Here is a 54,700-nt window from a genome sequence, read left to right as displayed (position 1 = left end):
TCAGACGGCAGGGCAGCGGATGCCGCGTAGAAGTCCTCGTCGATGAACTCGGCGGGGAAGTCGATGCTCGTCATCGCCGCAGCATCGGTGGACTCGCCGTTCTCGAGGTGGGCGAAGAACTCGTCGAGCACGGCGACACTCGCCTCGGTCGGCCCGTTCCCGCTGGTGTCGGCGGACGCGGTGCAACTCGCGAGCGCTGCGGCGCCGAGGGCTGCGAGGGCGAATGCGGCGAAGGCGCGAAAGCGCGGTGAAGGCATCAGGTCTCCGGTCGTCAGGTCGCGCAGCTCCCCCGCGCGATCAACGGTCCCAGGGTATCGGGATGCCGGCGTATGCCGTCAGGTCGCTCGCGGGGTGCGTGCGCACCGCACCGCGATGCGTGGCGGGGCGACTTCGGCATCCGAAACCGACGTCGCGCATGCACGACTGACCCCGCACGAGAGCACACACCGCCGCCACACCATTGAGCACCCACCCCGACCGTGCCAGGATTGCCCCGACTCGGCTCACCGGGGGCGGGGACGAAGGGATTCTCATGCAGCTGGCGATGATCGGACTCGGCCGGATGGGTGCCAACATCGTGCGCCGCCTCATGCGGGCGGGGCACGAGTGCGTGGTCTACGACGTGAACGCGGATGCCGTGCAGGCGCTGGTCGCCGAGGGAGCCACAGGTGCCGACAGCATGGCCGACCTGGCGTCGAAGCTCGAGGCGCCGCGGGCCGTGTGGATGATGGTGCCCGCCTCGCTCACGGGCATGGTCGCCGATCAGGTCGCGGAGGTGCTCGACGAGGGCGACATCCTGATCGACGGCGGCAACTCGAACTACCGCGACGACGTGCGCCGGGCGAAGGCGTTCCGTGAGCGCGGTATCCACTACGTCGACGTCGGCACGAGCGGCGGCGTCTTCGGGCTCGACCGCGGATACTGCCTGATGGTCGGCGGACCGGATGAGGCCGTTCAGCGCATCGAGCCGGTGCTGCGCACGATCGCCCCGGGTGTCGGCGAGATCGAGCGCACGCCGGGCCGCACCGGAGACCTCACCCCCGAGGAGCAGGGCTACCTGCACTGCGGACCGTCGGGTGCGGGGCACTTCGTGAAGATGGTGCACAACGGCATCGAGTACGGCATCATGGCGTCGATCGCCGAGGGGCTGAACCTGCTGCACAACGCGGATGCCGGGGTGCGCGAGGCCGAGCACTCGGCGGAGATCGCTCCGCTGGAAGAGCCGGAGTTCTACCAGTTCCCGATCGACACGTCGAAGGTCGCCGAGCTGTGGCGCCGGGGGTCGGTGATCTCGTCGTGGCTGCTCGACCTGACCGCTGCCGCGCTCGCCGACAACCCGCAGCTCGACGGTCTGGCCGGCCGGGTCTCCGACTCGGGCGAGGGACGCTGGACGGTCAAGGCCGCCGTCGATGTCGGCGTGCCCGTGCCGGTGCTCGCGGCGTCGCTGTTCGAGCGCTTCGCCTCACGCGATGAAGACAAGTTCGCCAACCAGGTGCTGTCGGCGATGCGTCTGCAGTTCGGCGGACATCAGGAGTTGCCGGCCGGAGATGTGCTCGAGGCCGGATCGCGGAAGGCGGATTCCGACAGTGCCTGATCGCGTTCTCGCGGATCGTCGAGCGGGGCCGACGCAGGTTCACGTTCACAACTCCGGAAGAAGCGGGTGCGTCCGCCGACTCGGCCCCGGAATCCCGGGGGACCGATGCGTCGGCCCGCTCGTTCTTCCGGAGTTGTGAACAGGCAGAACTGCCGCCGTCCGCCCGAACCGAAGCCCTCGACCCCAGAAAGGCATCCGATGACCGCCGCCACACGTCGAGCCACCCCGCACGACGCCGCCCGTCTCGCCGAACTCCTGCACGCCTTCAACACGGAGTTCGACACCGAGACTCCGGGGGTCGAGGTGCTCGCCGAGCGGTTGCGCACGCTGCTGGGCGGAACCTCCACTTTCGCAGTGCTCGGCGGCGATCCTGCGGTCGGTCTCGCGCTCGTGACCCTGCGTCCGAACGTGTGGTCGGACGGACCGGTCGCGCTGCTCGACGAGATGTACGTCGAGCCCGCTCACCGCGGGGGTGGCGTCGGGGGCGCGATCCTCCGGCACATGGTCGAGATCTGCCGGGAACTCGGCGTCGCGGCGATCGAGATCAACGTCGATGAATCGGATGCCGCGGCGATGCGCTTCTACGAACGACACGGGTTCAGTGGCGTCGACCCCGATTCCGGAGAGCGGGCGTTCTACTTCTACAGGTCGCTCGAGGTCGGCGCCTAGCTGCCGGGGCTAGAGGTGCCGCGCACCCCGGTGGCTATCCTGACGCCATGGATCCTTTCCTCACCATCGTCCTCTTCTACGTCGCCGGGTTCCTGATCGGCATCCTGATCCTGTGGCTCGTGATCTACACGGCCGTGCGGTCGGCCTTGACGTCGCATCGTCAGGCGCTGGCGGAAGAGGGACGACCGGCGCAGCGCTACTCCGGGCGCTGACGAATGGTCTCTGTCATGACCCTCTCGGGGTCGGACGCGGCAGGGCTCGACCGCGAGATCCTCGAGGCCTGGGCTGAGGTCTTCGGCCCGGTGGAGGATGCCGATGACTGGCGAGTGTCCGTCTGGGATCGGCATCGGTCTCGCCCTGGCTTCCGTCTGGTCGTCGCCCGAGAGGACGACAGGTTGCAGGGGTTCGCGTGGGGATACACCGGCGAGCGCGGACAGTATTGGACTGACTTCATCGCACGCGAGATCGGCCCGGGCATCGACGAATGGATCGGTGGTCACTTCGAGTTCGTCGAGCTCGCGGTGATGCCCCATGCACGCCGCCGCGGAATCGGGCGACGATTGCACGATGCGCTTCTGGCCGATCTGCCGCACGAGCGGGCGCTGCTCTCGACGTCGGCTCACACGGAGGATCCGGGGGCGCGGCTCTACTCGTCACGAGGCTGGGTCACCCTCGCGACTTATGGGGCGAACCGGCAAGTCATGGGACGTCTGTCGGGTGGCGTTGAAGGAGTGGCTACGGGCTGACTTCAGGCGTTCCGTCACGCCGTCGGGCGCTCCCAGCCCACCCAGCCCACCCAGTCCGGCCGGTCCACGATGCAGAACCGGTTGCCCTCGGGGTCCTCCATGATCACGTAGTCGGCATGGTCCGGCAGGTTGTCCCAGTGCACCTCGCGAGCGCCGAGTTCGGTGAGGCGTCGCACCTCGGCATCCTGATCCTCGGCATAGATGTCGAGGTGGATTCGCGGCGGCAGCACCCGCTCGGAGTGGTGAGCGTCGAGGGCGATGCAGGGAGCGTCGGCATCGCGCGGCTTGAGCACGACCCAGTCATCGGATGCCGGGTCTCGCTCGACATAGTCGAGGGCCGCCTGCCAGAAGCGGGACTGCGCCGGGAGGTCGTTCACGCGGATCACGATCGACACGATCTTCAACATGCGGGTCAGGTTAGGGCGACTGACACGTGCTGAACAGGGGCTTGAACTGGATCACGGACGCAGTGGAGATCGCGGCGACGAGCAATCAGCCGTCGGTGCTCCCTGGCAAGCTGTCCACATACTTCTTCACCTCTTGAGCGATCGAATCGATGAGTTCGCTCATCTCGCTCGACGGCTGCTCTCGGTGTTCGACCTCGTTGAAGGAGTCCAGGAGGCGGAGGGTGAGGGCTTCCTTCGCACGTGGCCGGTCGATTCGTTCACTCAGCTCGAAGGCGAGGACGTCGAAGTCGCGCTCGCTGGATCGAGGCACTGTGGCACGCGCTCGTCCGAGCTGCGGGTCGTCGCCCGTCAGATGCAGATGCGCCCGCAATTCCGGATCGAACCCTGTGCCACCTACGTGAACGATCTCTCCCGTGGCGGAGTCGAGCCAGACGTACAGCCACGACCCACTGGGACGTACGTGACCGCCCCGAACGGAGATGACGCGAGGCTGGCTGGAGGGCATGCATTCACGATATTCGCCGTGGCCTCCTCGGCGACAGCACGGTTACCTCAGCGGCGGCCCGTCGGTACTCTGAGTCCCACCCCGTACCACCCACCGCCCGCATCGAAGGAGATCGGCGAGATGAGACCACTGCGCTACTCGATCAACGTCACGCTCGACGGGTGCGTGCATCACGAGGCGGGGGTCGCTCCCGATGAGGAGCTGATGCGCTTCTGGACCGCCGAGATGGAACGAGCGGATGCCGTTATCTACGGTCGAACGACCTACGAGATGATGGAGGGCGCGTGGCGTCGCCCCGCATCCGGAGTTTGGCCCGACTGGATGAGCGAGTGGGAGATCCCGTTCGCCGAGGCCATCGACCGCGTGCCGAAGCATGTCGTGTCGAGCACGCTCGAAGCCGTCGACTGGAACGCCGAGCTCATCCGAAGCGACCTGTCCGAGACGGTCCGCCAGCTGAAGCAGCAGCCGGGCGAGGGGCTGTCGGTCGGCGGCGTGACGCTGCCGCTGGCATTGACCGAGCTGGGGCTGATCGACGAGTACATCTTCGTCGTTCATCCACTCGTTGCCGGGCACGGGCCGCGGTTGCTCGACGGGCTGAACGGACCGCTCGAGCTCGTCGTCGTGGATCGTCGAGAGTTCGCCTCTGGAGCCGTGGCCGTCACATACCGTCCGCTGAGGTGACCGGAGCTGCGGGCGCCTGAGGGCTCCGCGATCTGCGGCCCATCCACAGTGCGGTGAAGCCCGCGTAGGCGCCGAATACCGCCGTGGAGCCGAGCACCAGGATCCACGGGCCCAGCCCGTTCGGGTAGAGCAAGCTCATATAGATCAGGAACAGGGCGCTGCCCAAGGCGCCACCGAGACCGGCTCCGACGCTGATCTTCTTGCGATCCGCTGGCGCGCCATCGGTGGTCGCCGAGACGCGCTTGCCGATGTACGCGCCGAAGGCTGAGGTCAGTCCGGATGCGGCGCCGGTGACGACAGTCGGCACCACGATGAGCAGGGCCAGCCAGTACCAATTGATCCAGTGTTGGTCGTTCGCGGGGCCGAGCGAGTCGGTGACGTAGGGCACGCCGTGGATGATCAGCATCGTCACGATGAAGAACACGAGTCCGAACACCGTGAGGGCGAGGGTCAACATGCCCATGCTCAACGGCCCTCGTGTCTCCCTCATCCCGCGACTCTATCCAAGCTGCGCAGCCACTCACGTCGTTGAGCGGAGCCCGCGGTTGTTCCCCCTCGGTCGTTGAGCAATGACCGCGAAGCGGCCCGAGACGAAACGCGCCACCCGCTGCCTCGGTAGCCTGAACTAATGCCCCGTCCCCGAAGTGAAGCCGCGCGCCAGTCCGTGCTCGAGGCCATGCGCGCTGCCGTCGTGGCCAGCACCTACGAAGCGGTGACCATCGAGGGGCTTGCCGAGACAGCGGGAGTCGCCAAGCAGACGATCTACCGGTGGTGGCCGTCGAAGGCGGCGATCCTCGGCGAGGCGCTGCTTGAGGGGGATCTGCCAGGGGCGGATCCCGCAGTCGCGATGAGCGGTGACATCCGGGCCGACCTGCACGCATGGTTCTCCGCGATGTCCGCCGGGCTGGCGAAGCCCGAGGGCGTCGCGCTCGCCCGAGCGCTGATCGCGGTGACCGCCACCGACCACGAACTCGGCCTGGCGCTCAACGAGCGTCTCGCGGCGCCGATCCGCTCGTGGGTCGCCGAACGGATCGCGCGCGGACAGTCGGCCGGCGAGATCCGGGCCGACGTGGATGCTGACGCCATCGCCGACCAGCTCATCGCCATGGCCTCGTACGCCGCGCTGATCGGTCAGCCCTTGAGCGCAGAGCGCGTCGAAGAGGCGGTGACGCGGCTGCTGCGGGGGATCGCTCAGTAGGGCACGTCTGGTCGGGTGAGACCGACGGTGGATACCCTTGCGACGGACACTCACCGCTGAGGACTGGAGCAGGCAATGGTCATCGTTGACATCACGGTCGTTCCGGTGTCGACGGAACGCAAGGCCGCATATCTGGACTTCTCGAAGCGGATGGCGGAGGTCTACCGCGATCACGGTGCGATCAGCGTCGTGGACTACTGGCAGTCGAGTGATGCGGCCGACCAGGGTGACTTCCACGCAGACGGGGCGTCGTACGAATCGGGCGAGCTCAAGAGCATCGCTGAGCTCGCAGGAACGAACGCCGAGGAATCCGTCGTGGTCACGGTGACGACCTGGCCGTCGCGCGAGGCGCGTGACCGCGGAACCGCTGCCGTCACGAGTGATCCCCGCGTTCTCGAGACGCTCGATGAAGACCCCGTCTTCGATGGAGGCCGCGTGATCGGCGACAGCTTCGAGATCGCGATGAGCGTTCAGCAGGAAGAGTGAGGGGCTCCGGTCACGGGGTGCAATAGGCGAGCATCGCGTCGGTCGCCGTGCGCATCTCTGTCGTCGCCGCGTCCAGGCCCGTGATGTCACCCGCGATGGCCTTCTCGCCCTCGGCGGCGAACGCGTCGATGCTCGTCGTCCACGAGTCGCGGAGCGTGACGAAATCCTCGGGTCCGTCGACTCCGCGGATGTTCTCCGCGACGTTTCTGACCTCGTCGAGAGCCGCCTGCGCTGCTTCGGGAGTCGGCGAGGTCACGCTGCCGATCACACCGGTCACCTGCGCGGCCTGAGCGGCCACCTGGCCGCAGGCCGCGGTGGTCGACGCCTGCGAGCATCCGGACAGCAGGAGGATGCCGACGGCGAGCGTCGCGAGCGCGGGGAGCTTCTTCATAGGGCCAGGGTAGGCGGGGCAGATGTGAGGTCTACGTCGAGGCCCGGGCGGGGCCGACAAAGGTCACGGGCTTGCCGGCTGCGCGCGCACAGTCGATCTCCCGCGTCGTGGACTCGCCGAAGCGCTCGCCGCGGTTTACCACCACGACACGATCGGCCACATCGATCTTGCGCAGGTGCAGCTCGTCGAGCGCGGCCTTCTGATCGGCGGTGATCGCGAAGTCGATCTCGCCGGGCATCAGGACGATGACGCCAGCGAGCGTCAGGCTTCGGCTCACCGCTCGCATCTCTTCGGCGAACCGCATTGAGCCGCAGATGCAGACGGTTTCAGGACGGTCGGGCACGAGTTCAGTCTTTCACTGGCTAGCGAGTTTGGACTTGCAGTACTCAAGTGTGAGAGAGGAGGTGTTGCGGCGGGCCCGATGTCCGGGGTCGAAAGTACGATGACAGTGTGCATGTTGAGAATGAGCAGAACCCGCCCGCGTTCACTGTCGCGGAGATCTGCGCTGGAGCGGGTGGGCAGTCTCTAGGACTGCACAAGGCAGGTTTTCGGCACGTCGTTGCTGTCGAGTTGGACGAGACAGCAGCCGAAACGCTTAGGCAGAACCTTGGTGCGCCCGTTGTCGTCGGAGATGTGGCGGATCCGAAGGTGTGGGAGCCGGCCAATTACGCCGATGTGACCCTGCTCGCTGGTGGCGTTCCATGCCCTCCGTTCTCCGCAGCCGGGAAGCAGCTCGGAACCTCAGACGAGCGAGACCTCTTCGCATGGGCGATCGAGCAGATTCCGGTGATCCGTCCTCGGGCGGTGATGCTCGAAAACGTTCGTGGCTTGTCAGCTCCGCGTTTTGCTGCGTATCGGCAGCGTGTTCTTGATCGTCTCGAAGACTTCGGTTTTGTCGGGGAGTGGAAACTGCTCAATGCTTCCGACTTCGGGGTACCTCAGTTGCGGCCAAGGTTCGTCCTGATTGCCATGGCTGCAGAAGACATGAAGTACTTCCGTTGGCCCGAGCCGGACGGCCGCGCGCGCACTACGGTCGGCGACGCACTGTTTCCGCTCATGGCCTCAGCGGGGTGGCCTCACGCCGAAGAGTGGCGTCGACTCGCTAACGACATCGGCCCGACGCTCGTCGGAGGCAGCAAGAAGCATGGAGGTGCTGACCTCGGTCCGACCCGCGCGAAAGCGGGCTGGGCGAAGCTCAGCGTCGATGGCCGCGGCGTTGCCGACGCTGCACCTGGCCCTGACGCTCTACCGCCTAGCCAGGTTATGCCGAGGCTCACGATCGAGATGACGGCGCGCGTTCAGGGCTGGCGCGAAGAAGACAACTATTCGTTCTCGGGTCGGAAGACCTCGCAGTACCGCCAGATCGGCAACGCATTCCCCCCACCGGTCGCTCAAGCGATCGGTGAGAGTATCCGCGCGGCTCTGCTTCGAGAGGGCGCACCTCGCACCGACATTGCCGACCAGACGGACCTTCACGATCCTGTCTACAGGGCACTGTCTCGAAGCGAGCAGCCACTCAGCCTCGACGAGCTCGTCGCCGCATACAACGACGGCAGCGTGGCGGCGGTGCAGCAGCGGCTTGCTGCCTTGCAGCGTGATTTCGAGCTCGTGATCGTTGAAGATCAGGGAGTGGATCGCTACCAGCTGGGTGAGTTCCGAGGGTTCACCGGGCAAGCCGACCACTGGCGTCACGGCGTGATCGCTCGGGAGCGCAACAAGATCAGCTGAACCGGCTCACTGAGCTTGGCTTTCGAAGGAACGCAACGGGGGAACATGTGAATCAACGAGCGCTGCTATCGCAAGCTAGGGCCGACTTTCATCAGGAGTTGGTGCTCAACCGAACTCTCGTAGTAGATGAAAAGGGCGTTGCGTCCAATGCCGATTCAGGCCAGCGGTTCTCCCGCGAAGCCGCACTGAGAATTGCGCAAAGCCTTGGGGCGGGAATGGGCGGAGTGAAGCTCGACGGCCAACGCGCAGGTAGCCAGTTCGAAACGGCGGTCCGCAACTTCGTGGCGCGAGCGATGCCGCATCTCGGAGGGCTCAGGCCCGGCAACTGGGCGGTGGAGAACGTTGGCGGGTCGAGAAGCGGGTATCAGCTCGCTCAGTTCGAGCCGTACCGTCACCTCGACGAACTGGCCCGGCAGATCAAGGCGAGTCCGATTCTCGCAAGCGTGCTTGGCAACTCCTACGACGTTTCCCCTGACGTGATCGTCGTTCGTCTTCCAGTACCGGACTCAGCGATCAACGCTGATCGCATCATCGTCGATGACGAGCATGGACGTTACTCGCCCATCCGTCAGGCCAACCAGAGCCACGCAATCGTCCACGCGGTGATCTCGTGCAAGTGGACGCTTCGCTCCGACCGTGCCCAGAATGCGCGAACCGAGGCACTTGGCCTAATTCGCAACAGAAAGGGCCGCGCCCCTCACATCGTTGTCGTGACAGGAGAGCCGTCTCCCTCGAGGCTCGCTTCACTTGCCTTGGGGACGGGTGATCTCGACACGGTCTACCACTTCGCGTTGCCGGAGCTCGTAGAGGCGACCAAGTTAAGCGACAACGATGAAGCGCAGCAGACGCTTCAAACTCTCATCACCGGCAAGCGTCTCCGAGACATCGCCGACCTTCCCCTTGACCTGACGATCTAGCGCGTCAGGAGGCTGGCGCTCGACGGACCTGTCGTGCGTAGAGTGAAACGCCCCTGCCGTTCGGATCGGCAGGGGCGTAGTCATCGAGGTGCTTACTGCACCGACCATCCACCATCGGATGCCAGCACGGCACCGTTGATGTTCACGGCGTCGTCCGACAACAGGAAGGTGATCGACGCGGCGAGGTGCTCGGCGGTCGCGACCGTCGGGATCGCCTGCTGGAACGGGGCCAGGCGGCCGGAGCCGTACTCCGACATGTTCGGGGGCATCGGGATGCCGGTGGCGACGCCGCCCGGTGCGACGGAGTTCACGCGGATGTGCTCCTACCGCACACCTCCCAGCGGGTGTCCCATCGGGGCCGTGGCCTCGTTGTTAGGCGCCGCGAGCTTCCCGAATCATCGCTCCTAACTCGTCCGGAGTGATCCAGTTTCCACGGTGGCACATCCTGTGGCAGTTGGCGCAAAGGAGAACGAGCTCCTTTAACGAAGAGTGGGTACTCCCGGAGGCATGGAGTGGGGTTCGATGGTGCACCTCGATGTAGCGATCCCCCCGCGACCCGTAGAAGGCGCTGAAGTCAAACTGGCAGATCTCGCATTCCAGTGAGCCCCTCGACTTGAGGGCGTCGCTTATTTTCGCCTCGCGCAGTCTTGAGCTGCGCTCGCGCCTGCGGCCCAAGTACTCAACTACCCCGCCCTCATCGAAGGAGAGGTTATCGACATCGGTCGACCAATCTTGCGGTAGCGCCAGGTTCTCAAGAAGAAGGCGTCGCACCTCTGCTGCAGCCGCCTGCATACCGTTGACATCGCGTCGGAATGCGGCAAGAACGCCGGCGTCTCGCAACGCGCCTCGAGTCGCCTTGCCCTGGTATGAGGGGTCGGAAGTAGCGAGATCGAATGTCTTTCGCTGAATCGACCAGGGCGAACGAAAGTCATCCGGCAGCACCTTGCCAGGGTGGAGTGTGCCCTGTCGAAGCAACTGAGACAGCTCTTCCGCTGCAGGGTTGTTCGCGCGTACAGCAGACCAATGGTTGCGGCTTACGAGGTCAGCGGCGAGGAGCAGTTCGTCGTGCAGCCAGCCGATTCTCTGCGCCATGATCTTTGCGGCCTCCTGATCCCGATCAGAATCCCAGTATTACGCACACAGAGGACGCGTTGAACACGAAGAACGCCCCTGCCGTTCGGGTCGGCAGGGGCGTGGTCATCGAGGCGCTTACTGCACCGACCATCCCCCGTCAGATGCCAGCACAGCACCGTTGATGTTCACGGCGTCGTCCGACAACAGGAACGTGATCGACGCGGCGAGGTGCTCGGCGGTCGCGACCGTCGGGATCGACTGCTGGAACGGAGCCAGGCGACCGGAGCCGTACTCCGACATGTTCGGGGGCATCGGGATGCCGGTGGCGACGCCGCCCGGAGCGACGGAATTCACGCGGATGCCCTTCGGCCCGTACATGAATGCCGCGGACTTCGTGACGCCGATGATGCCGTGCTTGCTGGCCGTGTAGGCATTGCCTGACGAGTTGCCGCGCAGGCCCGCTTCGCTCGAGACGTTGAGGATCGAGCCGCGGCCGGCCTTCTCCATGATCGGCAGCACCGCGCGCATGAGCTTGAACGGGGCCGTGAGGTTGATGGCGATGACGCGGTCCCAGACCGCATCCGTCGTCTCGCCTGCGGGCGAGAAATCGTCGTTGATGCCGGCGACGTTCGCGAGGGCATCGATGCGGTCGCCCGCGGCGGCGATGACGGCGTCGATCGCGTCCTGCTTGGTGAGGTCTCCGGCGACGGTGGTGATGTCGGCATCCGGCAGCTCGGCCTTCAGGGCGTCGAGCTTGTCGGCGGCGATGTCGGAGGCGATCACGCGTCCGCCTTCGCGGGCGATGCGGGATGCGGTGGCCTTGCCGATTCCGGATGCTGCGCCCGTGACGATCACGGTCTTGCCGGCGAAACGTCCGGTGGTGGGCTTCTCGGTCCAGCCCTCGGACTCGTCAGCCTCGGGGATATCGCCGCCGTTGGCAGCGCGCACGAGGTCGTCGACGACCGACTGCGGGAGGGCGCCCTGGCTCATCGCGACGAGCTGCTGCAGCGGCAGCCCGAGCACGGGGGTGAGGAGCTCGGGGTCAGCGCCCGTCTGCTCGAAGAGTGCGCGGATGAGTGGCCCGCCGGTCGGGTCGTTCATCCAGTCGCCGATGGTGGAGTGTGCGGTGAGGGCCATGGTGGAGCTCCTTGAGGCTTGGGTTTCGCAACGGTGCGTCTATTTATGGGAGAGTTTACGCGCGTGTTCAGATGTTGGCTGCACCTAGCGGTCGGTCGATGCGTCGGCTTCATCTTGACGGTGTGTGCCACCCGGCCGGTACGTGGGTCGTTCTCCGCCAGGACTGGGAATTCCTAGGTCTGTAGACGTCGACGCGCGAAGGAAACTCGTCGCTGAATGTCAGACATCGTGAACTTCCCGTCGAATGCCAGCGCGAGACGCTAAGACCGTCGCTGGCGGCGCATCGACCCCGCGAGTCGAGGCTCGGGGACACGTCCCGACCGGTAGCTGCAGCGCGCAGCCGACATGACGTATCTGCCGATTGAGCGGCATCTATTTGGCGACTCAGAGATTGGGGCAGAAAAAGCCCCAGGACCCACACTTTCTTGTCAGGGCGCTTCTCGCGAGCAGGAGAACCGCGCCGCGCACGAGATGCCGACGTAGCGCATGGTCTCCGGGCGAGCAGAGCGCGGCAATCTTCCCGCATCAGAATCGAAGTGAGACCTCGGCTCGGCTGGACATCGAGGCCGCGGCGGTGCTTGAGTGACGAGCAGCGGGAGGAGTTTCTGGCTAAGATCGCGACTGAAAGATCGGACTCCTTAAGCAGCAAGTGAGGTACGGAGTTGTCAACACTCGCGCAGGCGAAGGACCAGGGCCCGCCTGATCAACGAACAGGCTGGCTCCGCGTCGCCTGTCTAGTGACGCTTGCGCTTATCGGGGTCCCGATAACTCGAGCGATAGAATCAGCATCATATGGCTCGAGCGAAGACATGGCACGAGACCTTTGGGCGACGACTTCTTGGTTGACTTTAGGCTTGTGGTTTGCAGCAACAATACTCACGATGCGTTCAGCATATGTTGCTAAAGAGCGCCTACTGCGGCGGCGCTCACTGGTCGCTTGTGCAACGCTGCTTGGCGGGAGCATTCTCTTCATTGTGCTCGATTCGATTCCAGCAGTACCGCTCGCAGGCAGCATCCTTTCTGTCGTCGTAATAGCCTTGAGTGCCTGGACGCTGGCGACCGGCCTTGCTGTTGAGGGCGGCGAAGAACAGGAATCCGGCACCAGTGGTGTGAGATCGCCGGAACCACCGGCAGCGGATCTGTCGCGCGCGGAGGTGCTAGACCATTACTTGGAGGGCTGGGAGGCGGAGTACGCGAGAGCGAGACGGGTGGTGAAGAGGCGCGCTTCGCTCGTGACGATATGGACAACTTCCCTTAGCGGGCTTGTCGCCGTTTTCGGAGCCGTAAGCGCGGCACTTGCGACGGACCTGTGGGTCGAGGTTATTTCTGTGATGACTACCGCGGCGTCAGCAACGGCAGCCGTGCTACTTGCCTGGAACGCTCATTTCCATCACGCCGAACTCTGGGTACAGCGCTCGGGAGTGCTTAGCCAACTTCAAGCACTGCGCCTTGACGTCGAGCTCTCGAAGCGTAGCGCTAGCGGAGAGGAAGGCGATGGTGAAACAAAAACCACAGCCTTCGCCTCAGCCCTAAAGGAAATTCTTAAGAAAGACGCTGAAGACTGGGCCAATATCAAGCGCGCGGGTTCATGAACCCAGCGAAATCAGATCTCTGGTTGCCTAGGCTTTAGCTATCCGTGTCTGCCATGGCTTTTGTAGTTGAGTACCTCATGGATGAAGGCTCCACGTGACTGTCCGTCTCTGCTGAACGCTTCCCATATGTCTGGCGGACAACCCTCGTAGCGCCACTCGACCCCGGACGGAAATCGAACGTAAATTGTCTCGGTCTCCGGGTCGTAGGCTTCAGCTACAATACGGGAGGATGAAACATCTCTCCACAGGAGTTCGATCATTCTTTCCTCTTCTCTTCATTGTAAATGCCGCGCCAGCGTTCGAGGGCGAGCTCAACATCAGGGAAGCTGTTCTCCGAACGCCAAGATGAGATATCAGGATCCTCGGCGCGGGGCCAAGGGGCTGGTGTATTCAGTATCACCCGTGCGGGGAAAGACGACGCTTCGCCGCTAACGATGGCTTCACCTACTCGCAATGAAGACAGAGCGTCTGTGGTGCTTCTCATTTCGTCAGGTAGCGCTTGCCGAATTCGTCCCTGGTCGGTGCTGTTTGACAGACGGAGGGCGATCAGGGTGCCGCATTGAGAGAGCGTGGTATCGGGTAGTTCGGATGGTCGTTGAGTGACCAACATCAGCCCGATTCCATATTTCCGTCCTTCGCGAGCAATCCTGTTAACAGCATCCTTTGCTGCCTCGAGAGAATCATTCCCGAGATATCGATGCGCCTCTTCGATTACAACCAGGACTGGTCGTGACCTACCAACGCTATCCTCGCTTGGGCGAGACCGCGTCGCTGTCTCGAAAAGCAGCTTCAGGACAACGCTGATCGCGAGTTCGGCAACATGATTTGCCACACCACTGAAGTCGAGGACGGACACTGGACTGCTTCCCCCGACCCATGCGCGAATCGCTTCGGCGAGCGTGTCCTGCTTGGTCTCTGCCCCGGTGCTCCTCATGAAGCCCAGTCTCGGGTCGAGAAGTCCCAAACGAAGTGCAGCCGGAACTGAGCCGTGTGTACCGTAGGTGGTTGCCTGATGGGGCGGCGTCGAGCCCGGGCCGTTCGGTTCGTATTCCGTTGGTGTGAGCGTCGAGGAGTCGCCGACAGAGATCACGCATGCGGTACGGGGGTCGCCCTTGTCAGTTCGAGTTTCCCGATTCTCACTGTCTAGTCGCAGCCAGGCTCGATTGAGATCGAATGGCACCGGAGTATCCGCAGTCACGGCAGCTCGCGGTAGATCTAGCCAATCACACTGTGCAAGGAACTCCCTACGCTCGTCCTCAACAATGTTGGCGAATGACTTTTGAGTCGTCGCACTGGCTGTTACGCCGGAGAATACCCTGAGTATCTCCGTGGCAGGCAGGGCCCAGAACGGAACCGGCAGAGCCTCCTGGTCGCGCCCGAGGACGGATCGCACGGACATGCCCTCATCGAGGGTATTCCGATACTCTCCATGACTATCAATAACGATGACGTTCGCTCCGGGCCAGTCCGCGTTAGAGAATCGTTGTAGCAACGCCGCGACGACGCTTGTCTTTCCTGACCCAGTTGATCCAACTACTGCGCTGTGTCTCAGGACGAGCTTGCCAACGTCAAGCGTGACCGGGACTGACTTCGCGGTTGATAGGTGGCCAATCTCGATCCGCAACTCACCTGACCGGGGAAATAGTGCCGATATGTCGTCGGTGCTTGACAAGTGCACCTGATCGCCAAGGGCTGGGTAGTTTGCGATACCACGCGTGAACTGTCTTGTACCTCGGTCAACCTCGCCGATTACTTGGAGACGCAACCACCGTCGTCCCGCAGCGACAAACGGAATTGGCATGCGGTCTGAAGGTGACAGCTCCGAGAGACCTACTGATTCCACCATAGCAACCAAATCGACCATTCCTTGAGGAATGAGTACAAGCGACCCAACCTGGCCAATTGTTCGGATCTCTCCTTCGTGCACCGGTGAGATGCCGGCAAGCTCAGGATCTAACTCGGCGGTCACCTGAGCGCCCAAAACTTCCTGGACCTGCCCAATTCGGGTTGAAGAAATGTGACGCACCCTTAGGCCCCCCCATCCGCTGCGCCGGCTTCACGGTTGGGTGCCGCCGCGACCTCTGTCTGGTCTGGAGAGCTCGCGCCGCTTGCTCGAGCAAGGAAAGATGCAAGTGAGGCGAAATCTCCAAGCTTCAACTTTTGATCGGCCCAAACGTCACTAGGGAGTTGCGTATCCTCCGGTTCCTGCCACCGCCCGCGCACACCCCCAATCACCGCCTCCGTTGAACCGATCAGTTGGAGATTCGGTGTTCGCCTTGCGAAATCTACCAGTTCAACTGGAAGCTCTCCGTGGCTGAAGGCGATAACCTCGGAGCGTTGGCGGCGACTTGCGGCGTCAAATAGGTACTCGTTAAGATGCTCATCACCCCATGAGTATCCAGCAACAAGCGCGAGGGTTTCATTTTCGTACAAAGCGCGACGAAAGCGATCCTGAAGGACAACAAAAGGCATCCGTCGCGATTCGTGGTACTTCGCATCGGATGGGTAAATAGCAGCAGACCGCCCCGCTCTGACGGTGGAGCCGAGTCGTACTACTCCCGTGGCGCTCGCTTCCCAGTTCAGAGAGCCATGCATCTTCCATACGCGTGCAAAGAACGCGGGAATATAATTTTCGTCTGTCTCGCGTGCTTCGATGAGATCACTTCGGAAACGTGCTCGTTGCATTCCGATAAATCCGTCAAAGTATGGCGCACCGATCTTATCAAGGGCAGTTTCGATCATCAGATCGTAGTTCACGGTAAAGACTTCGACGGGGCGTGAATAATTTGCTCTGGCGATCCATGCGGCAAAATCGTCTGCGGCGCGGGTGTTTGCTGGGATAGCACTCAAGGCAGAGACTATAGCCGAGCAGATCGCCGCATCTAGTCGGTCTGCTTGCGTGCCCGAAACGCCCTGGATCTCGTCATCTCCCTCGACGAGCGCGGCGATTCGTCGCAATCGCGTTAGCGTGCCTTCCAGACCGTGGTCTCCGACCATTGCCTCAAACGTGGCCCTGTCTGGTTCTCTTAATGTCGTCGACACGGCGCTGCTCAGCCCGTTCATATCCGGGAGGCCCGCCGGTCGCGAGGATCCAGCACCGAGAAAAACGCAAATGTGGCGCATGCGAGTTGCCAGTCGGGCGGAGAGCCCCGCGATAAAGGAGCTAGCTGAATGATCGGTCACGCTCTCACGCTATCTCCTGTCGCACTCTTTTGCGCCGTTTCGGTTCGGGCCGCGATGAGATTCGGTCTGGTGGCGCAGATGGGATCGCTAGGGCGGATCTGCCGACGGGGCAGGATTCGTCGATCCTCGCGATGGAGATTTTCAGGTTTGCAGGTGGTGCCTCCGGGGCGTCGCGCTCCGCGGCTGCTGCGCCCGGAAGTGCCGACTGCCCTGCGTCATGACCCGCGCAAGCGTCTGCATATCGCACGCCGTCGGCGACTCGCACAGATGCGTGTTCACCGCATCGATGTGTGCGGTCGCGCCGTGGTAGTCGCGCCCCACAGAGCTGCGGCGCCATCGCGCGCTTTTATCTCTGGTTGCCGGCGCATTGACCAGGCGCACAGCGTCCCTCCCGATGTCCCGGTATTCCGCTATCGTCTGGATGAATGCGTGTTCAACGAAGAGCGGAGTAGCGGTGGAGTTCTCGGAGCGTCTCGATTCACTGGCGACCAAGGTGAAGAACCAGGCAACGGCAATCGGGACAGAGGAGGCGACGAAGAACGCCTTCGTGATGCCGTTCATCTCGACCATCCTCGGGTACGACGTGTTCGACCCGCTTGAGGTCGTCCCGGAGTTCACGGCAGACGTGGGCACCAAAAAGGGCGAGAAGGTCGACTACGCCATCATGCGTGATGGTGAGGTGCAGATCCTCATCGAGTGCAAGCCGTCGATGGGTGCGCTCAAGATCGAGCACGCGTCACAGCTGTTCCGCTACTTCTCTGTCACCAATGCCCGGATCGCGATCTTGACCAATGGCGTGGTCTGGCAGTTCTACACCGACCTCGATGCTCCGAACCGCATGGACGCGAAGCCGTTCCTCGTCCTTGATCTGCTCGACATCGACGAGACGCTCATCCACGAGATCCAAAAGCTCAGCAAGGAGAGCTTCGATCTCGACTCGATCATCAGCGCCGCAGAGGAACTCAAGTACATCGGAGCGCTCAAGCGCGAGATCGCGGCACAGTTCCGCGAGCCCACCGACGAGTGGATCAAGTTCTTCGCGACGCGCGTGCTCGACGGTTCCTACACGCAGAAGGTCCGTCAGCAGTTCACGACTCTAGTGAGCAAGGCCGGTCAGCAGTTCCTTACGGAGCGGGTCAACGAGAGGCTCAAGACTGCGCTGGGCGTCAGCGGGATCACTCATACGTCGACGGCGCCAGCACCCGCCAGCGCCGAGGTAGCGGAGGCAGACCTCGATCGGGATACAGAGATCGAGACAACTCTGGAGGAGCTTGAGGGCTACCAGATCGTGAAGGCCATCGCTTGTGGAGAAGTGAAGCCACAGCGAGTGACCCACCGCGATGCGAAGAGCTACTTCGCCGTCCTTCTCGACGACAACAACCGCAAGCCGGTCGCGCGCCTTCATTTCAACGGCAAGCAGAAGTACCTCGGCCTGCTCGACGAAGAGAAGGTCGAGACGCGCCATGCTCTCGAGGAGCTGGACGAGATCTATGCTCATGCCGACGCGATCAGGGACGCCGTGCGGCGATACAAGGACTGAGTGCGTTGGGTGCCTCGTCATCCCTGAGTACTCTGCACATCGGAGCAGCCGGTGAGCTCCTTACCCAGTACAAGCTGCTCAAGATGGGGTTGGATTCGGCACGCCTTACGACCGACTCCGGGGTCGACCTCGTCGTGTACGCGCCGGGAGCTACGCGGGCAACAACGGTTCAAGTAAAAACGAAGTACACCCCTACTCCGGCCGGTGGTACGGGGCGCTTGTCCCTCGGGTTTACATTTCCACATGACCTTCGGGCGGAGACCCTCGTCCTCGTCGATCTCAGTTCAGATCGTGCGTGGTTGATGACTCGCAACGAAGCTCTTGCCCTCGCGCAGCAGCATCGCCAGGACGGTTCCCGGCACCTTTATTGGTATGTGGGGTCCGATGTGCAGGGCGCGCGATCCGCTGAGGATCTTGAGCCTTATGCCTTGGAACTGAGAGCTGTACCGATCTTCGGCGGACGCGAACTCCTCCCTGATCGGGGGTGAACCTCTACGATCCCGCCAAGTCCAGGACGCGTCGAAAGTCCGCCGTCACGTCTTCACCTTCACGCTCGACGACGGCCCTGGTCAGGTGATCCCCGTTCACATGGTCTGAGTGTCGAGCCAGTGAGCGCGCGACGTCAGGCGCGAGCTCGCGTGCCCAGATGAGGTTGTACGTACGGGAATCGAACAGGAGGAAGCAAGCGAGGTCGAATTCGAATGACCGAAAGGTCGAGAACTTCGTCGTACGGTTGCTCGCCTTTCCTACGGCTCGCGCCTTCACTTGAATGCGCTGAGAGGCTTCGCTCAGCAGGTCATGTGACTTCACCGAGTTGTTCTCAAGCGTCCCGCCGTACACCTGCTGCGCGAGGTGCTCTGCGTAGTCTCCAACGGGTGCGTTGGCCGTCCGTATGACGCCGCGAGCCCGCAGTTCGGCGATGATGTCCGCATATTGCCGGAGAAGTGCAGGCGTCGAAATGGCTTCAAGATGGCGCGCGGTTTCGGTCGGGAAGCTAGCCAGGATATGGGCGACATGATCGTCACTCAGCTCAAGCGACCCGGGCATCTTGCGAAGCTCGGGATACTTCGACCTCAGAGCAACCCGGATGTTCGCGACCGGGATGTCGTAGCGGCGCGAGATGTCGATCAGGGTCCTCGGGAGAATCGTCGAAGCTTCCATGCTCTGATCATGGCCTACGACGGTCGGTGACTGTCTACCCCGGTAGCCTGTTCCGGTGCCTCCCATCCGCGCTGTGCTCCTCGACCTCGATGGCGTCGTCCGTCACTTCGACCCCGAGAACGTCGCGAGCATTGAGAGAGCGTACGAACTCGAACCCGGTTCGATCGAAGCCATTGCCTTCGCTCCACACCATCTCGAACAGGTGACGACCGGCCGCATCTCCCGCCGCGAGTGGGTTGAGCGGATCGGCGAAGAGCTCGGCAACGCTGAGGCTGCCGATGGATGGGGGAGTCAGCCCTTCCGCGTCGACGAGGAGGTGCTGGACCTTGTCGATGGACTGCGAGCGAACGGCATCCGCACCGCGATCCTGCCCAACGGGACCGACACGATTCCGGACGAGGTCGATTCGATCAACCTCGGCTCTCACTTCGAGGCTGTCTTCAACTCCGCTGAGATCGGGTGGACGAAGCCTGACGTGCGAGCGTTCCAGCACGTGCTCGATGCGATGCAGCTCGCGCCGCACGAGGTCTTCTTCACCGACGACTCTGTCGGCAAGCTCGTCGGGGCGGAGGCGATCGGGATGCCGACACATCACTTCACAGGAGTCGCGGAGCTTCGCGCGGCACTGCGCGAAGCGGGCATCGTGGACTGATTGCCGCGTTTCGTCTCGCTTCGCTCGCTCAACGAACGGGGTGGACTAGACCCGCTCGCGCCAGCTGATCCCACGCCCAGCGATCCGTCTCCCCGCTTCCTCCGCTGCAACCGGCTCCCCGACATCCGCCCCAACTTCAAGCCCGACGACCGAGTGCACGATCGTTCCGTCGTACACGTGCACGAGGTTGTACCCCTGCGCTGCATCCTGCCCACGGGTAGCGCCAACCGGCTGAGCCAGATCCTGCCCATACGCGCTCGATGACGCGGCCGCCACCGGAATCCCCGCGAACGTCCCGAACGACGGGTGATGCACGTGGCCCGACAGGATCCCCCGCACATCGGACCCGGCCAGTACCGCAGCCAGCGCCGCCTGCTCACGCAGCTCAACGGTCACCGCGAGGTCGAGCACCGTCGGCAGTGGCGGGTGATGGATCAGCAGCAGCGAACCTTCCGGCGCGGGCGTGGCCAGCTCAGCCGCCAACCATGACAGCTGCGCCTCATCGACCCGACCCCAGTGCTGCCCGGGAACCGTCGAATCCAGCACGATCACCCGCATCCCGCCGAACCACCGCACCTCGACCACAGCATCCGAAGCGCCCCCCGAGAGCCCCAACTCCGCCCGCATCGCCCCACGCTCATCGTGGTTGCCCATGGCCCACACGACCTCGCACCCCAACGCCTCAACCGCAGGCACCACCAACTCCTGCAAGCGCCGATACGACGACGCATCACCCCGATCCGCGAGATCCCCCGTGAACAGCAGCGCGTCAGGGCGAAGCCCGGAAGACACCAACCGGGCGAGCACAGACGCAAGGTTCGCATCGGCATCCGCCCCGCTGCCATACAGCGGCGCGCGTTCACCGGGAAGGTGCGTATCGGAGATGTGCACGAAGGTGTGCGATGGGCGAGAGTGCTCGGTGAGGATCATTTCTCTTCCAGTGAGACGACGAACAAGTACAGGACAGAAGTCAGACGGCGGCGGCGGTCGACCCGGGCACGAGAGTTCCGACGAAGGGCTGTCGCACGGTTTCCGAAGAATCCGACTCAGCATCCGATCCCGAAAGCAACCGCTGCATCGTCTCTACAGCCGCGGCCGCAACGGCCTCGACCGGAATCCGCAGCGTCGTCAGCCCCAGCAGGTCGGCTCCGGGAAGGATGCCATCGCACCCCGTCACGCTCACATCCCCGGGCGCAGACAACCCCGCAGCACGCAACGCCCGCATGACCGCGAGCTGCCGATAGTCCGACGCGCACATCACAGCCGTGGCCCCATCGCGCACGGCATCCAGCGCCTCATCCACTCCATCGGTCGGCGCAGCCCCCGCAGACACCAGAATCACCGACGCCCCGCCGTCCACCAGAGTCGACGACATTGCCGAAGCCCGCAGATGCTCAGCGAACGAGACGTCCTCCGCGCCGGAGAGCACAACCACACGCCGGTGCCCCAGCGACAGAACGTGCGAAGCCAGCAACTCTCCATGCGAGGGATCGTCGTAGTGCGCCGTATGGATCCCCTCGGCCGTCTCGACCCGCCCCGCGCGCACGATGGGCACCTGATCGGCGAACGGCTCGAGCTGCGCGGCCGTGATGCCACCGGTCGCGACGATGAGTCCGGCGACGCGCATTCCGAGCAGCCGGTGCAGGGCGTTGACCTGCTCGGCTCCCTGCACGTCGGCGCCGATCGTCACGGTCACGAGGTCGAGGCCACGCCGGTGCGCCTCATCCTGCAGCCGCGAGAACAGCAGACCGTAGGCCGGGTTGCTCGCGTCGCGCAGCATCAGTCCGACGGTTCCCGTGCGGCCGGCGGCGAGCTCGGCGGCCATCGTGTTGCGCACGTATCCGAGGCGCTCGGCCTCGGCGAGGATCCGCTCCTGGGTTTCGGGCGCGAATCGCCCCTCGCCCTTCAGCGCCCTGGTCGCGGTGGCACGGGAGACCCCGGCGGCCGCCGCCACATCGCTGACCGTGACACGCAGCCCCGGCCCGCCAGGCTCCGACGAACTCACGCGCGAGCCTTCTTGGCCTTGCGGGGCGCTCCGGCGCGCGAACCTCGTCCATACACGAGATACATGGTGACACCCATGATGATCATCAGCAGCACTGTGTAGACGAACGTGATCGGCATCGCATCGAGATTGTTCTCGCCGCGCGTGCTCTCTTGAATCGCCACACCGAGCGGCTTGAACAGCGGGTGATAGAGGAAGATCGCCGCGTCGTAGTCGTCGAGCAGGCTGTTGAAGTTCAGCGCCGTGATCGCCGCAGCCGTCGGCAGCACCAGCGGAACCAGCACCTTGCGGAACGTCGTCAGCGACTTCGCTCCGAGGATGCGCGAGGCGTCTTCGAGCGAATCGGGCACCGACGCGAACCCGGCCTTGAGCAGGCGCAGCGTGAACGGGATCTTCACGCAGATGTACGCGATGAGCAGCAGGATCGGCGTGCCGGTGAGCACGAAGCCGCCCACGATCGCCCGCGGCTCATCGAACGCGGTCACCAGGGCGAGCGCGATCAGCACGATCGGCAGGATCCACGGGATGTGCAGCACGTACTCGATCGCGGTGGTCAGCAGGTTGCGGTGCTTCTGCAGCATGCGCGCCACGAACAGCAGACCGCCGACCACGACGAGCGATGCGACGGCGCTGTAGACGACGCTGACGATGAACGGACGGATCGCCTCGGCGCTCGAGAACACGGTGATGTAGTTGTCGAGCGTGAAGCTGTCGAGGGTGATCGACCCGGCGAGGATGCTGCGCGCATCGACGAACGAGAAGATCACGATCAGCACGACCGGGATCAGGTAGATCACCCACAGCAGGTACGCGATGACGTGCACGACGACGTTCGCGAACGGGTTGCGGATCTTCTGCTTCTGGATCGGGGTCGCCACCTTCGCGACCGAGAAGTACACGCCTGACTTCTCGAAGCGGTTCATGATCGCGAGCAGGATGATCGTCGCGATGCCGAGCACGATCGCCAGCAGCGCGGCGATGTCACGCGTGATGGGGCTGCGCGAGAGGTCGATGATCAGCGGCGCGACGGTCTGGAAGTCGGGCCCGCCGAGCACGAGCGGAGCTGTCAGCGCCCCGAGCCCGATCAGGAACGTCAGCACGGTGACGGCGAACAGCATCGGCTTCATCACCGGCAGCACGATGCGGCGGAGGATCGTCCACGTCGATGCGCCCATGAGCTTCGCCGCCTCGATCGACGCGTAGTCGACCTTGCCGAGGGATGACGAGAGGAACAGCATGTGGTTCGTGGTGGTCGCGAACGTCATCACGAAGACGACCGCGAAGTATCCCGAGAACCAGTCGCGGTCCATGTCGGGCCACCAGTTGACCATCATGTTCGTGAAGAACCCGAACCGGCCGTAGATGAAGTTGTAACCGGCGGCCAGCACGATGCCGCCGTAGATCAGGGTCGTGGCATAGCCGAGCCAGAGGATCTTCGCTCCGCGCACCTGGAAGTACTTCGTCACCAGCACGATGAAGACACCGACCACGTTGACCGTGATCGACAGCGTGACCGCGAGCAGGAAGCTGTTGCCGAGGGTCTTCAGCGCACGCTCGCTGCCGAACAGCTTCTCGACCGCACGGATGCTGAACTGCCCGTCGGGGAAGAACGTGACCCCGAGCAGGGCGGCGTTGGGAAGCACGAGGAACGCCGCAGCGAACCAGATCACGATGATGCCCGTGATCCACGCGAGCGGCGAGCGCAGCATCGCCTTAACGCTGCCCGGTCGCCCTCTCTTGCGGAGCCGCGGTCCCGCCGTCTGACCCTCGACGACAGCCTGTGTCGTCAAGGAGCCGGCTTCTCCGGTCACGGCCGCTGACGGCGGGACCGCGGGGTCTGTGTGGTTCTGAGAGTTCTGGGGAGTCTGATCCGACATGTCACGCCGCCGGGTACTGCAGGATCCAGCGAGGATCCACGTCGACCCGAACGGCGTCGCCCGGGTTCCACTGGCGTGCGCTCGCCGCAGCCGGAACGCTCACGCGCAGCGCGGCATCTTCTGCCGTCACCGTGTAGACGCTGTGACTGCCGTGATACGTGCGGTCGACGATGGTGCCATCGAGCGAGGCGGATGCTGTCGAGACCTCGCCGGCTTCGGCGAGGTGAAGCTTCTCAGGCCGCACGTAGCTCTCGGCCGTGGCATCCAGTCCGCCGCCGAGGCTCGTTATCTGCGCCGGGCTGAGACGGTTGTTCTCGCCGATGAACCGGCAGACGAACGGCGTCGCACTGCGGTCGTAGATCTCTTCAGGAGTGCCGACCTGCTGCAGCGTGCCGGCATCGAGCACGGCGATGCGGTCGCTGAGGGTGAGCGCCTCTTCTTGATCGTGCGTGACGTAGACCGTGGTCACGCCGACCTCGTGCTGCAGGTCTTTCAACTGCTCACGCAGCTGCACGCGCAGCTTCGCGTCGAGGTTCGACAGCGGCTCGTCGAGCAGCAGGATGCTGGGGGTCAGCGCGAGAGCGCGGGCGATCGCCACGCGCTGCTGCTGCCCTCCAGAGAGCTCCGACACGTTCTTCTCGAGCTGTGAGAGCGCGAGGCCGGTGCGGTCGGCGATCTCGTCGACGCGGCGGCGCTGCTCGGCCTTCGACGTCTTCTGAATGGAGAGCCCGAACGCGATGTTCTCGCGCACGTTCATGCTGGGGAACAGTGCGTAGTTCTGGAACACCATGCCCACGCCGCGCTTCTCGCTCGGCACACGCGTGACATCGCGTCCGTCGATCAGGATGCGCCCGCCGGTCGGCTCGACGAACCCGGCGAGTGCCCGCAGGGCGGTGGTCTTGCCGCATCCGGACGGACCCAGGAGGGTGAAGAACTCACCCTCCTGGATCTCCAGATCGAGGTGCGAGACCGCGCGGTGATCGCCGAACGCGACCTCGACATCTTCGAAACGGATCATGGTGTCTTTCCGGCTAGTGCGAGAGGAGGGGTGGTGTCGTGCGAGATCAGCCGATGTACTCGAGCGTGACCTTCTCGACCCAGGCACCGAGGTTCTCGCTCACGAAGCCGAAGTCGATGTCCTGACGGTCGAGGGTGCCCATGAGCTCGACGACCTCGGGGTTGGCCTGCTCGACCGCACCCTCGTTGACGGGCATCGAGTTGAACTCGGCCGCGAACTCGCCCTGCACCTCGGCGCTGCCGAACCAGTCGATGAACTCCTGGGCCTTCTCCTCGTTGCCGGTGCCGTTGATCTGCGCGATCTGCTCGGTGACATACGGCACGCCGTAGTCGGGCACGATCATGCCGGTCTTCGTGCCGTACTCCTCATCGCGCGCCGCGATGCCGCTCGAGGGCAGCACGCCGTAGTCGATCTCGCCACGCGTGATGCGGGCGTAGAGGTCGGTGCCCTCGACGGCAGGCGATCCGTTGGCGTAGTACGACTTCACCAGGTCCCAGCCCTCGTCGCTGACGCCGAGGTCGCCGTCTTCGTCGAGGTGACGCGACAGGATGCTGGCGAGCACGAGCTGCGGGGTGGCCTGGCCGAGAGCCGGGTTGACCTCGTAGCGGCCCGCGTACTCCTCGGTCCAGAGGTCCTCCTCGTCGGAGGGGGCGTCGGTGATGGTGTTCTCGTCGTAGACCGTGACGATGGCCTGCTCGACGAGTGGCCAGAAGGCGCCGTCGGCCGGGTCGCCCGCGTCGGCGGGAACCTCTCCGCTCCACTCGGGCTCGTAGGCGGTGATCGCCTCTTCGGCCTTGAGCTGCTCGAAGAACATGTTGTTCAGACCGAACACCACGTCGCCGACGGGGTTGTTCTTCTCGGCGATGATGCGGTTGGTGAGGTCGGCGCCGCCGAGACCCACGATCTCGATGTCGATACCGGCATCCGCGGCCTTCTCGGTGATCCACTCGCCACGGCCGTCGCTGTTCGAGTTCGTGTAGACGATGAGGGTCGCATCCGACCCGCCGTCGCTCGAACCGCCGTCGGACTCGGTGCTGCCGCCTGCGCAGCCGGTCAGGGTCACGGCCGCCACCGCAGCGATTCCCAGGAGAGACCAGCGCTTCTTTCGGATGTCGACCATGGTCGCCTTTCTCGTCATCGAGGTATGTCTGATCCGACTTTACCGCGATGTTGTGGTTTACGTACAACGATCTGTCTGATTCTTAGCCGCGTTCGCGCGACCGCACTCAAGATAGGCGTCCGAGGTGAACGCACGGGGAGTGCGAAGTGAACTGTCGACGCTGTGCCTCGCCCGACGCCTGACGCCTGTGCGGTGGGTGGTCAGTAATGCACCGGAAGTGGCCGTGAGGGGTGCGAAAGTGGCCACTCGCGCGCGGTCGAACCGAGGGCGAGCGTCAGGCGGAGAACGCCGGAACGGCCTCGATCAGCATCCGCGTGTACTCCTCCTGCGGGCTCGTGAAGATCTGCGCGGCATCGCCGCACTCCACGAGCTTGCCGTGCTTGAGCACGGCGACGCGGTCGGCGGTCTCGGCGACGACACCGAGGTCGTGCGTGATGAAGAGGTAGCTCAGCTCGCGCTCGCGCTGCAGTTCGTCGAGCAGCGCGAGGATCTGCGCCTGCACCGACACGTCGAGCGCCGAGACGGCCTCGTCGAGCACGAGGAACTCCGGGTCGAGCGCGAGAGCGCGGGCGATGGCCACGCGCTGCCGCTGGCCGCCGGACAGCTCGTCGGGGAACCGACCCAGCATCCCGTCGGGAAGAGCGACCTGCTCAGACAGCTCGACGGCGCGCTTCGACCGCGACGACCGGTCGCCCTCGCCGAACGACAGCAGCGGCTCGGTGATGAGCTGCTCGATCGTCATGCGCGGATTCAGGGAGTCGAACGGGCTCTGGTAGACCATCTGGAACCGCCGCCGCAGCTGACGCAGCTTCTCGCCCTTCAGGTGCGTGATGTCCTCGCCGGCGAAGGAGATCGACCCAGAGGTCGGCTCCTCCAGCCGCAGCACGAGTCGCGCGAGCGTGCTCTTGCCCGACCCCGACTCGCCCACGACGGCGAGTGTCTCGCCGCGGCGAACCTCGAGTGAGACGGCGTCGACGGCGGTCAGCGAGCGGCGCTCGCCCTCGCCCTTGGGCAGCGGGAAGACCTTGGTGAGCTCGGAGACCCGGACGATCGGCTCGCCGCCGAACTCGATGCGGGCCTGGGTCGATGCCGTCCGTCGCTCGTGTGCGCTCAGCCGCGGTGCGGCGGCGATGAGCTTGCGGGTGTACTCGTGCGTCGGCGCGGTCATCACCTGCGCCGCCGGTCCGGAGTCCACGATCTCGCCCTGCTTCATGACGACGACCCGGTCGGCCCGCTCGGCCGCCATGCCCAGGTCGTGGGTGATGAGCAGGATCGCGGTGCCCAGCTCCTGCGTGAGGTTCGCGAGGTGGTCGAGGATCTGCTTCTGCACGGTGACGTCGAGGGCGCTCGTCGGCTCGTCGGCGATGATCAGGCTCGGCTGCGCGGCCAGCGCCCCCGCGATCAGCGCACGCTGCTTCATGCCACCCGAGAACTGGTGCGGATACTGCTTCGCCCGCTCGGCCGGATACGTCAGACCCGCCATTTCGAGCAGCTCGACCGCACGATCATTCGCGTCGTGCTTGGTCGCGAGTCCGTGCACGAGCAACGGCTCCGCCACCTGCACGCCCACGCGTCGCACCGGGTTGAGAGAGAGTGCGGGGTCCTGGGGGACCAGTCCGATCAGACGGCCCCGGATGCTGCGCCAGCGGCGCTCGCTCAGCGGGATCAGGTCTTCGCCGTCGAACTCGATGCGCCCGCCGGTGACCTCGGCGTTCGGCGCGAGGAGGTTCATGATCGACTGCGCGACCGTGCTCTTGCCGGATCCGGACTCGCCGACGATCGCGACCACTTCACCGCGGCCCACGCTGAGGTTCACCCCGCGGACCGCATCGACCTCGCGGTCGCCGATCCGATAGGCGACGCGCAGATCCTCGACGCGCAGGATGTCGTCACGCGCGGCGGGTCGACCGCCGGGTGTCGGTTTCACGGCCTCACCGAGTCGGGCGGACTCATCGGCGGTCGCGGCGATGTCCTTCGGCATGCGTCCTCCTCGTCGAGCACGGGTCGTGTCATCAGCACTGATCATCTTCTCGTTCACGCTATGCGTGGGGATTCATCCCGATCAAGCACTACATCGGCATTGGGCAATGCGCCCACTGCATGGATCAGTCGTCGTGATCCACGTCGTCGATCAGATTCAGCAGACGCTCGACGAGGGGATTGTGCGACTCGGAGTTCCACGCGATGTCGAGCTCGACGCTGTTCACCCGCGACGACGGATCGGCCTCGCTGATCGGCAGCAGCGTCACGGTGTCGGGAGAGATCCGCTCGGCGGACTGCGGCACGAGCGTGAACCCGATGCCGGCGCTGACCATCGCCAGCAGGGCGGGCACCTGCCCGGCGTACTGCACGATGTGCGGATGCACCCCGCTCGCCACGAACATCGACAGCAGCAGGTCGTGGAAGTAGCGCGCGCCGCTCGGGGAGTACATGAGCAGCGACTCGTCCTTGAGGTCGATGAGCTTCACCGGCTCCGCGCGCTGCGCCAGTGCCGAGTCGCTGGGGAGCGCCACCGCCAGCCGCTCGCGGTACACCGCGCGGCTGCTGATCTGCGGCCGGGCGAGCAGTGGCCGCATCAGGCCGATGTCGACCGTGCCCTTGTCGAGCTCTTCCACCTGGTCGAGCGAGACGAGTTCGCGCAGCAGCAGGGTGACGCCGGGCAGCTCGGCCGACGCGCGCCGCAGCAGATCGGGCACCACGGCCTGCCCGGCCATCGCGGTGTAGGCGATCGTGACGGTTCCGGCGGCGCCCTCGCCGACCGAGCGCACGTCCGAGACCGCCTTCGCCGCGAGGTCGATCAGGCGCCGCGCGTTGGGGAGCAGCGCGCGCCCGGCCTGGGTCAGCGCGACGCGACGGCTGGTGCGATCGAAGAGCCTCGTCGACAGCTCGCGCTCGAGCTGCTGGATCTGCCGACTGAGCGGCGGCTGCGTCATCTTGAGTCGGGTCGCGGCCGCACCGAAGTGCAGTTCCTCCGCGACGGCGATGAAGCATTCGAGCTGTACCAGCGAGATCATCGATCCACTCCCGACATCAATCAGTGCGAGTTTTGGTTTGTCCGCGCATCTGTCCCCACCATAGTGTCGGAGAAACTCGATGACGCGGAATCCGTCGAAGCGGAGTCCCGGAGTCTCACCAACGGAGGCGTGATGTCCGAAGAGTTCCTGCTGTCTGTCCCGGCTGCCACGCGGTTGTCCGAGAACGCGGTGCGGTCCGTCCGCATCACGCCGGTCGCATTCCACGACCCGCCGCTGCTCAACACCGTCGGCGTGCACGAGCCGCTCGCGCTGCGCGCCATCGTGCAGGTGACCACCGAATCGGGCGTCGTCGGACTCGGCGAGACCTACGGCGACAGCGCGCACCTGCAGCGATTGCGGGTCGCCGCCGACGCCGTGCTCGGCTGCGACGTGTTCGCCACGAACGACCTGCGAGCGTGGGTCGAACGCAGTGTGGCCGGCGACGGGGTGCAGGGCGGACACGGCATGTCGGGCATGGTCACCGGCACGAGCACCGGCGACCGCGTGCTCTCGCCGTTCGACGTGGCCGCCATCGACATCCGCGGCAAGCTGCTCGGCATGCCCGCCAGTGAGCTGCTGGGCGGACGCGTGCGGGACGCCGTGCCGTTCAGCGGCTACCTCTTCTACAAGTGGGCAGGCCACCCGGGTGAGGCATCCGACGAATGGGGCGAGGCGCTGACGCCGGACGGCATCGTCACGCAGGCGCATCGCATCGTCGACGCCTACGGATTCACAGCGCTCAAGCTCAAGGCCGGGGTGTTCGCGCCCGACGACGAGATCGCGGCGATCCTCGCGCTGCGCGAGGAGTTTCCCGATCACCCGCTGCGGATCGATCCGAACGGCGCCTGGACCGTCGAGACCTCGCTGCGGGTGGCCGACGCACTGAAGGATGTGCTCGAGTACCTCGAAGACCCCACCCCGGGCCTTGCGGGCATGGCCGAGGTGCGCCGCCACACCGATCTGCCGCTCGCGACCAACATGTGCGTCGTCGCGTTCTCGCACGTCGCCGAGGCCGTGCGGCTCGGCGCGATCGACATCGTGCTCTCCGACCACCACTTCTGGGGAGGTCTCGAACGATCCCGGCTGCTCGCCGGCTTCGCCGAGACTCTCGGGTGGGGGCTCTCCATGCACTCGAACTCGCACCTCGGCATCAGCCTCGCCGCGATGACCCACCTCGCCGGTGCCACCCCCGGCGTCGGCTACGCGTGCGACACGCACTGGCCGTGGAAGCGCGAGGACGAAGACGTCATCGCCCCCGGCGCCCTGACGTTCCGCGACGGATCGCTGGCGGTGCCGACCGCACCGGGCCTCGGCGTCGAGCTCGACCCGGAGGCGCTGGCGCGGCTGCACAGGCAGTATCTCGACGGCGGCATCCGCGAGCGCGACGACACCGGCTACATGCAGCGAGTCGACCCGGGATACGTGCTGGAAAGCCCTCGCTGGTGAGCGCGGTGCGGCGGGATCCGTTGCGCATCGCGGTCACCGACCCGATCATGTCGGCGTTCGCCGACGACCTGCGTCGCACCGAGCGGCCGCACGAGTGGGTGTTCGCCGACCTCGAGGTGCCCGGCTCCGCTCGCGCGGCGATCGCGGGCGCCGATGTGGTGATCTGCTCGCGGCTCACGGCCGACGACATGGCCGACGGCAACCGCGTGCATCTCGTGCACGCGACGGGTGCCGGAGTCGACCGGGTGGATGCCGGTGCCGTGCCCGACGGTGTGCCGCTGTGCAACACCGGTCATCACGGCGCCGCGATCGCCGAGCACGTGATCATGACCGCGCTCATGCTGCGCCGTCGTGCGCTCGAGGCCGACGCCGAGATGCGTCGAGGGGAGTGGCGCACGATCGCCACGGCTGACGCCCCGTACCACCGCGCGCTGGCCGGGAGCACTCTCGGGCTCGTCGGCTACGGCGAGATCGGTCGTTCCGTGGCGCACCTGGCGAAGGCCTTCGGGATGCGCGTGGTCGCCCTGCGTCGGCATCCGGATGCGGGTGGCCCGGGAACCGAGCTGCTCGATCGCGTGTACGGCGAAGACCACCTGCATCCGCTGCTCGCGGAGAGCGATGTCGTCGTCGTCACCGCACCCCTGACCGAGAGCACGCGGGGGATGATCGATGCCGCCGCGCTCGCGCAGCTTCACGGCGACGCGCTGATCATCAACGTCGCCCGCGGTGCGCTCCTCGACGAGGACGCGCTGTATGCAGCCCTCGACGAGGGACGCATCGGAGGAGCGGCGATCGACGTCTGGTGGGATGCTCCGCAGGGTGCCGAGGCGCCGCCTGTCGTGCAGAGATTCGCTGCGCTCGACCGGGTCGTGCTGACCCCGCACCACTCGGGCCATGCCCGCGAGGTCTTCACCGCGCGGGCCGCCGACATCGCCCGCAACATCGACCTGCTCGACGCCGGCCTCCCGCTCGAGCGTCAGGTGCGCTGAGCGGTCAGGCGTCGGCGCCTCCTTCCTGCCCAACCAGAGGGGCGAGCTACGCTGTCCGCATGGTCGGTTCTGATGACGAGATCGTGCGATTGCGTCGGCGTCTCGCTGAGGTTCAGCGCCTCCACCGCGAAGCGTGGCTGAGCGGTCTGAGTATGGGTGGCGGCCTCGGCGCGCACCAACAGCAGAGTCTTCACGAGGACGAGGCGCGCGACATCCAGGCGCGCCTGACCGAACTCGGCGAAGACCCCGCCGGTTGACTGGGCAACGCCATCCCCGTTGTGCGTCGGCACCCTCTCGGTATGCTCTGCGCATGAGCGAGCCCGAGCCGTCCCTCACACAGCAGCGCCTGGCGCTGCAGCGAAAGAGAACGCTGGCGATCGCTCTTCTCGTCGTCTTTACTGTCAGCGCCGTATGGTGGCTGAGCTCCGGGTTGCTCGACGACTCTGCGGATCTCGACGTGATGCGGTTGATCGTGGGCGTTGTGAATGCTGGTTTGGCAGTTGCGCAGCTCTTCGTGCTCCGCCGAGTTCTTCGCGAGGTTCGAGCGTTCGAGGAGCGCCACGGCAAGGATGCTGGCGTACAGAAGTAGGTGATCAGTGGAGACGGCGCTCGCGCGGTTCTCTCCAGCCTTCGTGCTCCGCGTGACTCACCACATGGCTGAGCGCCCCGGCATCCGCTCAGAACATCTCGACCAGGCGGGTGACGATCAGCGTCACCGCGCCCAGAGCGGATGCGCCGAGTGCGATCGCGCGCGTGCGCCGACGGTTGAGGAACCGGTTCACGAAGCGCGACAGCACCACCCCGCCCACGGCGAACGGCGCCATCCAGGCGGCGGTGACGAGCGCGTGCGGCGGCACAGCACCCCACAGGAACAGGGCGACGAGCGACAGCGACGAGCCGACGAGGAAGAACGCCGACATCGTGCCGCGCAGCCGCGGCCCCTCCGACCCCTGCCAGATGATCGCCATCGGCGTGCCGCCCACAGACGTCGTCGTGCCCATGAGGCCCGACAGCGCCCCGGCCACCGCCTGTGTCGCCCTGGTCACCCGCGGGTGCCAGCCGCGCAGCGACATGACGACGCCCAGCAGCACGACGCCGGCGACCGCCCACGACAGCGCCGTCGCCGACATCACGGTGACGAGCCCTGCCCCGACGACGGTTCCCGGCACTCGACCCGCCAACGCCCAGCCGGCGCCGCGCAGGTCGAGGGCTGCGCGGTCCATCACCACCACGATCAGCGTCACGACCATCGCCAGCATGATCACGAGCACCGGCAGCAGCGTGGCGTCGATGAGGGCGATGAAGGGAGCCGCCAGCATGCCCATGCCGAATCCGATCGACCCCTGCAGGCAGCCGGCCGCGAGGATGACCGCCCCCAGCAGCACGAACTCGAGGGGCGTCACGACAGGCTCAGCGGCGCGGGGCGATCGAGCCGATCACACGACGGCGCTTCTTGCTCTGCAGGCGCCAGCGCTGACCGGGATCGGTCGCAAGACGCAGCCATGCGGCCAGCACGTTCGCGCAGACCGTGGTGATGACGATCGCCAGACCCGGGAGCACCGACTGCCACCACGCCTCGGCGAGGTACTGGCGCCCCTGCGAGACCATGAGGCCCCAGCTGACATCGGGCGGCTGGATGCCGATGCCGAGGAAGCTCAGCGACGACTCGGCCAGCATCACGTAGCAGAACTCCAGCGTCGCCAGCGTGACCAGCGTCGGCAGGACGTTCGGGACGATGTGCCGGAAGACGATGGCGCGGTTGGTGGCTCCGAAGTTGGTCGCGGCGTCGACGAACATCCGTGAACGCAGCTCGGCGGCATCCGCTCGCGCGGTGCGCAGGTAGAGGGGGATGCGTGTGATCGCGAGCACGAGCACGATGTTGGCCGCACTCGGGTTGAACACGTACAGGATCACGACGGCGAGCAGCAGCGAGGGGAAGCTCATGATGACGTCGGCGATGCGCATCGACACCGACTCGCGCCATCCGCGGTGGAACCCCGCCCACATGCCCCAGATCGAGCCGACGACCGCCGAGACGACCACGGCGGCCGCCGCGACACCGAGCGTGGTTCCCGCCGCGGTGATGATGCGGGCGAGCAGGCTGCGACCCAGCGAGTCGCTGCCGAGGACGTACTCCCAGCCGAGCTGGAAGCTGAACGGCGGCATGTTGCGCGCGCCGAGGTCCTGTCGCTGCGCCATCTCGCCGAACAGTGGCGGACCGATGATCGCGGTGAGCACGATGAACGACAGCACGATGGCGGCGGCGGTGGCGACCTTGTCCTTCAGCAGCAGCTGCCAGAGGTTGGCGCGACCCGACGAGCGGGCTCCGCGCGCCTTCTGCGTGAGGACGGTGACGGTCGATGCGTTGTCAGACATTCGTCAGCACCTCTGCCTTCGTGTCAGAGAGTGCCCCGGGACCGCGGCGACGGGCCTTGGCTCCCGAGGTCGGCCGCACGCGGGGATCCAGCAGCGCGTAACCGAGGTCGATGATGATGTTGAGGGCGAAGATCGCCAGAGCGGTGATCAGCACCGCGGCCTGCAGCACCGCGAAATCCCGCTGCAGGATCGAGTCGATCATGAGCTTGCCGATGCCCGGCCAGCCGAAGATCGACTCCACCACGACCGCGCCGTTGATGAGGCCGACGGTCAGGTCGCCGGCGACGGTCAGGGCAGGTGCTGCGGCGTTGCGCAGCGCGTGCTTCGAGACGATGTGCATCTGGCCGGCGCCGCGACTGCGGGCGACCTGGATGTACGGCTGCCCGAGCACGGTCACCATCGACCCGCGGATCACCTGGGCGAGCACCCCGACCGGTCGCAGCATGAGCGTCGCGACCGGCAGGATCCAGACGAGAGCGCCGGAGGTTCCGGATGTCGGCAGCCAGCCGAGGGTGATCGCGAAGATCCAGATGCCGAGGATCGCCACCCAGAAGTCGGGCACGCTGGCCGCCGTCATCGAGAAGAAGCTCACGATGCGGTCGGCGATGCCGTTCGGCTTCAGCGACGCCCAGCTGCCGAGCACGATGGCGATGACGATCGCGAGGACCATCGTCACCGCGGCGAGCTGCAGGGTGGCGGGGAAGGCGCGCAGCGCCATCTCGGCGGCGGGTTCCCCGGTGCGCAGCGACTGACCGAAGTCCAGCTGCAGGACACCGAGGAAGTAGTCGCCCATCTGCTTCCACAGCGGCTGGTCGAAGCCGTTGCGGGCGGCGAAGTCCTCGCGCATCTGGTCGGTGGCGTTCAGCGGAAGGTACAGCTGCGACGGATCGCCGGTGAGACGGGCGAGCACGAAGACACCCAGTACGACGGCGATCAGCGGCAGCGCGCTCTGCAGGATCCGTTTTCTCAGGTAGGTCCACATGGTCGCCCGCCTCTCACTCTCGCTCGCGGTCAGCCCGCGAGCGAGACCTCCTTGATGCGCAGCTCGTCGCCGGTCGACGAGTTGGGCTCGTACGTCACGCGGTCGGCGAGACCGAGCATGACCGTCTGGTGCGCGATCGGGGCGAGGGCCACGACGTTCTCGCGCTCGTAGGCGAACACGTCCTCGTAGGCCGCCTGACGCTCATCGCCGGTCAGGGTGCGGGCCGTGTTGATGAGCTCGTCCAGACCCGGGTCGCCGAACTCGGCCTGCGCACCGCCCGTGAGCATGTACTGCTCGACCGTGAACTGCGCGTCACCCGCCTGGTTGCCGTGCTGGATGAGCATCGAGATGGGGCCCTCGTTCGTGACGAACGGGCTCAGCTGGTACTGCAGGTGCTGCGTGGTGTCGACCATGCGGAGCTCGACGTTGAGGCCGGCGGCGGCGAGCTGCTCGCGCAGGACCTCGCCGAGCTCGCTGACCTTCGGGAACTGCGCGGTGCGCACCGGCATGAGGATCTTCGTGTCCGTCGGGACACCGTCAGCCGCAGCCTCCTCGACGAGGGCCTTCGCCTTCTCGGGGTCGTACTCCCAGGGCTCGAGGTCGGAGTTGAAGCCGACGATGCCCTCGGGGATCAGCTGCGCGGCGACCACGTCGCCGTCGGGGTAGAGGGAGGAGACGATGCCCTCGCGGTCGATCGCGTAGTTGATCGCCTGGCGGATGCGGATGTCGTCGAGCGGCGCCGTCTGCCCGGAGAAGCGCAGTGCGATCGTCTCGTTGTTCGGGTAGCTCACGCCGAAGTCGCCGATGCCGTCCTCGGCGCTGAGGCCGAGGGCGATGTCTGCCTCGCCGCTGGTGATCATCGCGGCACGGACGGTGCCCTCCGACCGCCACTGGTACTCGACCTCGGCGAACTGCGGAGCGTCGCCCCAGTAGTCGTCGTTGCGGTCGAGGGTGAGCTTCGTGCCGGCCTGCCAGTCGCCGATCGCGTAGGGGCCGGTGCCGATGGGCTCGCGCACGAACTCCGTGTTCGAGGTCTCGGGGGAGACGATCTCGATGAACGAGAGCTTCAGCGGGAGGATCGGGTCGGGGCTCGGGGTGGTCACGGTGAGGGTGGTGGCATCGGTGGCGGCGACCTCGAGGTCGTCGTCACCGAAGATGTAGCCCTCGACGTTGCAGCCGAGGTCGCCGTTCACGGCGCGGTCGATCGAGTAGGCGGCCGCTTCGGCGTCGAAGGGGGTGCCGTCCTGGAACGTGACGTCGTCGCGGACGGTGAACGTCCACTCGGTGTCGCCGGTCTGCTCCCACTCGGTGGCGAGCAGCGGCTCGAGCTCTCCGGTCGACGGGTTGCGCTCGACGAGCGGCTCGGTCACCGTGCTGCGCACGACCACACCCGTCGAGGTGAGGTTCGCGTCGCATGCCTCGAGCGTGGGCGGCTCCTGCGTGAGCACGACGCGGAGGGTGTCTTCGGTGCCACCCTCGCCGCCGCCTTGCGACTCCGAGTTCGCGACCGAGCAGGATGCGAGCAGTGCGATCGACGCGATTCCAGCGGTGACGGCGGACGCGCGGGCCGCTCTGCGTCGGGGGGAAGAAAGCTTCATCGGTTCCTCCAGGTAGGGGACGGCCGAGGCCCAGAGTGGTCGTCGGCTCGTTCAGAATGTCGCAGACCGCTTCACGAGCGTCAACCGATGCGCGGCACGCATCGGCGGGCGGAACCGGGGCTCGGCGCTCGGCAGCGGTGGAGCGACATGCGGCGATCCGCGGGATTCCGCCGTTCTCGCCCGATGAATACAGCGGACGCATCAATCCATGCAACTTCGCTTATGGAACTGCATCGTTGACGGGTCGTAGTCTCGCGCCATGACGAACATCATCGATGCCCCCTCGCCCGTCGCCCCCGGCTCCGTCGCCCAGGCGGGGCCACTGCTCGACTCGCTCGAGCGGACGCTCCAGGACGAGTACTCCGTGGTGCGTCTTCCCGACGACCTCACGACCCTCGATCCCGCGGATGCCGCGAAGGTGCGCGCCGTCGTCACGAGCGGTCGCAACGGTGTCCCGTCCGCTCTGATGGCTGCGCTCCCGAACCTCGAGATCGTGACCAACTTCGGGGTGGGCTACGACACGACCGATGTGGCTCAGGCGGTCGCGCGCGGCATCCAGGTCACCCACACGCCCGATGTGCTCACCGACTGCGTCGCCGATACGGCCCTCGGCCTCATGCTCGACGTGTTCCGACGGTTCGGAGCATCCGAGAGGTTCCTGCGCGAGGGCCGCTGGCAGTCCGGCGGCTTCCCGCTGACGCGTCGGTTCTCGGGCAGCACGGTCGGCGTGCTCGGCCTCGGCCGCATCGGGCAGGCGATCGCCCGGCGCGCGGCAGCATTCGACGCGACGATCCTCTACACGACCCGCCGCCCGGTCGAGGAGGTGCCGTGGGAGCACGTGGCCTCCGCCGTCGAACTCGCACGCCGATCGGATGTGCTCGTCATCGCGGTTCCCGGAGGAGCCGCGACCGAGGGTCTGGTCGACGCCGAGGTCATCCGGGCGCTGGGACCGGACGGGTTCCTGGTCAACATCGCTCGCGGCTCGGTCGTCGATGAGGACGCGCTGATCGCCGCTCTCGAGGCCGGTGAGATCGCGGGGGCGGGTCTCGACGTGTTCGCGCAGGAGCCGCACGTGCCCGCGCGGTTGATCCGCGACGATGTCACGCTGCTGCCCCACGTCGGCAGCGGGACGCACGAGACCCGGCGCGACATGCGAGACCTCACGCTGGCGAACCTCCGGGCGTACCTCGCAGGCGAGCCGCTCCCGACGCCGGTGCCGGAGATGTCTGCGCTTTGATGCAGGCGGCGCATTGATCCATCCACCATTTGGTTTGTAGGCGCATCGTTTCCCGCATAGCGTGACGATTGTTCAGATCCGAGCCGGACACCGGCGCGACACCCCAGGAGTGCACCGTGGCACGATTCACGCCCACCGAGCTGGCCGACCACCTTCGCGAAGGTCTCCTCTCGTTCCCCGCGACGGCATTCACGCCGGAGCTCGAGTTCGACGAGAAGCGCTACCGCGAGCACGTCGAGTGGCAGGCCGGATTCGGCGTCGCCGGTCTGTTCGCCGCCGGCGGCACCGGCGAGGGCTTCAGTCTCGATGCCGCAGAGTCGGCCGCGGTCGTCCGCGCGGCCGTGCAGGCATCCCGACCCGAGGTGCCCGTGCTCGCGTCGGCCGGAGGCTGGACCCGCAACGCGATCGCGAACGCTCGCGCAGCCGAGGAGGCCGGTGCCGAGGGCATCCTCGTGCTGCCCCCGTATCTCACCGAGTGCGACCAGCCCGGTCTCGTCGAGCATGTCTCGGCGATCGCCGCAGCGACCCGTCTCGCGATCATCGTCTACAACCGGGGCAACGCGATCTACTCGGCCGAGACGATGGCGATCCTCGCCGACCGACACGAGAACGTCATCGGCTTCAAGGATGCGACGGCCGACATCGAGCACCTCGCCTCGGTCTACGTCCGCAACGGCGAGCGGCTGTTCTACCTGGGCGGGCTGCCGACGGCGGAGACGTATGCGCTGCCGCTGCTGCAGATGGGCATGAGCACCTACTCGTCCGCGATGTTCAACTTCGTTCCCGAGTTCGCCCTCGAGTTCTACCGGGACGTGCGTGCCCAGGACCGAGTCGCGGTGACCGAGAAGCTGGGACGCTTCGTGCTGCCGTACATCGCGATCCGCGATCGGGGCCGCGGCTTCGGCGTCTCGATCGTCAAGGCTGGGCTGCGTCTCACCGGACACGGCGTCGGACCCGTCCGCCCGCCGCTGCACGACCTGTCGGAGCAGGATGACGCCGACCTCCTGCAGCTTCTCGACCGCGCCGGGCTGCTCGAGTCCGTCCCCGTCTGATCCTCACCATCCCCACCCTCGACTCAAGGAGAGTGACATGACCGTTCCCGTCCTCACCGGGCATTCCTCGATCGCCGGACGCTCCGTCGCCGGCACCGGCTCGGCACTGCACGCCATCGCGCCCGACACCGACGAACAGCTCGATCCGCCCTACTCGCAGATCGACGTCGACCAGCTCCGCGAGGCGACGGCGGCCGCCGCAGAGGCATTCGTCACGTTCTCGCGCCTCGAGCCCGAGGCACACGCGGCCTTCCTCGAGACGGTCGCGGAGGAGATCGAGGCGATCGGCGACACACTGATCGAACGGGCGATGCAGGAGACCGGGTTGCCGCAGGCGCGTCTTCTCGGGGAGCGTGCGCGCACCACCGGGCAGCTGCGGCTGTTCGCCGAGGTCGTCCGAGCCGGCGAGCACCGAGGCGTGCGCATCGATCCGGCTCAGCCCGACCGCACGCCGGTGCCCCGCGTCGACATCCGCCAGCGCAAGATCCCTCTCGGGCCGGTGGCGGTGTTCGGGGCGTCGAACTTCCCCTTCGCGTTCTCCACCGCCGGCGGAGACACCGCATCCGCCCTCGCAGCCGGCTGCCCGGTCGTGTTCAAGGCGCACAGCTCGCACCCCGGCACGAGCGAGCTCGTGGCGACGGCGATCGCGCGTGCCATCGACGCCCATGGACTCCACCCGGGAGTCTTCTCGCACATCTTCGGCCCGGGCCGCAGCGTCGGACAGGCGCTCGTCTCCGACCCCGAGATCCAGGCCGTCGGGTTCACCGGCTCCCGCGAAGGCGGTCTCGCCCTCGTGCGCGCCTCGCAGGCGCGGCCGGTGCCGATCCCCGTCTACGCCGAGATGAGCTCGGTGAACCCCGTGTTCATCCTGCCCGGCGCTCTGCGCGGCGATGTCGGAGCACTCGCCGCGGGGTACGTGCAGAGCGCGACCGGATCCAGCGGGCAGCTGTGCACGCAGCCCGGAATCGTCTTCGTCCCGCGGGGCGAGCAGGGCGACGCCTTCCTGCAGGCCGTATCCGAGGCGCTGCGCGCGGCCACAGGGCAGACCATGCTCTCGCCGAGCATCGCCGCCGCGTGGCGCGAGGGCGTCGAGACGAGGGACGCCAACGCCGAGATCCTCGCGAGGGGATCCGACGGAGATGGTCCGCATGCTCCCGCGCCGGTGATCCACGCCGCCGACCTCGGATCGTTCGAGGAGAACCACGTGCTGCACGAGGAGATCTTCGGTGCGGCATCGCTGGTGGTGCGGTACGGCGATGTCGCCGAGCTGGTGCAGGCGGCGTCGCGTCTGGAGGGTCAGCTGACGGCCACGCTGCAGCTCAGCGCGGACGACAACGAGCTCGCGGCGGCGCTGCTGCCGGTGCTCGAGCGCAAGGTCGGACGCATCCTCGCGAACGGCTGGCCGACCGGGGTCGAGGTCGGGCACGCCATGGTTCACGGCGGACCGTTCCCGGCGACGAGCGACTCGCGCACCACGAGCGTCGGGACTCTCGCGATCGAGCGCTTCCTGCGGCCGGTCGCGTATCAGAACATCCCCGACGAGCTGCTGCCCGAGGCGCTGCGCGACGCCAACCAGTGGCACGTCCCGCGCTTCATCGACGGGCGGCGCGAGGCGTCCGCATGAGCGCCGTTCCCACCGTCGACAGAGTCGAGGTCGTTCCGGTCGCCGGCCACGACTCGATGCTGTTGAACCTCTCGGGCGCGCACGGGCCGTTCTTCACCCGCAACATCGTCATCGTGACGGATTCGGACGGACGCGAGGGTCTCGGCGAGGTCCCCGGCGGAGAGCCGATCCGCCGCACCATCACCGAGGCCGGCGAGATGCTCTCGGGTCAGCCGGTCGGCCGATACCGTTCGCTGCTGCGGTCGATCGCTACGCGCTTCGCCGATCGCGACGCCGGTGGCCGCGGGCTGCAGACATTCGACCTGCGCACCACCGTGCACGCCGTCACCGGCATCGAGTCGGCGCTTCTCGACCTCCATGCGCAGCACCTCGGCGTGCCGGTCGCCGAACTGCTCGGCGACGGTCAGCAGCGCGACAGCGTGCCGATGCTGGGCTATCTGTTCTTCGTCGGGGATGCCGACAGGACCGACCTCCCCTATCTGCGCGAGAGCGGCGACAGCTGGGAGAGCGTGCGACGCGAAGAGGCGATGACGGCCGAGGGCGTCGTGCGCCTGGCCGAAGCCGCCCAGCAGCGCTACGGATTCTCGGACTTCAAGCTCAAGGGCGGCGTGCTCGACGGAGAGATCGAGGCCGACGTCGTGACCGCCCTCTCCCAGCGCTTTCCCGAGGCGCGCATCACGCTCGACCCGAACGGCGGGTGGCTGCTGGAGGATGCGGTGCGCATCGGTCGACGACTGCGCGACGTGCTCGCCTACGCCGAGGACCCCTGCGGTGCCGAGGGCCGGTTCTCGGGCCGCGAGGTGATGGCGGAGTTCCGGCGGCGCACCGGACTGCGGACCGCGACGAACATGATCGCGACCGACTGGCGCGAGATGGCGCACGCGATCCGATCGGATGCCGTCGACATCCCGCTCGCTGACCCGCACTTCTGGACCATGGCAGGGTCGGTGCGCGTCGCGCAGCTGTGCAACGACTTCGACCTCACATGGGGCTCGCACTCGAACAACCACTTCGACATCTCGCTGGCGATGTTCACGCAGGTCGGTGCGGCCGCGCCCGGCGAGATCACGGCACTCGACACGCACTGGATCTGGCAGGACGGTCAGCAGCTGACGGTCGATGCGCCGCAGATCCGCGACGGCGCGGTGCGCGTGCCCGACCGGCCGGGACTCGGTGTGACGATCGACCGCGTGCGGCTCGCCGAGGCCCACGAGCTGTATGTCGAGCACGGGCTCGGCGCCCGCGACGACGCGATCGGCATGCAGTACCTCGTGCCCGACTGGCAGTTCGACAGCAAGCGGCCCGCCCTCGTGCGCTGAGGCGCGTCCGGGTGGATCGCTACTCGAACCCGCCGGTCAACCGTCCCCGCATCCGCTGACTGCTCTCGTTCATCCCGACGATCTCGACGCTCTTGCCGAGCGCTGCATACTTCGTCTCGATCGCATCCAGAGCGGCGACGGTCGACGCATCCCAGATGTGCGATCCCGACAGGTCGATCACGACATGCTCGGGGTCGTCGGGGTACTCGAAGAGGGTGGTCAGGTCATTGCTCGAGGCGAAGAACAGCTCGCCGTTCACGACGTAGCGCGCGACGTCGCCCGAGACCGAGCGGTCGACCGAGCGCTCGACCGAGACGAAGTGCGCCACGCGGCGCACGAACAGCACGGATGCGACCAGCACCCCGCCGACGACGCCGACCGCGAGGTTGTGGGTGAGGAGCACGAGCACGACGGTCGCCACCATCACGAAGGTCTCGCTCTTCGGCATCCGCTTGAGGGTCGACGGCTTCACGCTGTGCCAGTCGAAGGCGCCGATCGCGACCATGATCATCACGGCGACGAGGGCGGCCATGGGGATCGTGCCGACGAAGTCACCGAACACGACGACCAGCAGGAACAGGAAGATGCCGGCGCAGAACGTCGAGATGCGGGTGCGCGCCCCGGACGCCTTGACGCCGATCATGGTCTGGCCGATCACCGCGCAGCCGCCCATGCCGCCGAAGATTCCGGAGAGCATGTTCGCCACGCCCTGCGCCCACGACTCGCGCGTCTTGTTCGAGTGGGTGTCGGTGATCTCGTCGACGAGCTTGGCGGTGAGCAGTGACTCCATGAGCCCGACCAGCGCGACCCCGAGGGCGAACGGAGCGATGATCGTGAACGTCTCCCAGGTGAGCGGCACGTTCGGGATGAACAGCTCGGGAAGGCTCTTCGGCAACTCGCCCTGATCGCCGACCGTCGGCACGGTGATCGCGAACGCCAGCACGACACCGGTCACGATGATCACCGACACGAGTGGCGCCGGCACGACCCGGGTGATCCTCGGCATCACGATCATCACGACGATTCCCAGTGCCACCAGCGGATACACCAGCCACGGCACGTCGATCAGCTGCGGGAACTGCGAGCTGAACACGAAGATGGCGAGCGCGTTCACGAACCCGACCATGACGCTGCGTGGGATGAATCGCATCAGCTTCGCGACGCCCAGCACCCCGAGGAGCACCTGGAAGATGCCCGCGAGGATCACGGTCGCGATGAAGTAGTCCATCCCGTAGGTCGGAGCGACGGGTGCGATCACGAGCGCGACGGCTCCGGTCGCCGCGGTCACCATCGCGGGGCGCCCGCCGAGGAACGCGATCGACACCGCCATGATGAACGACGAGAACAGCCCGACCTTCGGGTCGACGCCCGCGATCACCGAGAACGCGATCGCCTCGGGGATCAGCGCGAGCCCCACGACCAGCCCCGCGAGTACCTCGCGCGTCAGCATCCGCGGACTCTTCAGCGCTTGGAGGACGGTGGGATTCGCCCGATAGCGGGCACGATCGTCGACCGCAGGTGCAGACATGGGGATGCTCCAGAGAAGGTGCCCGGGGGATGGGGCAGAACAGTTAAGGGTACGGCGGATGCTGGGGGCTGCCGTTCCCCGGTCGTGAGCGGCGGTGAGGAGGCCCGTCGAACGCACTCCGGCATCTGTCCCGTTGTCTTAAGTCGTCGATGCGCGCTCAGGGCTCCGGGGCGTACGCAGAGAACCCGCCGACGACGTGAAACCTCGACCCGAGCTCTGCCTGGATCGCCTCGACGAGAGCGTTCCCTTCCTCTATCCAGCGGCGCCCGATCTCGGGGTGGGGCCAGCGGATCGTCTTCTGAGGGTTGAGCGTGAACTTCCACTCGTCGTTCCACGCACGGATACGTGCCTGAAGGTCTCTCGACAGACGGGGAGAGAATATGCCTGCCACCCGTTGCGAGCTCGCCCATTCCGGCATGATGACGAGCTCTACGGGGACCTCGCCGGGAACAGGTGTCGACAGCATCCATCTAGTCCATGGTGCTGCGCCTGGATCGTCAAGCCTTCGCGTCCACTGGACACGACGACGTTGCGCGCGTGCCGGTCGTATCGCGCACGCCGACGCAGACCGCTGCCATAAAGAGTGGGAGCGATATGCACAGTGGCGCCAGGCAAAATGCGGCATTAAGGGCATAGAAGAGCACTTTGCGCTGGGCACTCTGCTCCCAGATTTTGCGCTCACCCCATTTCGGGCGGATACTCATCCCATCCGTGTCGACCGTATCGGCCGGGAATCGACATGCACAGCACCCCTGCTCTCGCCCCTGAAACGTCCATCGCCATCGTCGGCGCCGGCCGTCTCGGCGGCGTACTCGCACGGGCCCTGCGCGCAGCGGGATTCGTCGTCATCGGACCCCTCCGCCGCGAAGACCGAGCCCCGGATGCCGACATCGCACTGCTCTGCGTCCCGGACTCCGCCATCCCCGCCGTAGCCTTCGCTGTTCGACCCCATGCGCGACTCATCGCCCACGTCTCGGGCGCGACGCCGCTCACCGACGTCGACTTCAGCCTCCACCCGCTCCAGACCTTCACGGGTAAGGAGTCAGCCGAGGTGTTCCGCGGAATCGGCGTCGCGATCGATGGCCGCACACCCGAGGCGCTCGAGGTGGCCGAGCAGCTCGCGCGGGCGCTGGGCGCGAACCCGTTCCGCGTCGACGACGCCCACCGCGCGGAGTATCACGCCGCCGCATCCTTCGCCTCGAACTTCGTGCTCACCGTGCTCGACGCGGCCGAACACCTCGCGAAGGATGCCGGCGTCGACCGCGCGCACCTCGCACCGCTCGTGCGGCAGACGGTCGACAACTGGGCGGCCTCCGGTGCTGTGGCCGCACTTACCGGGCCGATCGCGCGCGGCGACGAAGCGACCGTGGCGCGGCAGCGCGCAGCATCCGCCGACTACCAAGACCTCTTCGACGCACTCGCCACCGCCACCCGCGCGGTCGCCGGGCGCGCGCCACACGTGACCACCCCTGACGCGACTGCCGACACGACCGCCGATCACGCCGCCACCGCGACCGCCGATCAAGCCGCCACCACCGAGGAGTCCGAGGCATGAGAATCCTCCGCACGATCGCCGAGGTGCGAGCCGCGGTCCGCGAAGCCAAGGCAGCGGGCCGGTCCGTCGGACTCGTCCCCACCATGGGCGCCTTCCACGAGGGACACCTCTCGCTCATGCGCACCGCGCGCGAGCAGACTGACCTCGTCGTCGTCTCGCTCTTCGTCAACCCGACCCAGTTCGCCGCGAACGAAGACCTCAGCACCTACCCGCGCGACGAGGCACGCGACGCCGCGCTCGCCGAGTCCGCGGGCGTCGACATCCTGTTCGCACCCGAGCCCGCCGAGATCTACCCCGACGGCTTCGCGACGAACATCCACGTCGCGGGCATCACCGAGGTGCTCGATGGCGCGAGCCGCGGACCCCACCACTTTGACGGCGTCGCCACCGTCGTCACCAAGCTGTTCGGCATCGTGCAGCCCGACGTCGCCTACTTCGGCCAGAAGGATGCGCAGCAGGTGCTCGTCGTCCGCCGTGTCGTGCGCGACCTCGACCTCGACGTGCGGATCGAAGCGTGCCCCATCGTGCGCGAACCCGACGGACTCGCCATGAGCTCACGAAACGTCTACCTCGACGCGGATGCTCGCGCCCAGGCGACCGCGCTCAACCGCGCCCTCGACGCCGCCGACGCGGCGCACCGATCGGGGGAGCGCGCCGGCATCCTGCCTGCCGCCCATGCTGTTCTGGCCGACGCGGGGATCGCTGTCGAGTACCTGGAACTCCGGGATGCCGAAACCCTGCAGCCCGTGACGGTCGTCGAACGGGACGCACTGCTGCTCGTCGCCGCCCGCGTCGGCGCCGCCCGACTGATCGACAACCACCTGCTGAGAGGGGCCACCCGATGAGTGCCCACGCCGCCCCGACCAAGCGCCTGACCCTGGGCGATCTGGCCGCGAAGAAGCAGTCCGGCGAACCCATCGTCATGGTCACCGCCTACGACTTTCCGAGCGCGCAGATCGTCGAGGAGGCCGGCGTCGACATGGTGCTCGTCGGCGACTCGGCCGCGATGACCGTGCTCGGCTACGACAGCACCGTGCCCGTCACGATCGACGAGATGCTCATGCTCACGAAGGCTGTGCGACGCGGACTCGAGAAGCCGCTGCTCGTCGGCGACCTGCCCTTCGGCTCGTACGAGGCGTCGGATGAACTCGCCCTCGCGACCGCGCAGCGCTTCATCAAGCAGGCGGGCGTCGACCTGGTCAAGATCGAGCGCGGCGGCACGACGGTCGACCGTGCCCGCGCGCTGGTGAGTGCCGGCATCCCCGTGGTCGGACACGTCGGACTGACCCCGCAGACCGCGACATCCCTCGGCGGATACCGCGCCCAGGGACGCACCGCCGACGCCGCGCTCGCCGTGATCGAAGATGCCCTCGCGCTGCAGGATGCCGGAGTCTCGGTGCTCGTCATCGAAGCCGTGCCGTCGGAGGTCACCGCAGCCCTCGCGCCCCTGTTGCGCATTCCGCTGATCGGCATCGGAGCCGGAGCAGATGCCGACGGCCAGGTGCTCGTCTTCCACGACCTGCTCGGCATCTATGCGGGCGGCGTCGCCAAGTTCGTCAAGCGCTACGCCGATGTGCGGGGAGTGTCGGTCGCAGGAGTCCAGGCGTATGCCGACGAGGTGCGCGACGGTGTGTATCCCGCGCCCGAGCACGGGTACAGCATGCCCGAGGCTGAGGCCGCGCGGCTGCGGGAGATGCTCGCGGAGCGGTAGGTCGCGGCGGCATCCGGCATCCGCTCTATTCTGCGCGGCGCACCCGCAGCACCAGCGCGACGAGCGCGAGCACGATGACCACCACGCCGTATCCCACGCACACGACTCCGAGCCCGAACACCCCGACCAGCGTTCCGGCGACCACTGCGGGCACCCCGAACGCGAGGTAGGCGAGCAGGTAGATCACGGCGAACGTGTCGGCGCGGTCGGTCGCGGGGATGCGCGGTGCGAGTGAGCCGACGACTCCCGAGAAGGCGGTGCCGAATCCCATGCCGGTGATGGCGGTCGCGGCGAGATAGAAGGCGAGCGACTCGGCCGAGAGGGCCCAGAGCGACAGGGCTGTTCCCGTCGCGAGCGCCGCAGTGCCGAAGATCACCGACGTGCGCGGCGTGCGGTTGCGGAACGCGAACGCCGTGATCGCGCCGACTCCCGCGAGCATCGCGACCGCGAGCCCCTGCCAGACGTGCGCCTCGCCGCCGAGCTCGGTGCGCACGATGTTCGCGCCGAGTGAGAGGAAGAGCCCACCCGTCGCCCACCCGGCGATGATCGCGGGCGCGCCTCGCCAGAAGTCCGAACGGATACCGGCCGGCACCGAAAGGCGGAAGCTCAGCGACGCCAGTGCTCCAGGTCGCAGGGGTGCGGTCTCGGGCGCGAGGAAGAAGAGCGCGGCGAGCACGACGTAGACGACGGTCAGCGGCGCGAACACGTCGAGCAGCGGCTGGCCGGTCAGGTCGAGAGCGATGCCCGAGATCAGCGCGCCGAGAGCGAGGCCGATGCCGGGGCTGAGGGCGTTCCATAGGGCGGCGACCCTCGAGCGTCCGCCGGGAGCGAGGTCGAGCGCTGCGGCCGAGAGCGCGGCGATCAGCACACCACTCGCGGCTCCCTGCAGGATGCGCGCGAGCATGAGCGTCGCGACGGTGTCTGCATGCCAGAAGAGCAGCATGCTCGCGGCGAGCAGGAGGAGTCCGCCGATCGCGACAGGACGGCGACCGACGTGGTCGGAGAGCGACCCGGCGGTGAGCAGTGCGAGAAGCAGGGCGACCGCGTACACGGCGAACACGGCGCTTATGGCGATCGCGTCGAACCCGATCTCGGCGGCGAGCACCGGGTAGAACGGCGACGGCGCGCTCGCACCCATCATCATCGCGATCTGCGTGACGATCGCCAGCGCGAAGCCGAAGCGCGGGCGGCGGATCGGCGCGGCCGTCATCGTGGCGATCGGTGACGTGATGGTCATCTGTGCTCCCGCGGGTGTGGGGTCGGGTCTGAGAGGGGCGAACTCGTTGGGTTCGAGAATCATCGAACTATCGGAGCGTACTCGCCTTCCCGCGATTGTTCAACTATTCTCGAACCATGCCAGGCGACCTTCCGCATCCGGATCGTTCCGAGATCCAGCTCACCGACGTGCTCTTCGCGCTCAGTGACCCCGAACGACTGGCCATCGCCCGACAGCTCAGTGACGGTCCGCTCGACATGGCCGCGTGCCACGCGACCGACCCGAACCTCCCCAAGTCGACCAAGTCGCACTTCATGAAGGTGCTGCGCGAAGCGGGCGTCATCCGCAACGAGCCCAACGGACGGCGACGGATGCTGACGCTGCGCCGTGACGATCTCGACTCGCTCTTCCCTGGGCTGTTGGACTCGGTGCTGCGGGGCTAGGTCGCGAAGGTACGCACGGGGGCGGAGCGAGCTCGCCACCCGGGAGGAGAACTGCGCCCGGGGAGGAGGAATTCTCGGGAACCCTCCTCCCGAGAGGCAGATCTCCTCCCGGGGGTATGCGCGGGGCGCGGAGCGTTTCGTCTCGGGCCGCTTCGCGGGCCTCGCTCAACGAGCGGGGTTGGGTTTCGGTCGTTGAGCGAAGACGACGAAGTCGCCTGAGTTGAAACGTCGCGAGACGACTCTCCCAGGAGGGAACTGACCCGACGCTCAGCGGAAGTACGACGCCCCGTTGAGGTCGAGCACCGTGCCCGAGGCCCATGTGGCGGTGGGCGACGTGAGGTAGGCGACGGCATCCGCCACCTCTTCGGGAGTGCCCACGCGCCCGAACGGACTCTGCCCGCGGATGCTGTCGCCCTGCTCGCCCTCGAGCTTCGCCGACTGGCGCTCGGTCGCGACCATTCCCGGTGCGATCGATGTGACCGAGATGTTGTGTGGGGCGAGAACCAGGGCCATCGACTGGCCGAACGCCTGCAGCCCCGCCTTGGTCGCGGCGTACGCGGGGTGATCGGCCTCGCCGCGGAACGCGCCGCGCGAGCCGACATTGACGATCGCCCCGCCGCCACCGCGCTCGATCATGTGCTGTGCCACCAGCATCGTCACGTTCGAGGCTCCGAGCAGGTTCACCGAGACCATCGAAGACCACGCGGCCTGCCACTCGGCGAACGACGTTGAATCGACGCGATGCTCGTTCGCTGCACTCGGCGCGACCGCCGCGTTGTTCACCAGGATGTCGAGAGAGCCCAGCGCGGCGATGGCCTCCTCGACCACGCGATGCGCCTCAGCGGGATTCCCCAAGTCGCCGCCCACGAGAGCGTGCCCCGAGCCGTCGAGCGAGGCGAGTGTCTCCTCCGCTGCGGCGCGATCCCGGCCGTAGTGCACGACGACCCGATCGCCTCTGCGCGCGAACGCCTGGGCGACAGCGCGACCGATGCCGCGCGAACTGCCCGTGATCAGTGCATGCGCCATCTCAGGACGCGACCTGCACTCGTCCGATCGTGCGCACCGGCGGCTCGATCTCGGCCCACACCGAATCGAGCGAGAGGTGCAGCACGCCCGCGATTGCCGCGATCGTCGAGAAAGCGGGAGTCGCCACGCGACCCGACTCGATCTTGCGCAGCGTCTCGGGCGAGACCCCGGCGTCGAGCGCGACGCTCAGCATCGACCGCTCGCCACGCGCTCGCCGCAGCAGGGCACCGAGACGTTCGCCTCGTTCGACCTCGGCGGGAGTGAGGGGCATCCGAACCATCATGTGCCGATTCTAATACCGGGATAGTATTACCGGGATAGTTATTGGAAAAACAGCGACCCGGATGCGGAGAGCCCCATGATCGAGATCCTCACGAGCGACGAACTGGCCAGGGCGAGGGATGCCGGCGCGCTCGTCGGCAGCATCCTGCAGTCGCTGAAAGAGCGCACGAGGGTCGGCGTGAACCTGCTCGACCTCGACCGCTGGACCAAGCAGATGATCGAGGATGCCGGTGCCGAGTCCTGCTACGTCGACTACGCGCCGTCGTTCGGCCGCGGACCCTTCGGCCACTACGTCTGCACCGCCGTGAACGACGCGGTGCTGCACGGGATGCCACACGACTACGCCCTCGCTGACGGTGACCTGCTCACGCTCGACCTCGCCGTCACGCTGCGCGGGATCGCGGCCGATGCCGCGATCAGCTTCGTGGTCGGAACCACCCGGACACCCGAGGATCTCGCGATGATCGACACGACCGAGCGCGCGCTCGCCGCGGCCATCGCCGTCGCCCGTCCTGGTGCCCGCATCGGCGACCTCTCGCACGCGATCGGCACGGTGCTCAGCAACGCGGGGTACCCGATCAACCTCGAGTTCGGCGGCCACGGCATCGGCTCGACCATGCACCAGGATCCGCACGTCGCGAACGACGGGCGCCCCGGTCGTGGCTACAAGCTGCGCCCCCGCCTGCTGCTCGCCCTCGAACCGTGGGTCATGGCCGACACCGACGAGCTGATCACCGACGACGACGGCTGGACTCTGCGCAGCGCCACCGGCTGCCGCACCGCCCACACCGAGCACACGATCGCGATCACGGAAGAGGGAGCGGAGATCCTCACGCTCCCGCGCTGAGCGCGAGCCGGCTCAGGGTCACGTCGTGCGCGAAGCGCTCCGCGCGCCACCCCGCACCCGACGCACCGCGCGCCCGGCCAGATCCTTCAACCGCCCGCCGGGCCACTGCCGCCGCAGCTCGACCGCGCCGCCGCGGCGCGCGACCGGAGTGCAGGTGCGTCCGGCGAGCAGCGGTGAGTGTCCGGCAGCGGCGAGCGTCGCCGCATCCGCCGTGAGGGGAACGTCGAACGTCCATCCGGCACGCCGGACGGTCACGAACAGTCGCGCGCCGCGCGACTCGTCATCAGGTCCGAATACCTTCAGCGGATCGATCGCGAGCGGGACGGCGTCGAGGTTTCGGGGCTTCACGCGCGCAACACGACGCTCGACCCCCGCGGCCTTGTCGCGCAGCACCAGCTCGACCCGGTCGTTCTGCAGCTCGCGGCCGGCTTCGAGCAGGCCGGTGGGCAGGCCGTCCATCGCCACGGGGAGCGAGGTGAGCACACCGGTGCCGGGCTCGACGACGAGAGCATCCTGTCCGTCGCGGGTGATCGACACGGCGACCGTCAGATACAGCCCGCCACCCCGTGACCACCGCGCCGAGGTCACGACGGCGCGGCAGGTCGTCTCGACCTCGAATCGCGCGAACGTCACGAGATCCGCACGTCGGTCGGCCCGCAGCAGCGCGGCCCTGATCCGGTTCGGGAACGCGAGCCCGCCGTCGACGCCCGGTCCGAACCGACGCTGCGCGAGCGGCCCGACCACGTCGAGCAGCCGCTCGCGATACTCGTCGGGGTACCCGAGGAACTTCTTGCCCGTCAGCCTCTTCAGGATCTTGCCGCGGAACCAGTGCCGCAGCAGTCGATCCCGCAGTCGCCCGGGTTCGGTGTAGCGCTCGACCAGGTCGAGCACGGCCTCGAGGTGCGGGAAGTACGACTCCGGGTCGATCCGCGACGAGCTCGCGCTGCCCGCGTGCTTGACCCAGGCATAGCAGGGCTGACTCGCGAGGATCGAGATGGTCGACGCCTCGAAGTACGCGCGCATGACGAACAGGTGGTCTTCGAGGCGCACCTTGCCCTCGGGGAAGCGGATGCGATTCTCGCGCAGGAACGACGTGCGGAACATCTTGTGCGGCGTGAGCATCTCGAGCAGCGGATCCTCACCGAGCCGCGCCTGGGGCACGTCGCGACGGAAGATCCGGCTCGGCAGTCGGCGCCCGATCCCGACCTCCTTGCCGACCACGACGTCGGATGCGTGCTGGTCGGCGTAGTCGCACAGCGCCTCGAGTGCCCCGGGGTAGAGCCAGTCATCCTGATCGACGAACTGGATGTACGTGCCTCGCGCCTCGTCGATCCCGTGGTTGCGGGGCGTGCCCGGCCACCCGGAATGCGGCAGGAACGCCACATGCATGTAGTCCCGATCGCGGGCGACCTCGACAAGCCGTGCCGCGGTCGCCTTGCCCGATCCGTCGTCGCACAGCAGCACCTCGAAGCGTGAGTGATCGAGCGTCTGGGCGTCGAGCGAGGCGATGAGTTCGTCGAATGCCGCACCCGGCTTGAACACGGGGACGACCACGCTCACTCGGATCGAGGTGGACGCGGGCTGAACGGCAGGGGAATTCGACATCGACGGCAGTCAAACACCGAGAGCTATGTGGCGCACGGGGCTTGCGCTCAGGCGCGAATGCGTGCAGGAGAGTCAGCGGCTCCGTCCGTGCGCCTCCGCGCGAGAACGCAGAAATTCCCGGACATCCTCATCGTCGGCGAGCGCGATCGCCCTCGCGTACGCATCCCTCGCATCCCGGCCTGCCTCTGCGAGCAGCTCCGCTCTCGCCGCCCAGTAGGGCTGGAATCCCTCGGCATCGGGCGGAAGCGCGTCGAGTCCCGACTCGGGCCCCTCGATGCGCGCCGTCACCACGGCGGCCGCCACCCGAGCTCCGAGAGTCGGCGCGACTGCGAGCAGCGCCGAGTACAGCATCCGCAGCGCCTCCCAGTCGGTGCGGCCCGTTCGGCGACGGTCGCAATGCACCGCCTGGATCGCCGCCTCCAGCTGGAACCTCCCCGGCGCGTCCGCAGGCTGCGCTCGCCGCAGATACGCCTCGCCCTCGGCGATCAGTGCGGCATCCCACGACGAGGGATCCTGCTCGTCCAGCGGCACGAACTCCCGCGATCGCCGCGCCAGCGTCAGCGTCGTGAGAGCCGCGAGACCCCACGCCTCGGGCTCGTCCTCGAGCAGCCCGGCGAGGGTCGCGGCCAGGTACTGCGCCTCACCCGCGAGCGAATCGCTGTCTCCTCTCCAGGCCAGCGCGGCGCACCCGTACACGGCTTCGAGCACAGCGGGCAGCCGCTCGGGCATCGCTCGCCGCTCGGGAATCGCGAACGGGATGCGGGCGTCCTTGATGCGCCTCTTCGCCCGCACCAGTCGCTGCGCCATCGCTGCGGGCGGCACCGCGAACGCGCGGGCGATGTCGGCCGAGTCGAAGCCGAGCACGGCCTGCAGCATCAGCGGAGCGCGCACCGCCGGGTCGATAGCCGGATGCGCGCACACGAACAGCAGCTCGAGCCGCTTGTCGCCGATCGCCAGCGGATCGTGCTTGGCGAACGGATCGTCGCGTGCGCTCTCCTCGTCGAGAGGAGCGGATGCTCTCGCCGCAGCCGACTTCCACACGTCGCGCAGTCTGTTCCTGGCCACGGTCAACAGCCACCCTTCCGGGTTGTCGGGCACACCGGCATCCGGCCAGCGTCGTAATGCCTCTTCGAATGCCCCCGACAGGGAGTCCTCGGCGAGTGCGAGGTCACCCGAGCGGGCAGCGAGCAGCGCGACGAGCCGGCCATAGGAGGTCCGCGCCGCGCTCTCTGCGGCGGCTCGGACCTCCTCGGGGATCATCGGTTCGGCATCCAGACGCCGTCGACGGTGAAGACGGCGCCGGGCCGGACCTCGACCGTGCCCCAGAATGCGGGAGGTGCCTGTCGGGCGAACCCGATCGCCGCGTCGAGATCGGCGACGTCGATCACGACCGTCCCGCCGAGCTGCTCCTTGGTGTCGGCGAACGGGCCGTCCTGCACCTGCAGTTCTCCGTCGCGCACCCGCACCGTGGTGCTCACGGCCGACGGCTGCAGGACCTCGGCGGAGATCAGCACCCCCGCCGACTGCAGGGTGGCGGCGTAGCTCGCGAATGCGGCCTGTCCTCCTGCGAGCGCTTCGGCGCCCAGAGTCTCGGCGTCGAGCTCTTCGTAGTGCAACAGCAGTGTGTAGCGCATGGTCTCTTCCTCACTGTTCGACGGTCAGCGTACAGAGGGATGACGATCGAGCATCAGGTCGATCGACACATCCGCCGAAGTTTCTTCAGAACCGAAACTCCCACCCGCCACTCAGCCTTAACGATATATCGTTGACTATCGCTCACCACTTCCGGGAGGTCATCATGAACAACGCATTCCCCTTCGGCACCGGCGCAGGCAACGGCGCAGGCAACACCGACAACCCGCTGGGCGGCATCTTCGGATCCGGCGGCTTCGGCGGAGCCAACGGCCCGGCCGGCACCCTCTTCGACGCACTCGACCAGCTGCGCAAGTCGTTCGAGCAGCGTCCGTCCGGCGGCACCCGCATGGCCAAGGGCGACGTTCGCGCCGCGGTGCTCTCGCTCCTCGCCGAGAAGCCGATGCACGGCTACCAGATCATCAACGAGATCGCCGAGCGCAGTGGCGGCTCGTGGAAGCCGAGCGCAGGCTCGGTCTACCCGACGCTGCAGCTGCTCGCCGACGAGGGCCTGATCGAGGCCGAAGAGCAGAACGGTCGCAAGACCTACTCGCTCACCGAGGCCGGTCGTGCGGTCGCGACCGAGACCACCGAGGCACCGGCACCCTGGGAGTCGAGCTCGACGAAGGACGGTCACCGCAACGATCCCCGCTTCACGGCTCTGCCCAAGGCGGGCGTCGACCTCGCAGCGGCAGCCGCGCAGGTGGGCCGCAGCGGATCGCCTGAGCAGGTGCAGGCGGCGATCGAGATCCTCGATGACGCCCGCCGTAGGCTGTACTCGATCCTCGCTCAGGACTGATCGCACACACGACCCAGGGACGACACATGACGGATGCTGCGGCGCAGGGCGCCCATCGTGCCCGGTACCGCCGCATCCTCTCGTTCGCGGCGCGTGAATTCCTCAAGATCTGGTGGTTCGAGCTCGTTCTGCCGAAGTTCGGTCTGAGCTCGGTCTCGGAGCGCACCCGAGCGCCGCGCATGCAGCGCTTCGCGAAGCGCTTCCACGTGCTCGCGGTCGAGCTCGGCGGCCTCATGATCAAGGTCGGCCAGTTCATGTCGTCGCGCCTCGACGTGCTGCCGCCCGAGATCACGAAAGAGCTCGAGGGACTGCAGGACGAGGTTCCGTCCGTGCCGTTCTCCGGCATCCGCGCTGCCGCCGAGGCCGAGCTCGGCATGCCGCTCGAGCAGGCCTACGCGTGGTTCGACGAGACGCCGGTGGCCGCGGCATCCCTGGGGCAGGCGCATCGCGCCCGTCTCGCAGCCCAGGATGCCGTCGACACCGGACTCGGCAACGTGGTCGTCAAGGTGCAGCGCCCCGGCATCGACGAGATCGTCGCGGTCGACCTCGCCGCGCTCCGCCGCGTGGCCCGGTGGCTGACGCGCGTGCGGCTGGTCGCCGACCGCGTCGACGCCCCCGGTCTCGTCGAGGAGTTCGCGCAGACGAGCCTCGAGGAGATCGACTACCTGCACGAGGCGGCCAGCGCCGAGCGGTTCCGCGAGAACTTCGCCGAGGATGCGCGCGTCAGCGCCCCCGAGA

General features: G+C 66.7%; 59 protein-coding genes and 1 pseudogene (2 of these 60 only partly in view). 27 read left to right on the top strand and 33 right to left on the bottom strand.

Features of this window, described 5'->3' with window-relative positions:
• Nucleotides 1-257, bottom strand: partial view of a hypothetical protein gene (locus tag ASF63_RS06390; protein ID WP_056510954.1) — the beginning only. Its footprint begins 724 nt before the window's first position; the window shows 257 of its 981 coding nt (coding positions 1-257); the start codon lies at nt 255-257; the stop codon falls past the left edge of the window.
• Nucleotides 258-532: 275 nt separating this feature from the next.
• Here ASF63_RS06390 and gnd point away from each other — a divergent pair, with 275 nt between their 5' ends.
• The 4 genes from gnd (at nt 533) to ASF63_RS06375 (ending at nt 3,009) form a co-directional block, all read left to right on the top strand.
• Nucleotides 533-1,594: a phosphogluconate dehydrogenase (NAD(+)-dependent, decarboxylating) gene (gene gnd, locus ASF63_RS06385; RefSeq protein ID WP_056510951.1), complete on the top strand. Its 1,062-nt coding sequence runs from the start codon at nt 533-535 to the stop codon at nt 1,592-1,594.
• Nucleotides 1,595-1,792: 198 nt separating this feature from the next.
• Complete coding sequence (locus ASF63_RS06380) at nt 1,793-2,263, top strand: GNAT family N-acetyltransferase (protein WP_056510950.1); 471 nt, start codon at nt 1,793-1,795, stop codon at nt 2,261-2,263.
• A gap of 47 nt (nt 2,264-2,310) precedes the next feature.
• The gene (locus ASF63_RS19005; protein ID WP_157534255.1) at nt 2,311-2,475 is read left to right on the top strand and encodes a hypothetical protein; all 165 of its coding nucleotides are present in this window, start codon (nt 2,311-2,313) and stop codon (nt 2,473-2,475) included.
• A 15-nt stretch (nt 2,476-2,490) separates the two neighbouring features.
• Complete coding sequence (locus ASF63_RS06375) at nt 2,491-3,009, top strand: GNAT family N-acetyltransferase (protein ID WP_056510947.1); 519 nt, start codon at nt 2,491-2,493, stop codon at nt 3,007-3,009.
• A 14-nt stretch (nt 3,010-3,023) separates the two neighbouring features.
• Here ASF63_RS06375 and ASF63_RS06370 read toward each other — a convergent pair whose 3' ends face one another.
• Both ASF63_RS06370 and ASF63_RS06365 read right to left on the bottom strand, forming a co-directional pair.
• Complete coding sequence (locus ASF63_RS06370) at nt 3,024-3,416, bottom strand: VOC family protein (protein WP_056510943.1); 393 nt, start codon at nt 3,414-3,416, stop codon at nt 3,024-3,026.
• Nucleotides 3,417-3,501: 85 nt separating this feature from the next.
• Entirely contained in the window at nt 3,502-3,921 is a 420-nt protein-coding gene (locus ASF63_RS06365) for a hypothetical protein (RefSeq protein WP_056510939.1), read from the bottom strand.
• 120 nt (nt 3,922-4,041) lie between these two features.
• On the opposite strand from ASF63_RS06365, the gene ASF63_RS06360 reads away from it, so the two are divergent.
• Complete coding sequence (locus ASF63_RS06360; protein WP_056510937.1) at nt 4,042-4,602, top strand: dihydrofolate reductase family protein; 561 nt, start codon at nt 4,042-4,044, stop codon at nt 4,600-4,602.
• On the opposite strand, the gene ASF63_RS06355 is transcribed toward ASF63_RS06360, so the two are convergent.
• Complete coding sequence (locus tag ASF63_RS06355) at nt 4,580-5,092, bottom strand: hypothetical protein (RefSeq protein ID WP_157534254.1); 513 nt, start codon at nt 5,090-5,092, stop codon at nt 4,580-4,582. The genes ASF63_RS06360 and ASF63_RS06355 overlap by 23 nt on opposite strands.
• Before the next feature lie 138 nt (nt 5,093-5,230).
• Between ASF63_RS06355 and ASF63_RS06350 the strand changes: the two genes are divergently transcribed.
• Nucleotides 5,231-5,800, top strand: a complete 570-nt coding sequence (locus tag ASF63_RS06350) for a TetR/AcrR family transcriptional regulator (RefSeq protein ID WP_235560716.1) — start codon at nt 5,231-5,233, stop codon at nt 5,798-5,800.
• Between the two features lie 75 nt (nt 5,801-5,875).
• On the top strand, nt 5,876-6,286 hold the full coding sequence (locus ASF63_RS06345; protein WP_056510931.1) for a DUF1428 domain-containing protein: 411 nt from the start codon (nt 5,876-5,878) through the stop codon (nt 6,284-6,286).
• A gap of 10 nt (nt 6,287-6,296) precedes the next feature.
• Here the strand turns inward: ASF63_RS06345 and ASF63_RS06340 are convergent, their stop codons facing one another.
• Together ASF63_RS06340 and ASF63_RS06335 are read right to left on the bottom strand one after the other, a co-directional pair.
• The gene (locus ASF63_RS06340; RefSeq protein WP_056510928.1) at nt 6,297-6,677 is read right to left on the bottom strand and encodes a hypothetical protein; all 381 of its coding nucleotides are present in this window, start codon (nt 6,675-6,677) and stop codon (nt 6,297-6,299) included.
• Between the two features lie 31 nt (nt 6,678-6,708).
• Nucleotides 6,709-7,020, bottom strand: a complete 312-nt coding sequence (locus ASF63_RS06335) for a hypothetical protein (RefSeq protein ID WP_056510924.1) — start codon at nt 7,018-7,020, stop codon at nt 6,709-6,711.
• Between the two features lie 107 nt (nt 7,021-7,127).
• On the opposite strand from ASF63_RS06335, the gene ASF63_RS06330 reads away from it, so the two are divergent.
• Complete coding sequence (locus tag ASF63_RS06330; protein WP_056510921.1) at nt 7,128-8,405, top strand: DNA cytosine methyltransferase; 1,278 nt, start codon at nt 7,128-7,130, stop codon at nt 8,403-8,405.
• 47 nt (nt 8,406-8,452) lie between these two features.
• Nucleotides 8,453-9,322 carry an NgoMIV family type II restriction endonuclease gene (locus ASF63_RS06325; RefSeq protein ID WP_056510918.1) on the top strand — a complete coding sequence of 290 codons (870 nt, stop codon included), beginning with the start codon at nt 8,453-8,455 and terminating at the stop codon, nt 9,320-9,322.
• Nucleotides 9,323-9,414: 92 nt separating this feature from the next.
• On the opposite strand, the pseudogene ASF63_RS06320 reads toward ASF63_RS06325, so the two are convergent.
• The 3 genes and pseudogenes from ASF63_RS06320 to ASF63_RS06310 all read right to left on the bottom strand — a co-directional run.
• A pseudogene (locus tag ASF63_RS06320) lies at nt 9,415-9,639 on the bottom strand (SDR family oxidoreductase); the annotation flags it as partial.
• Between the two features lie 55 nt (nt 9,640-9,694).
• Nucleotides 9,695-10,414, bottom strand: coding sequence for an HNH endonuclease (locus ASF63_RS06315; RefSeq protein ID WP_056510913.1), 720 nt, complete (start codon nt 10,412-10,414; stop codon nt 9,695-9,697).
• A gap of 117 nt (nt 10,415-10,531) precedes the next feature.
• On the bottom strand, nt 10,532-11,533 hold the full coding sequence (locus tag ASF63_RS06310) for an SDR family NAD(P)-dependent oxidoreductase (protein ID WP_056510911.1): 1,002 nt from the start codon (nt 11,531-11,533) through the stop codon (nt 10,532-10,534).
• Nucleotides 11,534-12,387: 854 nt separating this feature from the next.
• On the opposite strand from ASF63_RS06310, the gene ASF63_RS19000 reads away from it, so the two are divergent.
• The gene (locus ASF63_RS19000; RefSeq protein WP_235560714.1) at nt 12,388-13,125 is read left to right on the top strand and encodes an SLATT domain-containing protein; all 738 of its coding nucleotides are present in this window, start codon (nt 12,388-12,390) and stop codon (nt 13,123-13,125) included.
• 38 nt (nt 13,126-13,163) lie between these two features.
• Here the strand turns inward: ASF63_RS19000 and ASF63_RS19630 are convergent, their stop codons facing one another.
• The 4 genes from ASF63_RS19630 to ASF63_RS19215 form a co-directional block, all read right to left on the bottom strand.
• Nucleotides 13,164-13,385, bottom strand: a complete 222-nt coding sequence (locus ASF63_RS19630; RefSeq protein WP_082477882.1) for a KTSC domain-containing protein — start codon at nt 13,383-13,385, stop codon at nt 13,164-13,166.
• Nucleotides 13,382-15,094, bottom strand: a complete 1,713-nt coding sequence (locus ASF63_RS18775; protein WP_200933978.1) for an ATP-binding protein — start codon at nt 15,092-15,094, stop codon at nt 13,382-13,384. The genes ASF63_RS19630 and ASF63_RS18775 overlap by 4 nt, the downstream gene beginning before the upstream one ends.
• A gap of 59 nt (nt 15,095-15,153) precedes the next feature.
• The gene (locus tag ASF63_RS18770; RefSeq protein WP_200933977.1) at nt 15,154-16,308 is read right to left on the bottom strand and encodes an SIR2 family protein; all 1,155 of its coding nucleotides are present in this window, start codon (nt 16,306-16,308) and stop codon (nt 15,154-15,156) included.
• A gap of 141 nt (nt 16,309-16,449) precedes the next feature.
• Nucleotides 16,450-16,869 (bottom strand): hypothetical protein, encoded by a 420-nt coding sequence (locus ASF63_RS19215; protein WP_162238873.1) that lies wholly within the window; start codon nt 16,867-16,869, stop codon nt 16,450-16,452.
• Here ASF63_RS19215 and ASF63_RS06300 point away from each other — a divergent pair.
• Complete coding sequence (locus tag ASF63_RS06300) at nt 16,763-17,848, top strand: type I restriction endonuclease (RefSeq protein WP_056510904.1); 1,086 nt, start codon at nt 16,763-16,765, stop codon at nt 17,846-17,848. The two genes, ASF63_RS19215 and ASF63_RS06300, sit on opposite strands and share 107 nt — an antisense overlap.
• Before the next feature lie 492 nt (nt 17,849-18,340).
• Here ASF63_RS06300 and ASF63_RS06295 read toward each other — a convergent pair whose 3' ends face one another.
• A complete protein-coding gene (locus ASF63_RS06295; RefSeq protein ID WP_157534252.1) occupies nt 18,341-19,009 on the bottom strand; it encodes a hypothetical protein in 669 nt (222 codons plus the stop codon).
• 55 nt (nt 19,010-19,064) lie between these two features.
• On the opposite strand from ASF63_RS06295, the gene ASF63_RS06290 reads away from it, so the two are divergent.
• Entirely contained in the window at nt 19,065-19,661 is a 597-nt protein-coding gene (locus ASF63_RS06290; protein WP_235560713.1) for an HAD-IA family hydrolase, read from the top strand.
• 45 nt (nt 19,662-19,706) lie between these two features.
• Here the strand turns inward: ASF63_RS06290 and ASF63_RS06285 are convergent, their stop codons facing one another.
• The 7 genes from ASF63_RS06285 to ASF63_RS06255 all read right to left on the bottom strand — a co-directional run bounded on the left by ASF63_RS06285 (nt 19,707) and on the right by ASF63_RS06255 (nt 28,695).
• The gene (locus tag ASF63_RS06285) at nt 19,707-20,591 is read right to left on the bottom strand and encodes a metallophosphoesterase (protein ID WP_056510902.1); all 885 of its coding nucleotides are present in this window, start codon (nt 20,589-20,591) and stop codon (nt 19,707-19,709) included.
• 40 nt (nt 20,592-20,631) lie between these two features.
• Entirely contained in the window at nt 20,632-21,666 is a 1,035-nt protein-coding gene (locus ASF63_RS06280) for a LacI family DNA-binding transcriptional regulator (RefSeq protein WP_056510899.1), read from the bottom strand.
• Nucleotides 21,663-23,375, bottom strand: a complete 1,713-nt coding sequence (locus ASF63_RS06275; RefSeq protein WP_056512784.1) for an ABC transporter permease — start codon at nt 23,373-23,375, stop codon at nt 21,663-21,665. The genes ASF63_RS06280 and ASF63_RS06275 overlap by 4 nt, the downstream gene beginning before the upstream one ends.
• 169 nt (nt 23,376-23,544) lie before the next feature.
• Complete coding sequence (locus ASF63_RS06270) at nt 23,545-24,561, bottom strand: ABC transporter ATP-binding protein (protein ID WP_056510896.1); 1,017 nt, start codon at nt 24,559-24,561, stop codon at nt 23,545-23,547.
• Between the two features lie 46 nt (nt 24,562-24,607).
• Nucleotides 24,608-25,681, bottom strand: coding sequence for an extracellular solute-binding protein (locus tag ASF63_RS06265; RefSeq protein ID WP_056510893.1), 1,074 nt, complete (start codon nt 25,679-25,681; stop codon nt 24,608-24,610).
• A 274-nt stretch (nt 25,682-25,955) separates the two neighbouring features.
• On the bottom strand, nt 25,956-27,662 hold the full coding sequence (locus ASF63_RS06260; RefSeq protein ID WP_157534251.1) for a dipeptide ABC transporter ATP-binding protein: 1,707 nt from the start codon (nt 27,660-27,662) through the stop codon (nt 25,956-25,958).
• Between the two features lie 124 nt (nt 27,663-27,786).
• A complete protein-coding gene (locus ASF63_RS06255; RefSeq protein ID WP_056510891.1) occupies nt 27,787-28,695 on the bottom strand; it encodes a LysR family transcriptional regulator in 909 nt (302 codons plus the stop codon).
• Between the two features lie 132 nt (nt 28,696-28,827).
• On the opposite strand from ASF63_RS06255, the gene ASF63_RS06250 reads away from it, so the two are divergent.
• From ASF63_RS06250 to ASF63_RS06235, 4 genes are read left to right on the top strand one after another with little or no spacing between them, the layout of a single operon-like run.
• A complete protein-coding gene (locus ASF63_RS06250; protein WP_082477989.1) occupies nt 28,828-30,141 on the top strand; it encodes a glucarate dehydratase family protein in 1,314 nt (437 codons plus the stop codon).
• A complete protein-coding gene (locus tag ASF63_RS06245; RefSeq protein WP_235560712.1) occupies nt 30,138-31,130 on the top strand; it encodes a 2-hydroxyacid dehydrogenase in 993 nt (330 codons plus the stop codon). Before ASF63_RS06250 ends, ASF63_RS06245 begins: the two co-directional genes overlap by 4 nt.
• A gap of 59 nt (nt 31,131-31,189) precedes the next feature.
• Complete coding sequence (locus ASF63_RS18995; protein WP_157534250.1) at nt 31,190-31,387, top strand: hypothetical protein; 198 nt, start codon at nt 31,190-31,192, stop codon at nt 31,385-31,387.
• A gap of 53 nt (nt 31,388-31,440) precedes the next feature.
• Nucleotides 31,441-31,719, top strand: coding sequence for a hypothetical protein (locus ASF63_RS06235; protein ID WP_056510885.1), 279 nt, complete (start codon nt 31,441-31,443; stop codon nt 31,717-31,719).
• Between the two features lie 88 nt (nt 31,720-31,807).
• On the opposite strand, the gene ASF63_RS06230 is transcribed toward ASF63_RS06235, so the two are convergent.
• From ASF63_RS06230 to ASF63_RS06215, 4 genes are read right to left on the bottom strand one after another with little or no spacing between them, the layout of a single operon-like run.
• Nucleotides 31,808-32,533: a sulfite exporter TauE/SafE family protein gene (locus tag ASF63_RS06230; protein WP_056510881.1), complete on the bottom strand. Its 726-nt coding sequence runs from the start codon at nt 32,531-32,533 to the stop codon at nt 31,808-31,810.
• Between the two features lie 7 nt (nt 32,534-32,540).
• The gene (locus ASF63_RS06225) at nt 32,541-33,506 is read right to left on the bottom strand and encodes an ABC transporter permease (protein WP_056510880.1); all 966 of its coding nucleotides are present in this window, start codon (nt 33,504-33,506) and stop codon (nt 32,541-32,543) included.
• Nucleotides 33,499-34,488 (bottom strand): ABC transporter permease, encoded by a 990-nt coding sequence (locus ASF63_RS06220; protein WP_056510877.1) that lies wholly within the window; start codon nt 34,486-34,488, stop codon nt 33,499-33,501. The genes ASF63_RS06225 and ASF63_RS06220 overlap by 8 nt, the downstream gene beginning before the upstream one ends.
• A gap of 29 nt (nt 34,489-34,517) precedes the next feature.
• Nucleotides 34,518-36,086 carry an ABC transporter substrate-binding protein gene (locus ASF63_RS06215; protein ID WP_053098435.1) on the bottom strand — a complete coding sequence of 523 codons (1,569 nt, stop codon included), beginning with the start codon at nt 36,084-36,086 and terminating at the stop codon, nt 34,518-34,520.
• A gap of 259 nt (nt 36,087-36,345) precedes the next feature.
• Here ASF63_RS06215 and ASF63_RS06210 point away from each other — a divergent pair, with 259 nt between their 5' ends.
• The 4 genes from ASF63_RS06210 to ASF63_RS06195 all read left to right on the top strand — a co-directional run bounded on the left by ASF63_RS06210 (nt 36,346) and on the right by ASF63_RS06195 (nt 41,318).
• Entirely contained in the window at nt 36,346-37,323 is a 978-nt protein-coding gene (locus ASF63_RS06210; RefSeq protein WP_056510875.1) for a 2-hydroxyacid dehydrogenase, read from the top strand.
• Nucleotides 37,324-37,439: 116 nt separating this feature from the next.
• On the top strand, nt 37,440-38,375 hold the full coding sequence (locus ASF63_RS06205) for a 5-dehydro-4-deoxyglucarate dehydratase (RefSeq protein WP_053098437.1): 936 nt from the start codon (nt 37,440-37,442) through the stop codon (nt 38,373-38,375).
• Between the two features lie 37 nt (nt 38,376-38,412).
• Nucleotides 38,413-39,999, top strand: coding sequence for an aldehyde dehydrogenase (NADP(+)) (locus tag ASF63_RS06200; protein WP_056510872.1), 1,587 nt, complete (start codon nt 38,413-38,415; stop codon nt 39,997-39,999).
• Nucleotides 39,996-41,318 carry an enolase C-terminal domain-like protein gene (locus ASF63_RS06195; protein ID WP_056512772.1) on the top strand — a complete coding sequence of 441 codons (1,323 nt, stop codon included), beginning with the start codon at nt 39,996-39,998 and terminating at the stop codon, nt 41,316-41,318. The genes ASF63_RS06200 and ASF63_RS06195 overlap by 4 nt, the downstream gene beginning before the upstream one ends.
• Before the next feature lie 19 nt (nt 41,319-41,337).
• Here the strand turns inward: ASF63_RS06195 and ASF63_RS06190 are convergent, their stop codons facing one another.
• Entirely contained in the window at nt 41,338-42,846 is a 1,509-nt protein-coding gene (locus ASF63_RS06190; RefSeq protein WP_056510869.1) for a SulP family inorganic anion transporter, read from the bottom strand.
• Between the two features lie 157 nt (nt 42,847-43,003).
• Nucleotides 43,004-43,312, bottom strand: a complete 309-nt coding sequence (locus ASF63_RS06185; RefSeq protein ID WP_056510867.1) for a hypothetical protein — start codon at nt 43,310-43,312, stop codon at nt 43,004-43,006.
• 273 nt (nt 43,313-43,585) lie between these two features.
• Between ASF63_RS06185 and ASF63_RS06180 the strand changes: the two genes are divergently transcribed.
• The 3 genes from ASF63_RS06180 to panB are packed head-to-tail and all read left to right on the top strand — an operon-like array spanning nt 43,586 to nt 46,112.
• A complete protein-coding gene (locus ASF63_RS06180; RefSeq protein ID WP_082477876.1) occupies nt 43,586-44,401 on the top strand; it encodes a Rossmann-like and DUF2520 domain-containing protein in 816 nt (271 codons plus the stop codon).
• A complete protein-coding gene (gene panC, locus ASF63_RS06175; RefSeq protein ID WP_056510864.1) occupies nt 44,398-45,246 on the top strand; it encodes a pantoate--beta-alanine ligase in 849 nt (282 codons plus the stop codon). Before ASF63_RS06180 ends, panC begins: the two co-directional genes overlap by 4 nt.
• The gene (panB, locus tag ASF63_RS06170) at nt 45,243-46,112 is read left to right on the top strand and encodes a 3-methyl-2-oxobutanoate hydroxymethyltransferase (RefSeq protein WP_056510860.1); all 870 of its coding nucleotides are present in this window, start codon (nt 45,243-45,245) and stop codon (nt 46,110-46,112) included. The genes panC and panB overlap by 4 nt, the downstream gene beginning before the upstream one ends.
• Nucleotides 46,113-46,137: 25 nt before the next feature.
• On the opposite strand, the gene ASF63_RS06165 is transcribed toward panB, so the two are convergent.
• Nucleotides 46,138-47,349: an MFS transporter gene (locus ASF63_RS06165; protein WP_056512769.1), complete on the bottom strand. Its 1,212-nt coding sequence runs from the start codon at nt 47,347-47,349 to the stop codon at nt 46,138-46,140.
• A 116-nt stretch (nt 47,350-47,465) separates the two neighbouring features.
• Between ASF63_RS06165 and ASF63_RS06160 the strand changes: the two genes are divergently transcribed.
• The gene (locus ASF63_RS06160; protein ID WP_056510857.1) at nt 47,466-47,771 is read left to right on the top strand and encodes an ArsR/SmtB family transcription factor; all 306 of its coding nucleotides are present in this window, start codon (nt 47,466-47,468) and stop codon (nt 47,769-47,771) included.
• A gap of 267 nt (nt 47,772-48,038) precedes the next feature.
• On the opposite strand, the gene ASF63_RS06155 is transcribed toward ASF63_RS06160, so the two are convergent.
• Both ASF63_RS06155 and ASF63_RS06150 read right to left on the bottom strand, forming a co-directional pair.
• On the bottom strand, nt 48,039-48,797 hold the full coding sequence (locus tag ASF63_RS06155) for an SDR family NAD(P)-dependent oxidoreductase (protein ID WP_056510853.1): 759 nt from the start codon (nt 48,795-48,797) through the stop codon (nt 48,039-48,041).
• Nucleotide 48,798: 1 nt separating this feature from the next.
• Nucleotides 48,799-49,077 carry a helix-turn-helix domain-containing protein gene (locus tag ASF63_RS06150; RefSeq protein WP_056512766.1) on the bottom strand — a complete coding sequence of 93 codons (279 nt, stop codon included), beginning with the start codon at nt 49,075-49,077 and terminating at the stop codon, nt 48,799-48,801.
• Nucleotides 49,078-49,155: 78 nt separating this feature from the next.
• On the opposite strand from ASF63_RS06150, the gene map reads away from it, so the two are divergent.
• Nucleotides 49,156-49,926 carry a type I methionyl aminopeptidase gene (gene map / locus ASF63_RS06145; protein ID WP_056510851.1) on the top strand — a complete coding sequence of 257 codons (771 nt, stop codon included), beginning with the start codon at nt 49,156-49,158 and terminating at the stop codon, nt 49,924-49,926.
• An 18-nt stretch (nt 49,927-49,944) separates the two neighbouring features.
• On the opposite strand, the gene ASF63_RS06140 is transcribed toward map, so the two are convergent.
• From ASF63_RS06140 to ASF63_RS06130, 3 genes are all read right to left on the bottom strand, one after another.
• Complete coding sequence (locus tag ASF63_RS06140; protein WP_082477874.1) at nt 49,945-51,531, bottom strand: glycosyltransferase family 2 protein; 1,587 nt, start codon at nt 51,529-51,531, stop codon at nt 49,945-49,947.
• A 72-nt stretch (nt 51,532-51,603) separates the two neighbouring features.
• Nucleotides 51,604-52,791 (bottom strand): RNA polymerase sigma factor, encoded by a 1,188-nt coding sequence (locus ASF63_RS06135; RefSeq protein WP_056510846.1) that lies wholly within the window; start codon nt 52,789-52,791, stop codon nt 51,604-51,606.
• On the bottom strand, nt 52,788-53,165 hold the full coding sequence (locus ASF63_RS06130) for a YciI family protein (RefSeq protein ID WP_056510842.1): 378 nt from the start codon (nt 53,163-53,165) through the stop codon (nt 52,788-52,790). The genes ASF63_RS06135 and ASF63_RS06130 overlap by 4 nt, the downstream gene beginning before the upstream one ends.
• Nucleotides 53,166-53,329: 164 nt before the next feature.
• On the opposite strand from ASF63_RS06130, the gene ASF63_RS06125 reads away from it, so the two are divergent.
• Nucleotides 53,330-53,962 carry a PadR family transcriptional regulator gene (locus ASF63_RS06125; protein ID WP_082477985.1) on the top strand — a complete coding sequence of 211 codons (633 nt, stop codon included), beginning with the start codon at nt 53,330-53,332 and terminating at the stop codon, nt 53,960-53,962.
• Nucleotides 53,963-53,988: 26 nt separating this feature from the next.
• Nucleotides 53,989-54,700, top strand: partial view of an AarF/UbiB family protein gene (locus tag ASF63_RS06120; protein ID WP_056510839.1) — the beginning only. 977 nt of this gene lie beyond the right edge of the window; only the first 712 of its 1,689 coding nucleotides appear in the window; its start codon is at nt 53,989-53,991; its stop codon lies off the right edge, out of view.

The organism is Microbacterium sp. Leaf320, assembly GCF_001423485.1.
Taxonomy (GTDB): Bacteria; Actinomycetota; Actinomycetes; order Actinomycetales; family Microbacteriaceae; genus Microbacterium.
The sequence above is the reverse complement of the archived record's forward strand: the minus strand, read 5'-3'. Positions and strand labels throughout refer to the sequence as shown.

Bases quoted from the DNA above. Each gene is read 5' to 3' on its own strand.
- gnd (WP_056510951.1), top strand. From the start codon at position 533: ATGCAGCTGGCGATGATCGGACTCGGCCGGATGGGTGCCAACATCGTG.
- ASF63_RS06380 (WP_056510950.1), top strand. From the start codon at position 1,793: ATGACCGCCGCCACACGTCGAGCCACCCCGCACGACGCCGCCCGTCTC.
- ASF63_RS19005 (WP_157534255.1), top strand. From the start codon at position 2,311: ATGGATCCTTTCCTCACCATCGTCCTCTTCTACGTCGCCGGGTTCCTG.
- ASF63_RS06375 (WP_056510947.1), top strand. From the start codon at position 2,491: ATGACCCTCTCGGGGTCGGACGCGGCAGGGCTCGACCGCGAGATCCTC.
- ASF63_RS06370 (WP_056510943.1), bottom strand. From the start codon at position 3,416: ATGTTGAAGATCGTGTCGATCGTGATCCGCGTGAACGACCTCCCGGCG.
- ASF63_RS06365 (WP_056510939.1), bottom strand. From the start codon at position 3,921: ATGCCCTCCAGCCAGCCTCGCGTCATCTCCGTTCGGGGCGGTCACGTA.
- ASF63_RS06360 (WP_056510937.1), top strand. From the start codon at position 4,042: ATGAGACCACTGCGCTACTCGATCAACGTCACGCTCGACGGGTGCGTG.
- ASF63_RS06355 (WP_157534254.1), bottom strand. From the start codon at position 5,092: ATGAGGGAGACACGAGGGCCGTTGAGCATGGGCATGTTGACCCTCGCC.
- ASF63_RS06350 (WP_235560716.1), top strand. From the start codon at position 5,231: ATGCCCCGTCCCCGAAGTGAAGCCGCGCGCCAGTCCGTGCTCGAGGCC.
- ASF63_RS06345 (WP_056510931.1), top strand. From the start codon at position 5,876: ATGGTCATCGTTGACATCACGGTCGTTCCGGTGTCGACGGAACGCAAG.
- ASF63_RS06340 (WP_056510928.1), bottom strand. From the start codon at position 6,677: ATGAAGAAGCTCCCCGCGCTCGCGACGCTCGCCGTCGGCATCCTCCTG.
- ASF63_RS06315 (WP_056510913.1), bottom strand. From the start codon at position 10,414: ATGGCGCAGAGAATCGGCTGGCTGCACGACGAACTGCTCCTCGCCGCT.
- ASF63_RS06310 (WP_056510911.1), bottom strand. From the start codon at position 11,533: ATGGCCCTCACCGCACACTCCACCATCGGCGACTGGATGAACGACCCG.
- ASF63_RS19630 (WP_082477882.1), bottom strand. From the start codon at position 13,385: ATGATCGAACTCCTGTGGAGAGATGTTTCATCCTCCCGTATTGTAGCT.
- ASF63_RS19215 (WP_162238873.1), bottom strand. From the start codon at position 16,869: ATGAACGGCATCACGAAGGCGTTCTTCGTCGCCTCCTCTGTCCCGATT.
- ASF63_RS06295 (WP_157534252.1), bottom strand. From the start codon at position 19,009: ATGGAAGCTTCGACGATTCTCCCGAGGACCCTGATCGACATCTCGCGC.
- ASF63_RS06285 (WP_056510902.1), bottom strand. From the start codon at position 20,591: ATGATCCTCACCGAGCACTCTCGCCCATCGCACACCTTCGTGCACATC.
- ASF63_RS06275 (WP_056512784.1), bottom strand. From the start codon at position 23,375: ATGCTGCGCTCGCCGCTCGCGTGGATCACGGGCATCATCGTGATCTGG.
- ASF63_RS06270 (WP_056510896.1), bottom strand. From the start codon at position 24,561: ATGATCCGTTTCGAAGATGTCGAGGTCGCGTTCGGCGATCACCGCGCG.
- ASF63_RS06265 (WP_056510893.1), bottom strand. From the start codon at position 25,681: ATGGTCGACATCCGAAAGAAGCGCTGGTCTCTCCTGGGAATCGCTGCG.
- ASF63_RS06260 (WP_157534251.1), bottom strand. From the start codon at position 27,662: ATGCCGAAGGACATCGCCGCGACCGCCGATGAGTCCGCCCGACTCGGT.
- ASF63_RS06255 (WP_056510891.1), bottom strand. From the start codon at position 28,695: ATGATCTCGCTGGTACAGCTCGAATGCTTCATCGCCGTCGCGGAGGAA.
- ASF63_RS06250 (WP_082477989.1), top strand. From the start codon at position 28,828: ATGTCCGAAGAGTTCCTGCTGTCTGTCCCGGCTGCCACGCGGTTGTCC.
- ASF63_RS18995 (WP_157534250.1), top strand. From the start codon at position 31,190: ATGGTCGGTTCTGATGACGAGATCGTGCGATTGCGTCGGCGTCTCGCT.
- ASF63_RS06235 (WP_056510885.1), top strand. From the start codon at position 31,441: ATGAGCGAGCCCGAGCCGTCCCTCACACAGCAGCGCCTGGCGCTGCAG.
- ASF63_RS06225 (WP_056510880.1), bottom strand. From the start codon at position 33,506: ATGTCTGACAACGCATCGACCGTCACCGTCCTCACGCAGAAGGCGCGC.
- ASF63_RS06220 (WP_056510877.1), bottom strand. From the start codon at position 34,488: ATGTGGACCTACCTGAGAAAACGGATCCTGCAGAGCGCGCTGCCGCTG.
- ASF63_RS06215 (WP_053098435.1), bottom strand. From the start codon at position 36,086: ATGAAGCTTTCTTCCCCCCGACGCAGAGCGGCCCGCGCGTCCGCCGTC.
- ASF63_RS06210 (WP_056510875.1), top strand. From the start codon at position 36,346: ATGACGAACATCATCGATGCCCCCTCGCCCGTCGCCCCCGGCTCCGTC.
- ASF63_RS06200 (WP_056510872.1), top strand. From the start codon at position 38,413: ATGACCGTTCCCGTCCTCACCGGGCATTCCTCGATCGCCGGACGCTCC.
- ASF63_RS06195 (WP_056512772.1), top strand. From the start codon at position 39,996: ATGAGCGCCGTTCCCACCGTCGACAGAGTCGAGGTCGTTCCGGTCGCC.
- ASF63_RS06190 (WP_056510869.1), bottom strand. From the start codon at position 42,846: ATGTCTGCACCTGCGGTCGACGATCGTGCCCGCTATCGGGCGAATCCC.
- ASF63_RS06185 (WP_056510867.1), bottom strand. From the start codon at position 43,312: ATGCTGTCGACACCTGTTCCCGGCGAGGTCCCCGTAGAGCTCGTCATC.
- ASF63_RS06180 (WP_082477876.1), top strand. From the start codon at position 43,586: ATGCACAGCACCCCTGCTCTCGCCCCTGAAACGTCCATCGCCATCGTC.
- panC (WP_056510864.1), top strand. From the start codon at position 44,398: ATGAGAATCCTCCGCACGATCGCCGAGGTGCGAGCCGCGGTCCGCGAA.
- panB (WP_056510860.1), top strand. From the start codon at position 45,243: ATGAGTGCCCACGCCGCCCCGACCAAGCGCCTGACCCTGGGCGATCTG.
- ASF63_RS06165 (WP_056512769.1), bottom strand. From the start codon at position 47,349: ATGACCATCACGTCACCGATCGCCACGATGACGGCCGCGCCGATCCGC.
- ASF63_RS06160 (WP_056510857.1), top strand. From the start codon at position 47,466: ATGCCAGGCGACCTTCCGCATCCGGATCGTTCCGAGATCCAGCTCACC.
- ASF63_RS06155 (WP_056510853.1), bottom strand. From the start codon at position 48,797: ATGGCGCATGCACTGATCACGGGCAGTTCGCGCGGCATCGGTCGCGCT.
- ASF63_RS06150 (WP_056512766.1), bottom strand. From the start codon at position 49,077: ATGGTTCGGATGCCCCTCACTCCCGCCGAGGTCGAACGAGGCGAACGT.
- map (WP_056510851.1), top strand. From the start codon at position 49,156: ATGATCGAGATCCTCACGAGCGACGAACTGGCCAGGGCGAGGGATGCC.
- ASF63_RS06140 (WP_082477874.1), bottom strand. From the start codon at position 51,531: ATGTCGAATTCCCCTGCCGTTCAGCCCGCGTCCACCTCGATCCGAGTG.
- ASF63_RS06135 (WP_056510846.1), bottom strand. From the start codon at position 52,791: ATGATCCCCGAGGAGGTCCGAGCCGCCGCAGAGAGCGCGGCGCGGACC.
- ASF63_RS06130 (WP_056510842.1), bottom strand. From the start codon at position 53,165: ATGCGCTACACACTGCTGTTGCACTACGAAGAGCTCGACGCCGAGACT.
- ASF63_RS06125 (WP_082477985.1), top strand. From the start codon at position 53,330: ATGAACAACGCATTCCCCTTCGGCACCGGCGCAGGCAACGGCGCAGGC.